43 protein-coding genes (1 of these 43 running past the window's edge) are annotated in these 57671 nt (G+C 72.5%); 26 read left to right on the top strand and 17 right to left on the bottom strand.

Going from position 1 to position 57671, the window contains the following annotated elements; all coding sequences use genetic code 11:
* On the bottom strand, positions 1-749 hold the 5' portion of the coding sequence (gene ychF, locus D581_RS0105295; protein ID WP_018956186.1) for a redox-regulated ATPase YchF. 340 nt of this gene lie to the left of the window's left edge; only the first 749 of its 1089 coding nucleotides appear in the window; it begins with the start codon at positions 747-749; the stop codon falls past the left edge of the window.
* Between the two features lie 445 nt (positions 750-1194).
* On the opposite strand from ychF, the gene D581_RS0105290 reads away from it, so the two are divergent.
* Positions 1195-1755: a DUF6542 domain-containing protein gene (locus D581_RS0105290; protein ID WP_018956185.1), complete on the top strand. Its 561-nt coding sequence runs from the start codon at positions 1195-1197 to the stop codon at positions 1753-1755.
* Between the two features lie 125 nt (positions 1756-1880).
* On the opposite strand, the gene ppgK is transcribed toward D581_RS0105290, so the two are convergent.
* Together ppgK and D581_RS0105280 are read right to left on the bottom strand one after the other, a co-directional pair.
* On the bottom strand, positions 1881-2633 hold the full coding sequence (gene ppgK / locus D581_RS0105285; protein WP_018956184.1) for a polyphosphate--glucose phosphotransferase: 753 nt from the start codon (positions 2631-2633) through the stop codon (positions 1881-1883).
* Between the two features lie 38 nt (positions 2634-2671).
* The gene (locus tag D581_RS0105280) at positions 2672-3661 is read right to left on the bottom strand and encodes a 4-hydroxy-3-methylbut-2-enyl diphosphate reductase (RefSeq protein ID WP_199787771.1); all 990 of its coding nucleotides are present in this window, start codon (positions 3659-3661) and stop codon (positions 2672-2674) included.
* Between the two features lie 93 nt (positions 3662-3754).
* On the opposite strand from D581_RS0105280, the gene D581_RS0105275 reads away from it, so the two are divergent.
* The 4 genes from D581_RS0105275 (at position 3755) to D581_RS0105260 (ending at position 7949) form a co-directional block, all read left to right on the top strand.
* Positions 3755-5239 (top strand): amino acid permease, encoded by a 1485-nt coding sequence (locus tag D581_RS0105275; protein ID WP_018956182.1) that lies wholly within the window; start codon positions 3755-3757, stop codon positions 5237-5239.
* Between the two features lie 173 nt (positions 5240-5412).
* Positions 5413-6624 (top strand): exodeoxyribonuclease VII large subunit, encoded by a 1212-nt coding sequence (xseA, locus tag D581_RS0105270; RefSeq protein ID WP_018956181.1) that lies wholly within the window; start codon positions 5413-5415, stop codon positions 6622-6624.
* Positions 6625-6846: 222 nt separating this feature from the next.
* Positions 6847-7092 (top strand): exodeoxyribonuclease VII small subunit, encoded by a 246-nt coding sequence (locus D581_RS0105265; protein WP_018956180.1) that lies wholly within the window; start codon positions 6847-6849, stop codon positions 7090-7092.
* A 266-nt stretch (positions 7093-7358) separates the two neighbouring features.
* Positions 7359-7949, top strand: coding sequence for a malonic semialdehyde reductase (locus D581_RS0105260; protein ID WP_018956179.1), 591 nt, complete (start codon positions 7359-7361; stop codon positions 7947-7949).
* 183 nt (positions 7950-8132) lie between these two features.
* Here D581_RS0105260 and D581_RS0105255 read toward each other — a convergent pair whose 3' ends face one another.
* Complete coding sequence (locus tag D581_RS0105255; protein ID WP_078625624.1) at positions 8133-8681, bottom strand: DUF4245 domain-containing protein; 549 nt, start codon at positions 8679-8681, stop codon at positions 8133-8135.
* 158 nt (positions 8682-8839) lie between these two features.
* On the opposite strand from D581_RS0105255, the gene glpX reads away from it, so the two are divergent.
* The gene (glpX, locus tag D581_RS0105250; RefSeq protein WP_018956177.1) at positions 8840-9871 is read left to right on the top strand and encodes a class II fructose-bisphosphatase; all 1032 of its coding nucleotides are present in this window, start codon (positions 8840-8842) and stop codon (positions 9869-9871) included.
* 120 nt (positions 9872-9991) lie between these two features.
* On the opposite strand, the gene D581_RS0105245 is transcribed toward glpX, so the two are convergent.
* Together D581_RS0105245 and D581_RS0105240 are read right to left on the bottom strand one after the other, a co-directional pair.
* Complete coding sequence (locus D581_RS0105245; protein WP_018956176.1) at positions 9992-10366, bottom strand: WhiB family transcriptional regulator; 375 nt, start codon at positions 10364-10366, stop codon at positions 9992-9994.
* Between the two features lie 184 nt (positions 10367-10550).
* Positions 10551-11243, bottom strand: coding sequence for a DUF1707 SHOCT-like domain-containing protein (locus tag D581_RS0105240; protein ID WP_018956175.1), 693 nt, complete (start codon positions 11241-11243; stop codon positions 10551-10553).
* 193 nt (positions 11244-11436) lie between these two features.
* On the opposite strand from D581_RS0105240, the gene D581_RS0105235 reads away from it, so the two are divergent.
* The gene (locus D581_RS0105235; protein ID WP_018956174.1) at positions 11437-13107 is read left to right on the top strand and encodes a fumarate hydratase; all 1671 of its coding nucleotides are present in this window, start codon (positions 11437-11439) and stop codon (positions 13105-13107) included.
* A gap of 118 nt (positions 13108-13225) precedes the next feature.
* On the opposite strand, the gene D581_RS0105230 is transcribed toward D581_RS0105235, so the two are convergent.
* Positions 13226-14227, bottom strand: coding sequence for a LuxR C-terminal-related transcriptional regulator (locus D581_RS0105230; RefSeq protein ID WP_026290230.1), 1002 nt, complete (start codon positions 14225-14227; stop codon positions 13226-13228).
* A gap of 82 nt (positions 14228-14309) precedes the next feature.
* Between D581_RS0105230 and D581_RS0105225 the strand changes: the two genes are divergently transcribed.
* The 7 genes from D581_RS0105225 (at position 14310) to D581_RS0105195 (ending at position 30881) form a co-directional block, all read left to right on the top strand.
* On the top strand, positions 14310-15815 hold the full coding sequence (locus D581_RS0105225) for an MFS transporter (RefSeq protein ID WP_018956172.1): 1506 nt from the start codon (positions 14310-14312) through the stop codon (positions 15813-15815).
* Positions 15760-19059: a type I polyketide synthase gene (locus D581_RS0105220; RefSeq protein WP_026290228.1), complete on the top strand. Its 3300-nt coding sequence runs from the start codon at positions 15760-15762 to the stop codon at positions 19057-19059. The genes D581_RS0105225 and D581_RS0105220 overlap by 56 nt, the downstream gene beginning before the upstream one ends.
* Positions 19056-25004, top strand: coding sequence for a MupA/Atu3671 family FMN-dependent luciferase-like monooxygenase (locus tag D581_RS0105215; protein ID WP_026290227.1), 5949 nt, complete (start codon positions 19056-19058; stop codon positions 25002-25004). The genes D581_RS0105220 and D581_RS0105215 overlap by 4 nt, the downstream gene beginning before the upstream one ends.
* A complete protein-coding gene (locus D581_RS0105210; protein ID WP_018956171.1) occupies positions 25001-26311 on the top strand; it encodes a M18 family aminopeptidase in 1311 nt (436 codons plus the stop codon). Before D581_RS0105215 ends, D581_RS0105210 begins: the two co-directional genes overlap by 4 nt.
* Before the next feature lie 99 nt (positions 26312-26410).
* On the top strand, positions 26411-27145 hold the full coding sequence (locus tag D581_RS0105205) for an alpha/beta fold hydrolase (RefSeq protein ID WP_018956170.1): 735 nt from the start codon (positions 26411-26413) through the stop codon (positions 27143-27145).
* 269 nt (positions 27146-27414) lie between these two features.
* Positions 27415-28215 (top strand): SDR family oxidoreductase, encoded by an 801-nt coding sequence (locus tag D581_RS0105200; RefSeq protein ID WP_026290226.1) that lies wholly within the window; start codon positions 27415-27417, stop codon positions 28213-28215.
* A gap of 56 nt (positions 28216-28271) precedes the next feature.
* Positions 28272-30881 carry a non-ribosomal peptide synthetase gene (locus tag D581_RS0105195; protein WP_018956168.1) on the top strand — a complete coding sequence of 870 codons (2610 nt, stop codon included), beginning with the start codon at positions 28272-28274 and terminating at the stop codon, positions 30879-30881.
* Positions 30882-31004: 123 nt separating this feature from the next.
* On the opposite strand, the gene D581_RS0105190 is transcribed toward D581_RS0105195, so the two are convergent.
* Positions 31005-32558: a ricin-type beta-trefoil lectin domain protein gene (locus tag D581_RS0105190; RefSeq protein WP_018956167.1), complete on the bottom strand. Its 1554-nt coding sequence runs from the start codon at positions 32556-32558 to the stop codon at positions 31005-31007.
* A 105-nt stretch (positions 32559-32663) separates the two neighbouring features.
* Here D581_RS0105190 and D581_RS0105185 point away from each other — a divergent pair, with 105 nt between their 5' ends.
* The 3 genes from D581_RS0105185 (at position 32664) to D581_RS0105170 (ending at position 37263) form a co-directional block, all read left to right on the top strand.
* Positions 32664-34079, top strand: a complete 1416-nt coding sequence (locus D581_RS0105185; protein WP_018956166.1) for a class II fumarate hydratase — start codon at positions 32664-32666, stop codon at positions 34077-34079.
* A gap of 205 nt (positions 34080-34284) precedes the next feature.
* Positions 34285-34971: a cytidylyl-2-hydroxypropylphosphonate hydrolase gene (gene fomD / locus D581_RS0105175; RefSeq protein ID WP_018956165.1), complete on the top strand. Its 687-nt coding sequence runs from the start codon at positions 34285-34287 to the stop codon at positions 34969-34971.
* 384 nt (positions 34972-35355) lie between these two features.
* Positions 35356-37263, top strand: a complete 1908-nt coding sequence (locus D581_RS0105170) for an ATP-binding SpoIIE family protein phosphatase (protein ID WP_018956164.1) — start codon at positions 35356-35358, stop codon at positions 37261-37263.
* 96 nt (positions 37264-37359) lie between these two features.
* Here the strand turns inward: D581_RS0105170 and D581_RS0105165 are convergent, their stop codons facing one another.
* A complete protein-coding gene (locus tag D581_RS0105165) occupies positions 37360-39600 on the bottom strand; it encodes a transglycosylase domain-containing protein (RefSeq protein WP_018956163.1) in 2241 nt (746 codons plus the stop codon).
* Between the two features lie 239 nt (positions 39601-39839).
* Here D581_RS0105165 and D581_RS0105160 point away from each other — a divergent pair, with 239 nt between their 5' ends.
* From D581_RS0105160 to D581_RS0105140, 5 genes are all read left to right on the top strand, one after another.
* Positions 39840-40811 carry an SPFH domain-containing protein gene (locus tag D581_RS0105160; RefSeq protein ID WP_018956162.1) on the top strand — a complete coding sequence of 324 codons (972 nt, stop codon included), beginning with the start codon at positions 39840-39842 and terminating at the stop codon, positions 40809-40811.
* Positions 40808-41110: a hypothetical protein gene (locus D581_RS0105155; RefSeq protein ID WP_026290225.1), complete on the top strand. Its 303-nt coding sequence runs from the start codon at positions 40808-40810 to the stop codon at positions 41108-41110. The genes D581_RS0105160 and D581_RS0105155 overlap by 4 nt, the downstream gene beginning before the upstream one ends.
* Positions 41111-41307: 197 nt before the next feature.
* A complete protein-coding gene (locus D581_RS0105150) occupies positions 41308-41832 on the top strand; it encodes a PadR family transcriptional regulator (RefSeq protein WP_018956160.1) in 525 nt (174 codons plus the stop codon).
* Complete coding sequence (locus tag D581_RS0105145; RefSeq protein ID WP_018956159.1) at positions 41829-42515, top strand: ABC transporter ATP-binding protein; 687 nt, start codon at positions 41829-41831, stop codon at positions 42513-42515. The genes D581_RS0105150 and D581_RS0105145 overlap by 4 nt, the downstream gene beginning before the upstream one ends.
* Positions 42512-44899 carry an FtsX-like permease family protein gene (locus tag D581_RS0105140; RefSeq protein ID WP_018956158.1) on the top strand — a complete coding sequence of 796 codons (2388 nt, stop codon included), beginning with the start codon at positions 42512-42514 and terminating at the stop codon, positions 44897-44899. Before D581_RS0105145 ends, D581_RS0105140 begins: the two co-directional genes overlap by 4 nt.
* 108 nt (positions 44900-45007) lie before the next feature.
* Here the strand turns inward: D581_RS0105140 and D581_RS0105135 are convergent, their stop codons facing one another.
* Entirely contained in the window at positions 45008-45994 is a 987-nt protein-coding gene (locus D581_RS0105135; protein WP_020679175.1) for a hydrogen peroxide-inducible genes activator, read from the bottom strand.
* 133 nt (positions 45995-46127) lie between these two features.
* Here D581_RS0105135 and D581_RS0105130 point away from each other — a divergent pair, with 133 nt between their 5' ends.
* On the top strand, positions 46128-46682 hold the full coding sequence (locus tag D581_RS0105130; RefSeq protein ID WP_007452441.1) for a peroxiredoxin: 555 nt from the start codon (positions 46128-46130) through the stop codon (positions 46680-46682).
* Between the two features lie 12 nt (positions 46683-46694).
* Positions 46695-47228, top strand: coding sequence for an alkyl hydroperoxide reductase (locus tag D581_RS0105125; protein ID WP_003966620.1), 534 nt, complete (start codon positions 46695-46697; stop codon positions 47226-47228).
* Positions 47229-47304: 76 nt separating this feature from the next.
* On the opposite strand, the gene D581_RS0105120 is transcribed toward D581_RS0105125, so the two are convergent.
* The 4 genes from D581_RS0105120 to D581_RS0105105 form a co-directional block, all read right to left on the bottom strand.
* Entirely contained in the window at positions 47305-48681 is a 1377-nt protein-coding gene (locus D581_RS0105120) for an AI-2E family transporter (protein WP_018956156.1), read from the bottom strand.
* Between the two features lie 168 nt (positions 48682-48849).
* Positions 48850-49575 carry an aggregation-promoting factor C-terminal-like domain-containing protein gene (locus tag D581_RS0105115; RefSeq protein ID WP_018956155.1) on the bottom strand — a complete coding sequence of 242 codons (726 nt, stop codon included), beginning with the start codon at positions 49573-49575 and terminating at the stop codon, positions 48850-48852.
* Between the two features lie 389 nt (positions 49576-49964).
* Entirely contained in the window at positions 49965-51287 is a 1323-nt protein-coding gene (gene phoH2 / locus D581_RS0105110) for an RNA 5'-3' helicase PhoH2 (RefSeq protein WP_026290223.1), read from the bottom strand.
* A gap of 417 nt (positions 51288-51704) precedes the next feature.
* Positions 51705-52466, bottom strand: coding sequence for an isoprenyl transferase (locus D581_RS0105105; protein ID WP_018956153.1), 762 nt, complete (start codon positions 52464-52466; stop codon positions 51705-51707).
* A 262-nt stretch (positions 52467-52728) separates the two neighbouring features.
* On the opposite strand from D581_RS0105105, the gene mgrA reads away from it, so the two are divergent.
* Positions 52729-53778, top strand: coding sequence for an L-glyceraldehyde 3-phosphate reductase (gene mgrA / locus D581_RS0105100; protein ID WP_018956152.1), 1050 nt, complete (start codon positions 52729-52731; stop codon positions 53776-53778).
* 413 nt (positions 53779-54191) lie between these two features.
* The gene (locus D581_RS0105095; RefSeq protein ID WP_018956151.1) at positions 54192-55400 is read left to right on the top strand and encodes a winged helix DNA-binding domain-containing protein; all 1209 of its coding nucleotides are present in this window, start codon (positions 54192-54194) and stop codon (positions 55398-55400) included.
* Between the two features lie 130 nt (positions 55401-55530).
* Here the strand turns inward: D581_RS0105095 and D581_RS0105090 are convergent, their stop codons facing one another.
* The 3 genes from D581_RS0105090 to D581_RS01000000136870 all read right to left on the bottom strand — a co-directional run.
* Entirely contained in the window at positions 55531-55977 is a 447-nt protein-coding gene (locus tag D581_RS0105090) for a hypothetical protein (protein WP_018956150.1), read from the bottom strand.
* Positions 55978-56125: 148 nt separating this feature from the next.
* A complete protein-coding gene (locus D581_RS0105085) occupies positions 56126-56971 on the bottom strand; it encodes a class I SAM-dependent methyltransferase (protein WP_018956149.1) in 846 nt (281 codons plus the stop codon).
* A gap of 80 nt (positions 56972-57051) precedes the next feature.
* On the bottom strand, positions 57052-57671 hold a 620-nt coding region (locus tag D581_RS01000000136870; protein WP_486585798.1), incomplete at its 5' end, for a prepilin peptidase.

Raw genomic sequence — 57671 nt, 5'->3', positions numbered from 1 at the left:
TCGTCGTCGTCGAGTTCGATCAGCTCGGACTCGATCTTGGCGTTGAGGAAGATCGCCTCGGCGGGGGCGACCAGGGCGCGCTGCTCGTTCTTGAAGTCCTCGTCGACCAGTTCGTCCTCGTCGACGTTGAAGACGTACAGGAACGGCTTGACGGTGAGCAGGTGCAGCTCGTGGAGGAGCCGGCCCCTCTCGGTGGCCGCCGTGATGCCCGCGGCGAACAGCGTCTGGCCGGACTCCAGGATCTTCTGGGCCTCCTCGACCGCGGCGAGGACCGCGACCTTCTCCTTCTGGAGACGGGACTCCTTCGTCAGGCGCGGGACGGCCTTCTCGACGGACTGGAGGTCGGCGAGGATCAGCTCGGTGTTGATCGTCTCGATGTCGTCCTTCGGCGAGACCTTGCCGTCGACGTGGACGACGTTCTCGTCCTTGAAGGCCCGGATGACCTGGCAGATCGCGTCGGACTCGCGGATGTTCGCGAGGAACTTGTTGCCCAGGCCCTCGCCCTCCGAAGCGCCCCGGACGATGCCGGCGATGTCGACGAAGTCGACCGTCGCCGGGAGGAGCCGCTGCGAGCTGAAGATCTCCGCGAGCTTGTTCAGGCGCGGGTCCGGGACGCCGACCACGCCGACGTTCGGCTCGATCGTGGCGAACGGGTAGTTGGCCGCCAGCACGTCGTTCTTGGTCAGGGCGTTGAACAGGGTCGACTTGCCGACATTCGGCAGACCGACGATTCCGATCGTGAGCGACACTTTGGCGACTTCCTGGAGTGAGGAGGGGGTCAGGGGCGTCCGGGTCCGGCTCGGCTGTTCGGCCGGGTCCCGGAGTGGACCGATTCCCCAGTTTACGGGCCTGCCCCCCGAGCCCGGACAGTGCGGTTTCACGGGTTCCTCCTACTGGGGCCCGCTGGTGGGGCCGTGCCGCTGGCCCTGGCTCTCCCGGGCCCTCCCCCGGTTCGAACCGTGCGATGGCCCGGGCCTCTTCCGCCGGCCCGGACAGCGCGCCTTTCGGCCGTGTGACATCGAACGCAACGCCAAGGTCGGCCAAAGCGCGTGTCCAACGCCTGATTCCCCGCCCCCCGCGACCTACGTTGTGCAGGTGGAGCAGCACAGGACACGTCCCCCGCAGCGCAGGCAGCCGCCGCAGGCCGCGCCCGCCCCGCCCGCGCCGGGCCGGGCGGGCGGCGAGAGTTCCGCCGTGTACCGGGTACGGGTGCGCGGTGTGCCGCCCGTGGTTCTCGCGTTGCGGCGGTTCCCCGACCCCCGGCTCACCGGGATCGGGGCCGGGCTGTTCGCCGCCCTCACCATGTTCGTGCTCGCCTGCGTCGACCGGCTGCTGTTCGACAGTTCGGAGCTCGTCTTCGGGCTGCTCTTCCTGCCCGTCAGCGCTCTGACCGCCCTCTGGGTCCGGCCCGCCGACCTGGTCACCGCGCCGATCAGCGTGCCCATCGCCTTCGCCGTCGGAGTGTTTCCGATTTCCGGGGGGTCCGAGGGGTTCGGCGGGCAGACCATGGGCCTCGTCACCGCCCTCGCCGTGCACGCCGGCTGGCTGTACGGCGGGACGCTGGTCGCGGGGGTCATCGCCTCCGTACGCAAGGTGCGCCAGATGCGGGCCCGGCGACGGTATGTGCTGGCCCAGGGGCGTGGCACCGCACCCGAGCGGGCGCCCCGGGCCGCCGCCGGGGCCGCGGCGGCGAAGCCCGTACGGGCCGGGGCCCCGGCGGCGGGCGCGGTGGCCCGTCGTCCTCAGCGGCCCTGAGCGGCTCTCGGCCCGTCTCCGCTGCCGGGTCCCCCGGCACGTACGTCACCCGGCCCATACGTCGTTCGGCCCGTGGTGCCGGCCGGTCCGTGGTGCCGGCCGGTCCGTGGTGCCGTCCGGCCCGTTCAGCCCTTGCTGTGTGCCTGGCCCGCCGCCGCCATCGCCGCTCCCACGATGCCCGCGTTGTTCTGAAGCTGGGCCGGGACCATCTCGGCCCGGACCTTCTCGATCAGCGGCAGGAACTTCTCCGCCTTGCGGCTCACGCCGCCGCCGATGATGAACAGCTCGGGCGAGAACAGCATCTCCACGTGCAGCAGGTACTTCTGGACCCGGTGCGCCCAGTGCTGCCAGCTGAGGTCCCCGTCCTCCTTGGCCTTCGTGGAGGCGTGCTTCTCCGCGTCGTGACCGTGCAGTTCCAGGTGGCCCAACTCGGTGTTGGGGACGAGCACGCCGTCGCTGAAGACCGCGCTGCCGATGCCCGTGCCGAAGGTCAGCATGATGACCGTGCCCGCGCGGCCCTTGCCCGCGCCGAAGGTCATCTCGGCGACTCCGGCCGCGTCCGCGTCGTTCAGGAGGGTGACGGGCTGGCCGATCCGCTCGCCCAGCAGCGTGCGCGCGTCCGTGTCGATCCATCCCTTGTCGACATTGGCCGCGGTACGCGTGATGCCGTCCGTGACGACCCCGGGGAAGGTGATGCCGACGGGGCCCGTCCAGTCGAAATGACCTACGACCTCGGCAACGCCGTCGGCCACGCCCTCGGGCGTGGCCGGGTGCGGTGTCAGCACCTTGTGGCGCTCCCGCGCCAGGTCTCCGCGGTCCAGGTCCACGGGAGCGCCCTTGATCCCGGATCCGCCGATGTCCACGCCGAAGATCTCCATGGAACCCACGGTACGGGCAGGCCGGGCCCCTTGCCCGGCTACTCGGCGGAAAGGGCGGCGGCCTCGGCGCGCAGGTCGCGGCGCAGCTCCTTGGGGAGGGAGAACGTGATCGACTCGTCGGCCGTCTTCACCGTCTCCACGTCCGCGTAACCGCGCTCTTGGAGCCATTCCAGGACGCCGTCGACGAGGACGTCGGGGACGGAGGCGCCGGACGTCAGACCGACCGTGGTCACGCCCTCCAGCCAGGCCTCGTCGATCTCGTCGGCGAAGTCGACCAGGTGGGCGGCGGGGGCTCCGGCGTCCAGGGCGACCTCGACCATGCGAATGGAGTTCGAGGAGTTCTTGGAGCCGACCACGATGACCAGTTCGGCGTCCTCGGCGAGCTTCTTCACGGCGATCTGGCGGTTCTGCGTGGCGTAGCAGATGTCGTCGCTGGGCGGCGAGAGGAGGTTGGGGAACTTCGCCTTGATGGCGTCGACCGTCTCCATCGTCTCGTCGACGGAGAGAGTGGTCTGGGAGAGCCAGACGACCTTCGACTCGTCGCGGACCTCGACGTTCGCGACGTCCTCGGGGCCGTCGACCAGCGTGATGTGGTCGGGGGCCTCGCCGGAGGTGCCGATGACCTCCTCGTGCCCCTCGTGGCCGATCAGGAGGATGTCGTAGTCCTCCTTGGCGTACCGGACGGCTTCCTTGTGGACCTTGGTGACCAGCGGGCAGGTCGCGTCGATGGTGGCGAGCTTGCGCTCGGCGGCCTCCGCGTGGACGGTGGGCGCGACTCCGTGCGCGGAGAACATCACGATGGAGCCCTCGGGCACCTCCGCGGTGACGTCCACGAAGATCGCGCCCTTCTTCTCCAGGGTCTGCACGACGTACTTGTTGTGCACGATCTCGTGGCGGACGTAGATCGGGGCCCCGTACTGCTCCAGGGCCTTCTCCACGGCGATCACGGCACGGTCCACGCCCGCGCAGTAGCCACGAGGTGCGGCGAGCAGGACACGACGGGCAGGAGTTGCAGTCATGCGTCCCATCGTAAGGCCGTGGCGAACAGGCACGAGGACGGCCGGGTCGGGAGACTGGTCACGGTGCGTTCGCGACAAATGGCTGATGGTGATGGAGGGGCGATGGCGTCGGTGCCGGAGAGCGGTTCGGGCAGCGGGACAGGGAGCGGTTCCGGGAGCGGTGCGGGCAGCGGGACAGGGAGCGGTTCGGGCGGCGGCGGTACGGGCAGCAGTACGGAACCGGGCAAGCTGCGGCGGACGCTGGGATTCCGGGATCTCGTCGTCTACGGGCTCCTCTTCATCGCCCCGATGGCCCCCGTCGGGGTGTTCGGCACCCTGGACGCCAAGTCCGGCGGCGCGGTCGCGCTCGTCTATGTGGTGGCCACGGTGGTCATGGGGTTCACCGCCTTCAGTTACGCCCAGATGGTGCGGGTCGCCCCTTTCGCCGGTTCGGTCTTCACGTATGCCCGCAAGGGGCTCGGGGAAGGGCCGGGGTTCATCGCCGGGTGGATGGCCATGCTCGACTACCTGCTGATCCCGGCCGTCGCCTACCTCTTCTCCGGGATCGCGATGAACGCGCTGGTCCCGGAGGTCTCGCGGTGGGTGTGGACCGCGATCGCCGTGCTCGTGACCACCCTGCTCAACCTGTGGGGCGTGCGGGCGGCGGCCCGGGTCGGCTTCGCGGTGCTGGCCATGGAGATCGTGGTGCTGCTGGTCTTCGTGGTCTCGGCCGTGGTCGTCCTCGTGCGGGACGGGGCGCAGCGCGGCTGGCTGACTCCGCTGACGGGGGACTCCGGGTTCTCCATGACGGCGGTGCTGGGGGCCGTGTCGATCGCCGTGCTCTCCTATCTGGGCTTCGACGCCATCGCCTCGTTCGCCGAGGAGGTGACGGGCGGCTCGCAGAAGGTGGCGCGGGCGGTGCTGTTCTGTCTGGTGCTGGCCGGCGTCCTGTTCGTGGCGCAGTCGTATCTGGCGGCGTTGCTGGAGCCGGTGAGCTCGGCGGAGCTGGCGGCGGACCCGGCGGCGCAGGGGTCGGCGTTCTACGACGCGGTGGACGCCTCGGTCGGGACGTGGCTGCATGACCTGGTGGCGGTCAGCAAGGCGATCGGCGCCGCGTTCGCCGCGCTGGCGGGGCAGGCCGCCGCCGGGCGGCTGGTCTTCGCGATGGCCCGGGAGCGGCGCCTGCCGCACTTCCTCGCGAAGGTCGACCCGTCGTCGGGCGTGCCGCGGGTGGCGATCCTGTGCGCGGCGATCGTGACGCTGGTGGCCGCCGTGTGGGCGGCCCGGCGCGACGACGGCCTGGACCATCTGGTCTCCGTCGTGGACATCGGCGCGCTGACGGCGTTCATCCTGCTGCACGCGTCGGTGGTCGGCTGGTTCGCCGTACGCCGGATGGAGGGCCCGCCGGTGTGGTGGCGGCACGTCCTGATCCCGGTGGTCGGCGCGGGGGTGCTGGTCGCGGTCATCGTGGAGGCGACGGCGTCCTCCCAGGTGGTGGGCGTCTGCTGGCTCGGGGTGGGGCTCGTGGTGCTGGCGGTGCAGGGGACGGGCCGGCGGGGCGGCATGGACGGCCCGGGTGGCGCGGAAAAGGGGGCCCCGGTCCCGTAGGGCTGCCAGGCCTTGGTGTTCCGTGCGGCTGCGCGTCCCGTACAGCTGCGCGTCCCGTACGGCTTCGCGTCCTGTACGGCTTCGCGTCCCGTACGACTTCGGCGGTGTGCCGGCGACGCGGGCCTCCGCGCGGGGCGGGGGGCCTGTCGGTGGCTGCCGATACGCTCGCCCGTATGGCTCTCAACACGTCCGCGGAAGCGCCGCTGCCCGTCGGTGAGGTGTCCCGGCTCATCGGCGGCTGGATCGACCGGCTCGGCGCCATCTGGGTGGAGGGGCAGATCACCCAGCTGTCGCGGCGCCCGGGCGCCGGGGTCGTCTTCCTGACGCTGCGCGATCCGTCCCACGACATCTCGGTGAGCGTGACCTGTTTCCGGCAGGTCTTCGACCGGATCGCCGATGTCGTGACGGAGGGCGCGCGCGTCGTCGTGCTGGCCAAGCCCGAGTGGTACGCCCCCCGGGGGCAGCTGTCGCTGCGGGCGACGGACATACGGCCGGTCGGCATCGGTGAGCTGCTCGTGCGGCTGGAGCAGCTGAAGAAGTCGCTCGCCGCCGAGGGGCTCTTCGCCCTGGACCGCAAGAAGCCGCTGCCGTTCCTGCCGCAGCTCGTCGGGCTGGTCTGCGGGCGTGCTTCCGCCGCCGAGCGCGACGTCCTGGAGAACGCCCGCCGCCGCTGGCCCGCCGTGCGCTTCGAGGTCCGCAACACCGCCGTGCAGGGGGTGAACGCGGTCGCCCAGGTGGTGCAGGCGGTCGAGGAGCTGGACGCGCTGGCGGAGGTCGACGTGATCGTGGTGGCGCGGGGCGGCGGCAGCGTCGAGGATCTGCTGCCGTTCTCCGACGAGCAGCTGATCCGGACCGTGGCCGCCTGCCGTACGCCGGTGGTCTCCGCGATCGGCCACGAGCCCGACTCGCCGCTGCTGGACCTGGTCGCCGATCTGCGTGCCTCCACGCCCACGGACGCGGCCAAGAAGGTCGTCCCCGACGTGGGCGAGGAGATGGAGCGGGTGCAGCAGTTGCGGGACCGGGCGCTGCGCACCGTACGGGGGCTGCTGGACCGTGAGGAGCGGGGGCTCGCGCATGCGCTGGGCCGCCCCGCGATGGAGCGGCCCCACCGCCTGGTGGACGAGCGCGAGGCCGAGGTGGACGCGCTCCTGGGGCGCAGTCGCCGGGTGCTGGGCCATCTGCTGGACCGGGCCGATTCGGAGCTGTCGCACACGCTCGCCCGGGTCGTCTCGCTGTCGCCGGCCGCGACCCTGGAGCGGGGCTACGCGGTGCTCCAGCGGCCCGACGGGCACGTGGTCCGCTCCCCCGAGGAGGCCGGGGCGCCCGGCGAGCCGCTGCGGGCGCGGGTCTCGGAGGGCGAGTTCACGGTGCGGGTGGACGGGTGAGGCCGGGGGGAAGTGGACGGGTGAGGCCGGAGGGAGCCGGAAGGCCGGACGGCCGCAACCGCTGGGGAGCGGGGAGCGGGACGGCCCGGGAGCCGCACCCGCCGGGACCGGAAAACCGGGCGGCCGGGGAGCCGGTACAGGAACGCAGCGCGGCCGGGCGACCGTATCGCGGGGGCCGCTGCGCCCACATGGTCGTAACAACTCACGCTTAGGGTGGATCACATGACGGACGACGACGGGACGACGGCGGCTGCCGCCACGGGCACGCTCGGCTACGAGCAGGCGCGGGACGAGCTGATCGAGGTCGTACGCCGGCTGGAGGCGGGCGGCACGACGCTGGAGGAGTCGCTGGCCCTGTGGGAGCGGGGCGAGGAGCTGGCGAAGGCCTGCCGGCACTGGCTGGAGGGCGCCCGCGCCCGGCTGGACGCGGCCCTGGCCCGCCCGCAGGAGGACGACGACCAGGGCTGAGCGAGCGAACGCCCGCGAGCCCAGCGGTCGCGCGCCCAGCGGTCACAGGCCCAGCGGTTGCGCGGTGACGGTCCGCGCGGTGGCAGCGGCCGGGGTGGCGCGGGGCGGGGCGGGGCGGGCGTCCGCGCTCGGGCCGGAGGCCGTCGCGCAAGACAGATGCACTGTGCAATGGATCACTCCCGCCAAGCTTTAGTTGAAAGTTAACCTATCCCTGGCGTACGTTCGGGTCTTCTCCCCACCGCGTACGTTCGGAAGGTTTGCACCAGATGTCCCTCGTTCTCGACCCCGCCGCCCAGGACCTCCTCTTCCGTGAGGCCCGTACCGCCAACACCTTCACCGACGAGCCGGTGACCGACGAGCAGGTCCAGGCGATCTACGACCTGGTCAAGTTCGGACCGACCGCCTTCAACCAGTCGCCGCTGCGCGTCGTCCTGGTCCGCTCCGCCGAGGGCCGCGAGCGCCTGGTGCGGCACATGGCCGAGGGCAACCAGCCGAAGACCTCCACGGCCCCGCTGGTCGCGATCCTGGCCGCCGACAACGAGTTCCACGAGGAGCTCCCGGCGCTGCTCCCGCACTTCCCGCAGGCCAAGGACATGTTCTTCTCGGAGCGCCCGGTCCGCGAGTCGGCCGCCGGCCTCAACGCCGCGCTCCAGGCCGCCTACTTCATCATCGGCGTCCGCGCCGCCGGCCTGGCCGCCGGCCCGATGACCGGCTACGACGCCGCGGGCATCCAGAAGGAGTTCCTGGACGACGACCACACCCCGCTGATGGTCGTCAACATCGGCAAGCCGGGCGAGGACGCCTGGTTCCCGCGCAGCCCGCGCCTCTCCTTCGACGAGGTCGTCAAGACCGTCTGAGCCCAGGGCTCCGCCCCACTCCCGGCTCCGCCCCACTCCCCGGCTCCGCCCGAGTCGAAGGATCCGTCCGGTGGCTTGGCCGAGCCCGACCGCCCGCCCGTATGCGAAGGGGCCCCGGAACACCAGGTGCACTGCTGGTGTTCCGGGGCCTCTTCGCGTACGCGGTTCGGCGCGGGCCGTGCGTCAGGAAGCCGGCGCGGCGGGCGGCGTCGTCTTCAGTGCGGCGGCCATCTCGACCAGGCTCTCCTTCGGAGCCGAGCCGGTCACCACCGTGGTGTGCCCCTTGCCGGGCAGGACGAGGGCGTTGTACTTCGCGCCCTCCCAGTACTGCCACTCCCGGCCGGCCACCGTCTCGGTGCGCCCGGTGTCCTTGGCCTTCCGGCTGACCTCGGGGACGTACGTACCCGCGGCGACGGTGGACTGCTCGACCGCGACGTACCTGCGGTCCGCGTCGAGGAAGCCCAGGTGCCAGGCGTCGCCCGCGACGTCGTCGTACCGGACGGAGGTCGCCTTCCACTCCTTGGGCAGACCCTCGGGCGCGGCCACCGGGTAAGGGGCGGCGGTCCGCACCGTCGCCAGTTCCACGGTGAAGTCGACGGCCTTGAGGGGGTCGGCGTGCTCGTCCTTCGGGATGAACAGGTAGATGACGCCCGCGCAGGCGGCGATCACCAAGGTCGACAGGAGCATGTCCCGGACTGTCTGCTTGCCTCGCTTGCTTGCCACGGGATCCATGGTGGCACGCGGCCGGACACGCCCGGCCGCAGGGTGCCGCTCACGGTCGCACCCCCGGAAGCGCTCATGCGTGACCCGGCCTGCTCATTTTATCGACCTACCGATAGAGTCACAGCACCCTCATATCCGGTCGTCGCCGTACAGAAAGGTGCGCTCCGATGTCCGAGCATCATCTGCCGTCCCAACTGGAGGTCTCCCCGGAGGCCCCCGACCGCAACCTGGCCCTGGAGTTGGTCCGGGTCACCGAGGCCGCCGCCATGGCTGCCGGGCGCTGGGTGGGCCGCGGCGACAAGATCGGCGCCGACGGCGCCGCCGTGAAGGCCATGCGGACCCTCGTCTCGACCGTCTCGATGAACGGCGTCGTCGTCATCGGCGAGGGCGAGAAGGACGAAGCCCCCATGCTGTTCAACGGCGAACGGGTCGGCGACGGCACCGGCGCCGAGGTCGACATCGCGGTCGACCCGATCGACGGCACCACGCTCAACGCCAAGGGCATGCCGAACGCCATCGCCGTGCTGGCGGCGGCCGACCGGGGCGCGATGTTCGACCCGTCCGCGGTCTTCTACATGGACAAGTTGGTGACGGGGCCCGAGGCGGCGGACTTCGTCGACATCAACGCGCCCGTGTCGGTCAACATCCGGCGTGTGGCACGGGCGAAGAACTCCACGCCCGAGGACGTCACGGTCGTCATCCTCGACCGGCCCCGGCACGAGGGCATCGTCAAGGAGATCCGGGAGACGGGCGCGCGGATCAAGTTCATCTCCGACGGCGACGTCGCGGGCTCGATCATGGCGGCCCGCGAGGGCACCGGCGTCGACCTGCTGATGGGCATCGGCGGGACGCCCGAGGGCATCATCTCGGCGTGCGCCATAAAGTGCCTCGGCGGCGTCATCCAGGGCAAGCTCTGGCCCAAGGACGAGGCGGAGCGGCAGCGGGCGCTGGACGCGGGCCACGATCTGGACCGGGTGCTGTCGACCGACGACCTGGTCAGCGGCGACAACGTGTTCTTCGTGGCGACGGGGATCACCGACGGTGAGCTGATGCGCGGTGTGCGGTACCGCGCGGAGACGGCGACCACCGAGTCGATCGTGATGCGCTCCAAGTCCGGCACGATCCGGTCGATCTCCTCGACCCACCGGCTGTCGAAGCTGCGCGCCTACAGCGCCATCGACTTCGACCGCGCGAAGTAGCCGGCAACCAGCACGGCAACCAGCACAGCTGCCGGAACGGGGAGGGGTGCGGGGAGCGGGCCATCGCTCCCCGCACCCCTCCCCGTCGCACGTGCGCGCATTCCGCGGGCGGGGACTCGTTCAGCCCGCCGCCGCTATGTGCTCCGACGCCGTCGCGGCGGCCGTGAACTCGATGTCCCGCCGTCGCCGCCGGGCCAGCGCCACCCGGCGCTCCGCGGCGGTGAGCCCGCCCCACACCCCGTACGGCTCGGGCTGCATCAGCGCGTGCTCCTGGCACTCCACCATGACCGGGCACCGGGAGCAGACCCGCTTGGCGGCGTCCTCGCGGGCCAGTCGGGCAGCGGTCGGTTCCTTCGACGGCGCGAAGAACAGGCCGGCCTCGTCGCGGCGGCAGGCCGCATCGGAATGCCAGGGGCCCGCGTCGTCCTCCCGGGCGGGGGTCCGCTGGGCCGGAACGGCGGCGACCTGCAGAGGCTGATGCGGCGGTTGCAGCACGGTCTACTCCTGACGACGGCTACGGCTTCGCGAGCGAGAGTCGATGCAGCACTCCCTACCCGCTGTGCGTACGCCTATGCACTGAGTGGCACCAGCGCGCGGCGCACCGTAATGCGCCCCTGCGGCTTTATGGCCGATTACCGGAGGTCGCGCGCCCCGCTGTATGTCGTGCGCCCCGCCGTATTCAGTAGCCGAGATGTTTGCGCAGCCGCTGCTGGAGGTCCGCGACGAACTTGCCCCGCTTCGGCCTGGCTTCCACGCTTCCGAACACGGAATAGCCGTTGACCACGACGACCGGTGCTTCCGGATCCGGCGATTCGAGCGTCCGCACTTCGAAGCTGCCGAAGACGCCCGTACCGCTGCCGCGCAGGGAAATGTTCTCCGGCACCCGGACGTCGACGCTGCCGAAGATGGACGTCGCATTGATGACGGTGAGGCGTTGGCCGAAAAGCGCTTCGGTCAGATCGATCTCCACGCTGCCGAAGAGCGCGAAGGCGTTCGTCCGGCCGCCGACCCGCCAACGGCCCTTGCGGTTGGCGCTGCTGAAGACCGCGACGAGATTCTCCGCGGGGCCGTCGGGGGCCTCGGGGCCGTAGGCGTACGGCTGGGACTCCGGGCGGGCCGTGGAACCGGAGGCGGCGGGCAGGTCCCGGACCATCGGCTGGAGTTCGCCGACGGTCTTGGCCCGGTAGACCAGGTCGATCCGCTCCGCGTGCTCGTCCGCCGTCAGACGACCCTCGGCCATCGCCTCCCGCAGGATGTCCGCGATCCGGTCGCGGTCGGCGTCGGAGGCGCGGATGCCATCGCCGTCCAGGGCTTCGGCGGGCGGCCGGGCGGCCGGCGCGTGGGGCTGCTGGGGCTGCTTCTCTAGGTCCACCGCCCCAGCGTACCCAAACGCGATAGATCGCGACTACCCCTCCAACCGGCGCGCCCCGGCCCCGCACCCGCCGTCCGGGGCGGCATCCAGGTGAGCCTTACCTCACAGGATCCTCCCGGGGGCGGCGCTCTACCCTGGTGGATGCGCTGCCCGAGGGAGGTCAGCCGCCGTCGCCGAGTGAGGAATGGCCGTCATGGCAGAGTTTGCGTACTCCGATCTGCTCCCCCTGGGGGAGGACACCACGCCGTACCGTCTGGTGACCGCCGAGGGCGTCTCCACCTTCGAGGCCGACGGCCGGACGTTCCTCAAGGTCGCGCCGGAGGCGCTGCGCACCCTGGCCGCCGAGGCGATGCACGACATCTCGCACTACCTGCGTCCGGCCCACCTGGCGCAGCTGCGCCGGATCGTCGACGACCCGGAGGCGTCCTCCAACGACAAGTTCGTGGCGCTGGACCTCCTGAAGAACGCGAACATCGCCGCCGCAGGTGTCCTGCCGATGTGCCAGGACACCGGTACGGCGATCGTCATGGGCAAGCGCGGGCAGAACGTGCTGACCGAGGGCGGTGACGAGGAGGCCCTGTCGCACGGGATCTACGACGCGTACACCAAGCTCAACCTGCGCTACTCGCAGATGGCCCCGCTGACCATGTGGGACGAGAAGAACACCGGCTCCAACCTGCCGGCCCAGATCGAGCTGTACGCCACCGACGGCGGCGCGTACAAGTTCCTCTTCATGGCGAAGGGCGGCGGCTCGGCCAACAAGTCGTTCCTCTACCAGGAGACGAAGGCCGTCCTGAACGAGGCCTCCATGATGAAGTTCCTGGAGGAGAAGATCCGTTCGCTGGGGACCGCGGCCTGCCCGCCGTACCACCTGGCGATCGTGGTCGGCGGCACGTCGGCGGAGTTCGCGCTGAAGACCGCCAAGTACGCCTCGGCGCACTACCTGGACGGGCTGCCGGCCGAGGGCTCGCCCACCGGGCACGGCTTCCGGGACAAGGAGCTGGAGGAGAAGGTCTTCGAGCTGACGCAGCGGATCGGTATCGGCGCGCAGTTCGGCGGCAAGTACTTCTGCCACGACGTGCGCGTGGTGCGGCTGCCCCGGCACGGGGCCTCCCTGCCCGTCGCCATCGCCGTATCCTGCTCCGCCGACCGCCAGGCCACCGCGAAGATCACCGCCGAGGGCGTCTTCCTGGAGCAGCTGGAGAAGGACCCGGCGCGCTTCCTTCCCGACACCACCGACGAGCACCTCGACGGGGCGGGCGGGGACGTCGTGGAGATCGACCTCAACCGGCCGATGGACGAGGTGCTGGCCGAGCTGACCAAGTACCCGGTCAAGACCCGGCTCTCGCTGACCGGGCCGCTGGTCGTGGCCCGCGACATCGCGCACGCCAAGATCAAGGAGCGCCTCGACGCGGGCGAGGAGATGCCGCAGTACCTGAAGGACCACCCGGTGTACTACGCGGGCCCGGCGAAGACGCCCGAGGGGTACGCCTCCGGTTCCTTCGGCCCGACGACGGCCGGCCGGATGGACTCGTACGTGGAGCAGTTCCAGGCGGCGGGCGGCTCGAAGGTGATGCTCGCCAAGGGCAACCGCAGCAAGCAGGTCACCGACGCCTGCGGCGCGCACGGCGGCTTCTACCTCGGCTCGATCGGCGGCCCCGCCGCCCGCCTCGCCCAGGACTGCATCAAGAAGGTCGAGGTCGTCGAGTACGAGGAGCTCGGCATGGAGGCGGTCTGGCGCATCGAGGTCGAGGACTTCCCCGCGTTCGTCGTCGTCGACGACAAGGGCAACGACTTCTTCACCGAGCCCGCTCCGGCTCCGACGTTCACCAGCATTCCGGTGCGGGGGCCGGGGCTCGGCTGACCCCGCCCCTGAGGGCTGTGCCGCTGTTCCCGGCGGGACAGGCCGTAGTCGTCACCGGGAGGGCCCGTCCGCGCGGACGGGCCCTCCCGCGCGTTATCGGCCGCCCACCCGTGCGTTCTCAGCCGTCCAGCAGGCCCGATGTCGCGACCAGATACCCCAGCTGCGCGCGGCTGTTGCTGCCCAGCTGTTCGGAGACCTTGCGCATGTGCTCGGCGACGCTGCGGCGGCTCATGCCGATCCGGCGGGCGATGGCGGCGTCCGTCTCGCCGTTGACGACGGCCTGGAGGATGGTGCGCTGGAGGTCGGAGGTGACGACGGGGGTGCGCAGCGGCGCGCGTTCGGGGCGGACCGGGACCGCCCGGGACCACGCCTCGTCGAAGTGGCGGGCCAGGAAGCGGACCAGCGACGGGTGCTGGACGCGCAGGGCGGTGTGCGGTTCGTCGGAGAACGGGATGAGGGCGAGGTCCTGGTCGAAGACGATGAACCGGTCGGCGACCTCCGCCAGGGTCCTGACCTCGGCGCCCTCGGCGGTCACCTGCTCGATGTAGGCGAGCGTGGTGCGGTCCGAGCGGACGGTGTGCTGGTAGAGGGTGCGCTGCCGGATGCCGCGGCGCAGGTTGCCCAGGTCGCGCGGGAGCGACTGCTCCAGGACGTGGGCGGGGCGCCCGCCGCCGGGGTGGGCGGTGCGGACCTCGGCGCGGCAGCCGCTGACCCCGGCGTCCAGGGCCTTGCCGATGACGGCCGTGCCGGAGAGGCGGGTGAGGGCGGGGCGTTCCTGCCGGTGCATCTCGGCGTAGAGCCCCTCGAAGGCGGCGAGGGTGGCGCGGGCGGAGCGCAGGGTGCGGCGCTGTTCGACGATCGCTTCCTCGATCGGGGCGAGCGCGGCGAACGAGGCGGTCTCCGGCGGTACGGGGATGAGGTGGCCGGGTGATTCCTGGTCGGCCACCATCAGGTGCAGGGACCGCAGGCAGGAGGGCGCGGCGCCGGCCGGGAGGCGGCCCTCCGTCAGCGCACGACGATAGGCCGCGAGCGCCGCCTCGCAGGGTTGTTCCGGTATCGACCGGTCCGAGGGTGATTCACGGCAATCACATACCGGTGAGGGGGAATGATCGTCCTTCACAAGGATGCAGATTACCTTTGTGCAATAGTGAGGCCCCCGTCCGGCGTCCGTGCTCGACGAGTATGTCCGGGTGACATCTGGAATGGGCAGTGCGGACGGGCCGAAGGCGGACGAGGCGGACGGCGGTGCCCGGAAGTCCCGGGAGGCCCAGGAGGATCGGGATACCGCGGTCTCCGAGCGCCGTTTTCGATTCCTCGTCGCCGGATACGCGGTGTCTTCCTACGGCACTTTCCTGAATATGGTGGCGCTGAATCTCTTCGTCTACGAGACGACGGGCCGGGCGCTGGCCATGGGGCTGTTCATGGCGGTGCGGCTCGCCTCCGGATTCGTCGCCGGTCTGGTCGTGGGCGGTCTGCTCGCCCGTTTCAGCGCGAAAAGCATCATGCTGTGGGCGAATGTCGGACAGGGCGCCGTGATGCTGGTGCTCATCCTGGCGCCCGACGGTCTGCTGACCGGGGCGCTGATGGCCGTCTCGGTGGTGATCGGGGCGTGCGGGACGCTGTTCATGGTGGCGTTGCGCAGTTCGATCCCGGAGATGGTCGGGGAGGACCGCAGGGCCTGGGCGAACTCCCTCTCGATCACCGGCCGTTCGCTGGCCATGGTGGCGGGGTTCGCCTCGGCGGGTGTGGTGGTGTCCCTCGTGGGGTACACGGCGGCCTTCGTTGTCGACATGGCGACGTTCATGGCCTGCGCGGTGACGGTGGCCCTGCTGCCGATCGCCGGAGGCAAGGGAGCAGACGGCAAGGGAACGAACGCCGCCAAGGGAGCAGGCAGCAAGGAAGTGGACGCCAAGGGGGCAGGCGGCAAGGGAGCAGTCGGCACCGCCGCCGGGGGCTCCGGGGCCGGGCTGGACGCCTCGGGTGCCTCGGACTCCGCGCCCGCGAAGGGCGGCAGGCGCTGGCGGCCCGTCGCCTTCCTCGCGCTGGCCGCCGCACCCGGGATGGGCCTGATGGTGGCCCTGCGCGGGGTCGACGCGTTCGGCTCCTCGTCCCACAACGCGGCGCTGCCGATCTACTCCACCTCGCTCGACACGTCGAATCCCGCGGTGTTCGTCAGCGCGTTCTGGTGCGTGTGGGCGCTCGGCAACATCGGGGCCCAGCAGGTGATCCAGCGGTACGCGCAGCGCACCGGACGCTCTGTGGGGGCGCTCGGATTCGGTTACGGCACGGTGGTGATGTCGGCGGCGTTCATCGCGGCGTTCGCCGGGTTCCCCCTGGCCGTGACCGCGGTGATCGCGCTGATCGCGGGGGCCGCGGACGGCCTCACCGAGGTCGCGTACACCTCGCATCTCCAGACACTTCCGGCCACCTTGCGCGGCCACGCCTTCGGCCTTTCGGCCACTTTCGAGAACCTCGGCTTCGGCGTCGGCATGATCCTTGTGGCGGCGGCCCTCGACCGGTTCTCCCCGCTGGCCGTGGTGGGCTGGTCCCATGGCGCCGCCATCGTCGTCGCCGTGGTGTTCCTGCTGAGGGTGGCGGCAGTGCGGCGGGCGGGACGGGTGGGGCGTGCGGGGCTGCGAAAGGAAGAAGCCGTTGAGGGACGACCGGATCGCGGTGATCGGGACGGCGCTGAGGTTTCCGGGGGCTGACACCCCCGAGGCGTACTGGCGCGACATCCGGGCGGGGGTCGGCCACGTACGCCGTTTCACCCGGGCCGAGTTCGCCGCTGCGGGGGTCCCGGCGGCGGAGTACGAGCGAGGGGGGTTCGGCGGGGCGAGCGCGCTCCTGGCGGACGTGGACGGCTTCGACGCCGGGTTCTTCGGGATGAGCGGGCGGGAGGCGGAGCTGACCGATCCACAGCAGCGGCTCTTCCTGGAGTGCTGCTTCCACGCCCTGGAGGACGGGGGTTACGCGGGCGGCGAGGGCCGTGGCGCGGGCGGCGACGGCGGCCCCGCACGGATCGGGGTGTACGGCAGCTCCGGCTACCGCCTGTACTCACTGCACAGCTATCTGGCGGAGAACCTGGCGGCGGAGGCCGGCTCGGGCGACTGGATGACCGCCAAGCAGGTCCAGGTCGGCAACTACCCCGACTTCACCGCCACCCGGGCCGCCTTCCGGCTCGGTCTGACCGGTCCCGCGCTGACCGTCTCTACGGCCTGCTCCAGCGCTCTCGTCTCGGTCCATCTGGCCTGCCAGGCGCTGCGCGCCGGGGACGCGGAGCTGATGCTGGTGGGCTCCGCCGCCCTGCATCTGCCGGGGGTCACCGGCCAGGTCCCGGTGAAGGGCTCCACCCTCTCCCCCACCGGCACGGTCCGGGCCTTCGACGCGGACGCGGACGGCACGGTCGGGGGGAACGGGGCCGCCGCCGTCCTCCTCAAGCCGCTGGCCCGGGCGCTGGCCGACGGCGACACCGTGCACGCGGTGATCCTGGGCTCGGCGGTCACCAACGACGGCTCGGACAAGGCGACCAACGACCGTAGGGGGAGAGGGGGGTTCGCCGCCCCCGGGGTCGCCGGGCAGCGGGACGCGGTGCTCGGGGCGCTGCGCGCGGCGGACGTGGACGCGGCGTCGATCGGCTATGTGGAGGCGCACGGCACGGGCACGCTGAAGGGCGACCCGATCGAGTTCGCGGCCCTGACCGAGGCGTTCCGCGCGCACACCGACCGGACCGGCTTCTGCGCGCTCGGCTCGACGAAACCGGCCATCGGCCACCTGGACAGCGCGGCGGGGCTGGCGGGGCTGATCAAGGCCGTCGAGGTGCTGCGGCACGGGGTGGTCCCGCCGCTGGTGAACTTCTCCCGGCCCAACCCGGCGCTGGCGGTGGACGACAGCCCGTTCCTGCTGCCGGTACGGGAAAGTGCCTGGCCGCTGGCGGGGGTGCGGCGAGCCGGTGTGCACTCCATCGGCATGGGCGGTACGAACGCTCATGTGATCCTGGAACAGGCGAGGGAGACCCCGAGCGACGCGTCGGCGTCCGGCGATGTGCCCGTGCCCGCGCTGCTGCCGCTCTCGGCCGCGGACGGGGACGCGCTCCGGGCGTACGCCGCCGCCCTGCGGGACCGCCTGGCGGGCGGGCCGCCGCCCTCCCCCGCCGATCTGCTGACCACCACCGCCCTCGGGCGGCGGCTCCTGCCACACCGGCTGGTCGTCACGGGGGCGGACCCGGTGGCCGGTCTCGACGCGTTCCTGTCCGGGGCCGCGGAGGGCGAGGCGTACACGACCGGGGTCGCCGACGGCGTACGGGAGCGGCGGCCGGTGTTCCTCTTCAGCGGCCAGGGAGGGGGGCATCCGGGCATGGGCACGGAACTCGCCGCCCGTTTCCCGGTGGTGGCCGAGGTGCTCGATGCCTGCGCCCGGGTGTACGAGGAGGAGACCGGGCGGGACGGCTTCCTGGACCGGATCGTCGGCGGGCAGGGCCCCGAGCGGTGGGACACCGCCTTCGCGCAGCCGGCCCTGTTCGCCCTCCAGATCGCTCAGGCCCGGCTGTGGGAACGGCTCGGGGTCACCCCGGCCCGGGTCGCCGGGCACAGCGTCGGCGCGTACGCGGCGCTGTGCGTGGCCGGGGCGCTGGAGACCGAGGACGCGATGCGGCTGGTGTGCGGGCGCGGTCGGCTGATGCTGGAGCGGGCGGCCCCGGGCGCGATGGTCTCCGCGTTCGTCCCCCGGGCCCGGGTGCGGGAGCTGCTGGCCACCGTCCCCGGGCTGGAGCTCGCCGTGGTCAACGGCGTCGCGCACCACGTTCTGGGCGGCCCGCCGGAGGCGGTGGACGCGGCACGGGCGCTGCTGGCGGCGCGAGGCGAGGCGTATGAGGTGCTGGCGGTGGACCGGGCGTTCCACACGGCGCTGCTCGACCCGGCACTGGAGGATCTCCGGGTGCTGGCCGACAAGGCGGAACTGCGGCCGCTGCGGACCGAGTTCGTCGACGGCATCGACGGCACGGTCCGCCCCGTCGGGTGGCTGCCGGACGCCGCGTACCTGGTCGCGCAGGCCCGCCGCACGGCCGACTTCGCCGCCGTCCTGGACCGGCTGGCCAGGGCGCCTGAGGACGGTTCGCCGCAGGCCGGCTCCCCGCTGCTGCTGGAGCTCGGCCCGTCGGCCGTGCTGACGGGCCTGGTCCGACGGTCGCTGCCGGACGCGGTCTGCGTACCGACGCGGCGGTGGGAGCGGGCGGTGGCCGCGCTGCACTGTGGCGGGGCCGGGGTGGACTGGGCGGCGCTGCTCGACCGGTGCGGCGGCCGGCGCGTGCGGCTGCCCACGTATCCCTTCCAGCGCCGGTCACACTGGCGGGGCCCGGCCCCGTACACACCCCCGGTACCGCTCAGCCCGCCGACCCCGCTCACCTCTCCGACCCCGCTCACCTCGTTCACCTCGCCCACCTCGCTCAGGGAGCTGCCCGCGCCGGCCGGCGGGGCCGCTCACCCATCCCCACGCTCCACGGAGGACCGCATGACCGAACAGGCCGTACTGGACAGGGTGCTGGAGCTGACCGCGCGCCATCTCGGCCACCGGCCCGACGAGGTCGCCGCCGACCGCACGTTCGTCGGCCTCGGCGCGGACTCGCTCCAGCTCATCGGGATGGTGCGGCAGTTGGAGGCCGAGTTCTCCACGGAGATCAGCATGCGGGAGGTCCTGGAGGAGGCGGGCACGCCCCGGCTGACGGCGGCGCTGATAGCCGCGCGGAGAGCTCCGGCGATACCCGTGTCCGTGGGGCCGTCCCCTGCCCCCACGCCCGCGCCGGTCACCGACGCGCCCGTCTACGCCACCCGGGCCGAGGTCGCCGCCCTGTCCGACCAGATACGCCAACTGGCCGAGACCCAGACCGCGATGCTCACCCAGCTCTCCGACGCCGTCGCTCTGCTGACCGCCCGCACCACCGGGACGGACACCCGATGAGCGCGGAGATGCCCGCAGCCGCCGCCGGTCCGGACGCCGCCACCGCCACGGCCGCCGAGGCCGTGGCCCGGGCGGCGGAGCTGTCCCGCGCGCTCACCGCCCGGCTCGCGGCGGCCCGCCGCCAGGTCGCGGCGCAGGACACGGAACCCACCGCCGGGGAGGCCGCTCACGGCCCCCGCCTCGTCGTGGACGCGGCGGGCGGGATGGCCGCGGCAGGGGCCGACGAGGCCCAGCTGGCGCACACCGCCTCCCTGGTCCGGCGGTTCACCGAGCGCACCCGCACCTCCAAGGAGCTGGCCCAGCGGCACCGTTCGGTGCTCGCCGACAGCCGCGCCGTCGTGGGGTTCCGGGACGCCACGAAGGAGATGCTCTACCCGGTCGCGGCCCGCTCGGCGCACGGCTCCCGGCTCACCGACGTGGACGGCAACACCTACACCGACATCACCATGGGGTTCGGCGCTCTCCTCCTCGGCCACGAGGCGGAGCCCGTCACCGAGGCCGTGCGCCGCCACCTCTCGGACGGGCTGCGCTTCGGCCCCCGGTCCCCCGACACCGGGGAGGCCGCGGCGCTGCTCGCCTCGCTGACCGGCCTGGACCGGGTCGCCTTCGCCTCGTCCGGTACGGAGGCGAACTCGGCCGCGATCCGGCTGGCCCGCGCCGCCACCGGGCGCGACAAGGTCGTCATGTTCCGGGGCTCGTACCACGGACACATCGACTCCGTCCTCGGCCGGCCGGGCGGGCCCGGGCAGCACGCCGTGCCCGTCTCCCGGGGCATCCCGGCCAGCGCGGTCGCGGAGCTGATCGTGCTGGAGTACGGGGCCCAGGAGTCCCTGGAGACGATCGACGCCCTCGGGGACGACATCGCGGCCGTCCTCGTCGAGCCCGTGCAGTGCCGCAACCCGGGCCTGCGGCCGGTGGAGTTCGTCCGCGCGCTGCGCGAACTCACCACCCGCCGGGGCATCGTGCTGCTCTTCGACGAGATGCTGACGGGGCTCCGCCCCCACCCGCGCGGCGCACAGGAGCACTTCGGGGTGGTGCCGGACCTCGCCACGTACGGCAAGGCGCTAGGGGCCGGCTTCCCGATCGGCGCGGTGGCGGGGCGGGCGGATCTGCTCGACGGGGTGGACGGCGGGTTCTGGCGGTACGGGGAGCCCGGCGGCCCCTCGCGCGAGACCACGTTCATCGGCGGAACGTACATGCAGCACCCGCTGTCGATGGCGGCGGCCCGCGCGGTGCTCACCCATCTCACCGAGCGGGGGCCCGGGCTCCAGAGCGGGCTGAACGCCCGCACCCAAGCGCTCGCGGACCGGCTCAACGCCTTCTTCCGCGACGAGGAATTCCCGCTGGAGCTGGCCCACTTCGGGTCGATGTTCCGCTTCAGGCACCGCGCCGACCTGGAGCTGCTCTACCACCACCTCCAACTGCGCGGCGTCTACGTGTGGGAGTGGCGCAGCTTCTACCTCTCCACCGCCCACACGGAGGAGGACGTGAACCGGGTCGCGGAGGCGGTGGAGGGATCGCTGCGCGAACTGCGCGACGGCGGATTCTTCCCCCGGTCCACCCGGCCCACCCGGCCCAGCGCCGTGCCGCGCGCCGAAGTACGGCGTCCCGCACCCGACTTCGGCGTCTACTTCTTCGGCGACTATCCGGAGACCGGTGAGTCCGACGGGAGCGGCGAGGCTGGCGGGAGCGGCGAGGCTGGCGGGAGCGGCGTCCCTGAGGCGTACGACACCGTGCTGGAGACCGCGCGCTTCGCCGACGAGCACGGCTTCTCCTCCGTCTGGCTGCCCGAGCGGCACTTCGACTCCTTCGGCGGGATCTTCCCGAACCCCGCCGTGCTCGCCGCCGCCGTGGCCCGGGAGACCGGGAGCGTCCGGATCAACGCGGGCTCGGTCGTGCTGCCGCTGCACGATCCGGTGCGGGTCGCCGAGGAGTGGTCGGTGGTGGACAACCTCTCCGGCGGCCGGGTCGGCATCGGCTGCGCGACCGGCTGGCACGCCCGCGACTTCGCCCTGCACCCGGACCGGTTCACGGACCGGCGGCGGATCGCCTTCGACCACCTCGACGAGGTGCGCCGGCTGTGGCGCGGGGAGGCGGTGCGGCGGCGCACGGGCGAGGGCGCGGAGGCGGAGATCCGGATCCGGCCGCGCCCGGTGCAGCAGGAGCCGCCGTTCTTCCTGGCCACCTCCGGCCAGCGGGCGTCGTACGAGGAGGCGGCCCGGCGCGGCCTCGGGGTCGTCACCAACCTGATGAGCCAGACCGTGGACGAACTGGCCGCGAACATCGCGCACTACCGGCGTACGCGCGCGGAGTGCGGGCTCGACCCGGCGGCCGGGCGGGTGACGGTGCTGGTGCACACGTATCTCGGCGACGGCCACGCCACCGCCCGGGCCGAGGCGCTGGAGCCGATGGTGCGGTATCTGCGGTCCTCGCTGCTGATGCGCTCGGCGGCGACCGCCGCGGGGTCCCGGCGCGAGGACGTGGCGGCGGCGGGCGAGGAGGACCTGGACTATCTGTTCCGCCGCGCGTACGACCGCTACTGCGACCGGCGGGCCCTGATCGGCACGCCGACGAGCGTCGCCCCGTTCGTCGACGCGCTGCACGGGGCCGGGGTGGACGAGATCGCCGCGCTGGTCGACTTCGGAATGGACCGGGGCCGGCTGCGGTCGGGGCTGGAGCGCCTGGACGTGCTGCGCCGCCGGACGAAGGAGCGGGCGCAGGAGCGGGAGCGGGAGCGGGACGCGCTGCCCGAGGACACCGTCGCGCCCGCCACCTCGGCGCAGCGGCGGCTGTGGCTGGCCGCGCAGCTGATGGAGAACCCGGCGGCGTACAACGAGACGGGGGCCGTACGGCTGCGCGGTCCGCTGGACGTGGCGGCGCTGCGGGCGGCGGTGGACGGCCTGGTCGAGCGGCACGCGGGGCTCCGCACGGTGTTCCGGGCCGAGGAGGAGACGGGCGTCGTCCAGGTCGTGCGGAACCGGCTCCGTATCCCCCTGGCGGTGACCGACGCCCGGGGGCAGGACGCCGAGCGGGCGATCGGGGCACTGCTCGCCGAGGAGAGCGGCCGGGCCTACGACCTGGCCGGGGGGCCGCTGTTCACGCCCCGGCTGTTGCGGCTGGCCGAGGACGACCACGTCCTGGTGCTCGGTACGCACCACATCATCACGGACGCGCACTCGGCGGCGCTGATCGCCGGGGACCTCCAGGAGCTGTACACGGCGGCCCGCGCCGGACGGACGCCGGTCTTCGACCGTCCCGCCGGGACGACCGTCGGAGCTCCCGAGCCTCCGGCCGACGCGGCCGACCTGGCCTGGTGGCGCGAGCTGTTGGGCGACCGGCCGCCGGTGCTGGTCCTGCCCACGGACCGGCCGCGCGGTCGCCGGGTGGCGGGGCGCGGCGGGGCGGTGGCCCGGACCGTGGGGCGGGAGCGGGCCGACCGGCTGCGGGAGTGGAGCGGGCAGCAGGGCGTGACCCTCTTCGCCACGCTGTGCACCGCGTGGCAGCTGGTGCTGCGGCGGCGGTCGGGGCAGGACGCGTTCCTGCTCGGCACGACGTTCGGGCGGCGGCCGCCCGCGACGGCGGACACGGTCGGGTTCCATGTGGCGCTGCTGCCGTTGCCGCTGTCCGCCACCGCCGCGACCTCGCCGCCGGAGGCCGTACGGGCCACCGGGCAGGCGCTGTTCGCGGCGGACGAGCACAGTGGGGTGGACCTGGACGCGCTCCTGGCGGCCGTTCATCCCGACCCGGGGAACCCGCGCCCGCTGGTGACCGTTTCGGTCGATCTCGACCGGGCGGCGCTGGCCGGAATCGACCTGCCCGGGCTGCGGGCCGAGGGCGTGGCGGCCGGGACGGAGTCGGCACCGCTGGAGCTGGCTCTGATGGCCACCCACGTCCAGGGCGGGGGCTTGCGGCTGCGGCTGCGCTACGACGCGGATCTGTTCGACGCGGCGACCGCGGAGGGGTATCTCGCCGAGCTGGACGAGCGGTTGGACACGATGACGGAGCCGGACGCGGTGGAGCCGGACGCGGTGAAGCAGGACAGGACGGAGCCAGACAAGACGGAGCCGGACAAGACGGAGCCGGACAAGACGGAGCCGGGCACTCGGACGGCCTCCGGCACCGCCGTGCTCCTCCGCGAGGTCTGGGAGTCCGTCCTCGGCCGGCCGGGCTTCGCCGCCGACGGCAACTTCTTCGACCTGGGCGGCAATTCGATCGCCGCGATCCGCCTGGTGAACCGGGTCCGGGACACGCTCGGCGTCGAGTACCCGCTGGCGGACTTCTTCGCCGACGCCACCCTGCGAGCCATGACCGAGCAGTTGGCGGGCGGCCAGGAGCCGGGCCCGCCGGACACGGACGGGACCGAGCCGGACGGGCCGAGCACGGGCGGGCCCGGGACAGACGGGCCGAACACGCACGCGCCCGGGACGGACGGGCCGGACACGCACGCGCCCGGGACGGACGTCGTGGCCGTCGTCGACCGCGCCCACGTCAGCGACCAGCAGGCCCGGATGATCGCCGGGCACCACGCCATGCCCGACCCCGCCGTGTGGAACGTGCCGACGCGCATCACGTTCACCGGGGCGCTGGACCCGGCGGCCCTGCGGTCCGCCGTGACCGAGCTGGTCGCCCGGCACGACGGGCTGCGGACCAGGTTCGCGCAGGAGGGGGCGCCGGACGGGCTGTGGTGGCAGGAGGTGCTGGCGGCGGAGCCGGTGGCACTGCCGGTGGAGGATCTGACCGGGCTGCCCGCCGCCGAGCGGCGGCCCCGGGCGGACGCCCTGTGCCGGGCCGACGCGGTGGCCCCCTTCGACCTGGGGCGGTCGCTCCAGCCCCGGACGCGGCTGCTGCGGGTCGAGGAGGACCGCTGGGAGCTGATGTTCGTCCTGCACCACATCTGCGCCGACGGCTGGTCGCTGTCCGTGCTGCTCGCGGAGATCGCCGCGCTCTACACGGCGGCCGCCGCGGGCATCCCGCACGGCCTGCCCGAACCGGCGATGCAGGCGCCCGGGTACGCCCGGTGGCAGCGGGAGCGGCACGACCCCGGCGCCGAGGCGGAGCGGGCCGCGTTCTGCGCCCGCTACCTGGACGGGGTGCCGTCCGCCGTCCCCGTACCGACGGACCGGCCGCGCCCGCAGAAGCTGAGCGGTCACGGGGACACAGTGCGCGGGGTCGCGACGGGTCAGGTGCGGGCGGCGGTGGAGAAGCTGGCGGCCGAGCGGCGCACCACCCCGTTCGCGGTCGCGGCGGCGGCCCTCGGGGTGTTCCTGGCCCGGCTGTCGGGAGAGGAGGACACCTTGCTGAGCGTGCCGTACGCCAACCGCGAGGACACCGCTTCGGAGTCGCTCGTGGCGATGACGTCCACCGCGGTGATGGTCCGCGTACGACTGGATTCAGCCAATCTTGACGAGACCTGCGCGGAGCTCGCGGTCCGTACGGGCGCGGGCGCGCTCGGTGCCATGGCGCATGTGCTGCCCACCGCGCGCATCATGCAGGCGATGCGGGACGCTGGCGCTGTCAGCGTCCCCGACCGGGTGCCGCACGTCCTGGCGTTCCAGAACTCCGTCGACACGGACATCGAGATCCCCGGGCTCCGGGTCGAGGTGGCCGATCTGGCACCACCGCTTTCCCGCACCGAACTGTGCTTCGGACTTGCGCCGCGCCGGGACCCCGCGAAGGGTTATCGAACGTTCCTGGAATTCTCCACCGACCTGTGGGACCACACGACCGCCCACGACCTTCTCGCGTCGTACACCGACCTGCTCGCGGAGTTCAGCGCCCGGCCCGACCGGCCGGTGCGGGAACTCCTCGGGGCGCGCCCCCGGCAGGGGCCCCCGGGCCGAGGCTCCGGAGGCTCAGCCGGGGACGCCAGCGCCGGGCCCGACCGGCCCGGCGGACCGTCACCCTCCCAGTCACTGCCGAACACCGGAAAGGCGGACGCCGTATGACTCCGGCCCCCCACCGCAGCCACACCGACGACCTGCTCTCCTTCATCGCCGCCAGCCCTTCCCCGTACCACGTGGTGGCCAGCGCGGCCCAGCGTCTGGAGAAGGCCGGATTCCGCGAACTGCGCGGCACGGACGACTGGACGGGGGCGACCGGCGGCTGCTTCGTCAGCCGCGCCGGTGCGCTGATCGCCTGGTACGTCCCCGAGGACGCGCCCGCCCACACGCCGTTCCGGATCGTCGGCACCCACACCGACTCCCCGAACCTGCGGATCAAACCGTCACCGGACACCGGGTCCTCGGGGTGGCGGCAGATCGGGGTCGAGATCTACGGCGGGGTCCCGCTGAACACCTGGCTCGACCGGGACCTGGGCGTCTCCGGCCGCCTCGCCCTGCGCGGCCCCGACGGCGCCCCGCGCAGCCGGCTCGTACAGATCGACGAACCCCTGCTGCGAGTGCCCCAGTTGGCCATTCACCTGGACCGTTCGGTGAACGAGGGCGTGGCCCTGGACCGGCAGCGGCACATCGCGCCGATCTGGGCGCTGGGCGACCCGCGGGAGGGCGAGCTGCTGCGCCGGGTCGCCTCGGCCGCCGGGGAGGACCCGGCGGACGTGCTGGGCTGGGACCTGATGCTGCACGACGTCCAGCCGCCCGGATACCTCGGCGCGGACCAGGAGTTCCTGGTGGCGTCCCGGCTGGACAACCAGGTCTCGGTGCACGCCGGGGTGACCGCCCTGGTGGACGCGGCGACGGGGGCCACGCAGCCCTCCTTCGTGCCGGTGCTGGCCGCCTTCGACCACGAGGAGGTCGGCAGCGGTTCCGAGACGGGTGCGCAGAGCCCGCTGCTGGAGCGGATCCTGTCGCGGTCCGTGTCGGCGCGCGGCGGCAGCGACGAGGACTGGTCGCGGGCGCTGGCGGGCGCGTTCTGCGTCTCCGCCGACATGGCGCACGCGGTCCACCCCAACTACGCGGAGCGGCACGATCCCGACCACCGCCCGGCCCCCAACGGCGGCCCGACGGTCAAGGTGAACGTCAACCAGCGGTACGCCACCGACTCCACCGGTTTCGCGGTGTTCACGGCGGCGGCCGAGCGGGCCGGGGCCCCCTGGCAGCCGTTCGTCTCCAACAACGCGATGCCCTGCGGTACGTCGATCGGCCCGCTCACGGCGGCCCGCCTCGGCGTCACCACGGTGGACGTCGGAGTGCCCGGCCTGTCGATGCACTCGGCGCGCGAGCTGTGCGGGGTGCGCGACCCGGGCTATCTCGCCGCGATCCTCACCACGATCATGGTCGGGGACTTCGGGGACTGACGGACCCGCCCGGCCCCGCCGACGGGCGCGGCATCCGGAAGAACGCGGCATCCGGAAGAACAGCAGAGAAGAACAGAAGAGAAGAGAACAGGAACGACCGTGGCCGACGACGAGACCGTCCTCATCTGCCTGCCCTTCGCCGGGGCGGGTCCCTCCTTCTTCACGCCCTGGCAGAAGCTGGCCCCGGAGGGTCTGCGGATCCTCCCGGTGTCGCTGCCGGGGCGCGAGAAGCGGTTCCCCGAGCCCGCCCACACCTCGGCGGCCCCGGCCGTCGACGACGCGTACGCGCAGGTGACGGCGGTCCTCGGTGAAGGGGACGGGCGCCGTGGCCCGGTCGTCCTGTTCGGGCACAGCATGGGTGCCGTCCTCGCGTACGAACTGGCGCACCGGATCGAGCGGTCGGGCGGGCCGATCCGCCTGGCCGCGCTCGTGGTCAGCGGTGCGCCCGGCCCCTGGACGCCGCGCACGGACCGGGCGGACGGGCTGCCGGACGAGGAGTTCGCCGCCCGGGTCCGGGCGTTCGCCGGGTACGACCACCCGGCGCTGGCCGACCCGGAGATGCGGGAGCTGTTGCTGCCGACGCTGCGGGCGGACGTCCGGCTCCACGAGACGTATGTGCCGTCCACGGAACGGCCGTTGGGTGTCCCGGTCATCTCCGTCCGGGGGCGGGAGGACACCCTGGTCGGGGCGGGGGAGGCGGCCGAGTGGGGCCGGGTGACGACGGGGAAGCTGACGGTGGCCGAGCCGGCCGGCGGGCACATGTATCTCACCGAGCGGCCGGGCGAGCTGCTGGAGCTGGTGGCCGCCGAGGTGCGGGCGGCGAGGGGCCGGTGACGGGCGGCGACGACGCCGGTGGCGGCCGCCCGGGGCCGGTTGCCGACGGCGGTGCTGGTGCGGGGCCTGCGGCGGGCAGCTTTGGTGCGGCGCGTGCGGCCGACGGCGGTGGTGCGGGGCCTGCGGCCCACGGCGGTGGTACGGCGCGTGCGGCCGACGGCGGTGGTGCGGGGCCTGCGGCGGGCAGCTTTGGTGCGGCGCGTGCGGCCGACGGCGGTGGTGCGGGGCCTGCGGCCGGGGGCGGGGTCCGGCTCGCCGGGCGGACGGCGCTGATCACGGGAGCGGCGCGCGGTCTCGGCCGGGCCTGTGCGCTGGCCTTCGCCCGCGAGGGTGCGGACCTGGTGCTGCTGGACGTGGCGGGCGAGCTGCCCGGGGTGCCGTATCCGCTCGGTTCCGCCTCGCAGCTCGCGCACACCGGGCGGCTCTGCCGCGAGGCGGGGTCCGCCGTGCTGACCCGGCAGGCCGACGTCCGGGACCTGGCGGCGCTGGAGTCGGCGGCGGAGGCGGCCGAGGAGCGCTTCGGGCGGATCGACGTCCTGGTCAACAACGCGGGCATCGCCGCCCCTTCGGGCCGCCCGGCGCACGAGATCACCGAGGCCGAGTGGCAGCTGATGATCGATGTGGATCTGGGCGGTGCGTGGCGGGCGATCCGCGCGGTCGGCGGCCGGATGGTCGCTCAGGGGTCCGGTTCGATCGTCAACATCGCCTCGACGGCGGGCCTGGTGGGCTACCGGCACTTCGCGGGGTACGTCGCGGCCAAGCACGGCCTCGTCGGCCTGACGAAGGCGGTGGCCCTGGACTACGCGCCCCGGAAGGTCCGGGTCAACGCGGTGTGTCCGGGCTCGGTGCGGGACGACGAGGCGATGGAGGGCCGGATGCTGGCCGAGATCGCCCGCTCGCTGGAGGTCCCGGTCGCGGAGCACGGGGCCGCGTTCGTCCGGGACCAGCCGATGAACGCGCTGGTGGAGCCGGACGATGTGGCGAACGCGGTGCTCTGGCTGGCCTCGGACGAGTCCCGGCAGGTGACCGGCAGCGTGGTGACCGTGGACGGCGGTTTCACCGCCCGCTGACGCCCGCTGACCGCCCACATCACCGTATCCCCCTCCCTGGACAAGGAGTTGTGCACGTGCCGCCTGCCCATCACACCCTGACGGTCCGCCTGCCGCCGCCCCTCACCGACACCGCGCTCGCCGCCGCCCTCGCTACGGCGGCGGAGCTGTGGTGGCCCGGGGAGCGCCGCCCCCGGCTGTGGACGGAGACCATGCCCGCCCCGGCCGGCTCCGACGCCGCCGCCCGGCGGCGCGCGGCCGAGGCCCGCCGTCCGGTCGCGCCCGGACACCGGCTGCGCGCGGTGCTGCTGCGGTACGCGGGCGAGCACCCCGCCGACCTCGTCCTGACCGCCGACGGAGCCGCGCTGGACGCCCACTCGTTGCGGATCATCGCCCGGGTGCTGCTGGGCGAGGTGGCCCCGGACCCGGTGGCGCCGCACGACGGACCGCCGCTCCCCCCGGACCTGCGCATGGACGGGGAGACCCGGAGCCTCGCCGCCGCGCTCGCGCTCACCGCCGGCCGGTACACGGGCGCGGCCTCGGTGCGCGTCGCCGTCCCCGTACCGGCCCGGGGCCGGCCCCCCTACGCGCTGGGGGCGCTCGACGGGTACGCGGTGTTCACGGCGGACCTGTCCCCGGGGCGCACGGTCGCGGACCTGCTCGCCACGGAGCCGGCCTCCCCGGCCGAGGGCGACGGTCCCCCCGCGCTGATGCTGGTGGCGGGCGACGGGGACGGGCCCGCCACGCTGCCGACCGGCCCGGACGCGCTCCCCGTACCGGCGAGCCAAGTGAAACGCGTACGACGGGAGTTGGCGAGCAGCTCGCCCAACACCCCACTCTGGCTCCTGGATCCGCTGAGCAGGGCGGAGTCGGCGGCACAACTGACCGCCGGCTCACCGCGAAGGACCCCCGCCGCCTTCGGCCTCGACGAGGCCTTCGCCGCCTTCGGCCTCGACGAGGCCTTCGCCGCCCTCCGCGTCGACGAGGCCTTCGCCGCCCAGGCGGCAGCCCGCCCGGACGCCCTCGCGCTCACCGCCGGGGCCGCCACCCTCTCGTACGCCGAACTGGACTCCTGGGCCGAGGAGTTCGCCGACGGGCTGTACGCCCACGGTGTCCGCCCGGGCGATCTCGTGGGGCTCTGCCTCCCCCGCGGAGCCGACCTGGTGGCGGTGATGCTCGGCGTCCTGAAGGCGGACGCGGTCTACGTACCGCTGGATCCGGAGCATCCGGCGGGCCGGCGGGAGCGCACCGCGAAAGACGCCGGGGTCCGGCTGACCGTCGAGGACCCGGCCGCCCTGACCGGCCACCCGCCCCGCCCCGCCGCGGAACGGCGGGAGGCCGGCGCCCCCGCGTACGTCATCCACACCTCGGGCTCGACCGGCCGCCCCAAGGGGGTTCTCGTCCCGCACGCCAACGTCACGGCCCTGGTCGACGCCGTCCGCGACGACTTCGGCCTCTCCCCCGACGACACCTGGACGTGCTTCCACTCGGCGGCGTTCGACTTCTCGGTGTGGGAGATCTGGGGGGCGCTGCTGACGGGCGGGCGGCTGGTCCTCGTGGACCACTGGACCTCGCGCTCGCCGGAGGACTTCCACGCGCTGCTGGTACGGGAGCGGGTGAGCGTGCTGAGCCAGACCCCGTCGGCGTTCAGCCAGCTCGCCGCCGCCGACCGAACGGGCGGTGACCTGTCCGCCCTGCGGCTGGTGGTGCTGGGCGGCGAGCCGCTGGACACCCGCCCGCTGCTGGGCTGGTTCGACCGGCACCCGGAGGACCGCTGCCGGCTGGTCAACATGTACGGGATCACCGAGACCACCGTCCATGTCACGGCGGCCACGGTGACCCGCCGCGAGGCGCTCGCCGGCTCCCGGTCGGTGGGGCGGCCCCTGCCGGGCTGGACGGTCCGGGTCCTGGACGCGTACGGGCGGCCGGTGCCGCCGGGTGCGCCCGGCGAGATCCATGTGGGCGGGGCGGGCGTGGCCCTGGGCTATCTGGGCCGGCCCGCCCTGACCGCCGAACGCTTCGTGCCGGACCCCGTGGACCCGGCCGGGCGGCTCTACCGCAGCGGCGACCTGGGGCGGCTACTGCCCGACGGCACGCTGGAGCACCTGGGCCGGATCGACGACCAGGTGAAGGTGCGGGGCTTCCGGATCGAGCCGGTCGAGATCCGGCACGTCCTGCTGGAGGACCCGGCGGTGTCGGCGGCCGCGGTCACCGTGACGGGCGGCGGGGGCGGGGACGCGGCGGCCGTGCGGATCGACGCGTACGTGGTCCCGGCCCCGGGAGCGGACGAGGACGCCGGGCCCGTACGGGAACGGGCGGCCCGGCTCCTACCCCCGCACATGGTGCCCGCGACGGTGACCGTGCTGCCGGCCCTCCCCCTCACCGCGAACGGCAAGCTGGACCCGGCCCGGCTGCCCCCGCCCGGAGCGCGCCGGACCCCTGCCGCACCGCCCCGCGAGACCGCGCCCACCCCGGCCGGCGTCCTCGCCGGTATCTGGCGGGACGTCCTCGGCGTCGAGGAGATCGGCCCGGACGACGACTTCTGGGACCTGGGCGGCAATTCGCTGTACGCGATCCGGATCGGCACGCTCGCCCGGGAACGCGGGCTGCCCGGCATCCCGCTGCGGCAGCTGTATCTGACGCCGACGCTGGGAGCGCTGTCCGAAGCGCTGGCCCGGGAGGCGTGAGAGGGGAAATCACGAAGGGCATGACGGGGGCATGACGAGGAAGGCAAGGCGGGCAAGGCATGGCGAGGCAGCCATGACGAGGGGGCGACCGCACCGCGCCGGTAGCCCCCTCGCGCACAGTGGCTACACGAAACGCTGGTTCGCGCCGCCGTCGCACGTCTGGAGCCTGAGCGGGTCCTTGGCCCCCGCCAGCGTCAGACACAGACCGGTCGCGGCGGCCGGGCGGACGGTGCCCGCCTGCCGGACGAACTTCTGGTTGGCCGCGCCCGAGCAGTCCCACACGACGAGCGTGGCGCCGGTGTCGTACTTCGCGCCCGGCACGTCCAGGCAGCGGTCGTGGCTGAGCGCGGTGCGAGCCGTCTGCGTACCGGCGTCGTACCACCAGCTCTGGTTGCGCCCGCCGTGGCAGTCCCAGCCGCCGATCGCCGTGCCGTTACGGGTGACCGAGGCGGGCACGTCCACACAGGCCCCGGTCGCCTCGTTCCTCAGCGGGGCGAACAGGTCGTCGAAGGCCGCTCCCGTCAGGACCGGGTTCCCCGTGCTCGCCGGGTCGGCGCAGCTCGCCTCGCGCAGCCCGGAGTCGTACAGCTGGGTGAGGCAGGAGGCGAAGGCCCGGTGTCCTGCCGCGTTGGGGTGGAAGGACTGCCGGACGGAGTTCTCGTCGGGCAGGCCCGGCTTGCTCACGTCGATGAAGAGGCCGCGCGCCCAGGTGTTCTCGGTGCAGACCTCGTGGCCGTGGAAGAGCCGCGAGTTGTCGAGGTAGGTGGCTCCGGTGGCGGCGGCGGCCTTGCGCATGCCGACCTGGAAGGCGGGCACGGCGGTGTCGCGGCCCCAGACGGTGTCGGAGTCGTAGCCGAGTCCGCCGCAGACGAGCTTGCCGGGGAACTTCGGGTTGTCGCGGAAGTCCGGGCCGATCGGGCTCGGGTAGCCCATCAGGACGAGCTTGTAGTCGTCGTCTCCGTACCCGGCGTCCGTCATGACGGTGCGCAGGTCGCGCACGGTCTGCTCGACCTTGGGGACCAGGGCGTCGACGCGGGCCTGCCAGCCGCCCGCGTACTTCGGCTCGCAGGGGCCCTGGAGGCTGATGTAGCGGACCACGCAGTCGGTCATGACCGGGCCGAACTGGAGGTCGTCGTTGGCCCCGGCGACCAGGACGATCATCTTGATCCGGGTGTTGCGGGCCTTGATCGCGAGGCTGTCGCTCTGCACGAGCTCGTCGGCGTACTGCTTGTTTCCGCCGATTCTGATGTTTCCGGTATAGGCGCCGGAACACGAGACGTTGTACGTGACGTCCGCCGCGATGCCCGTGCGGTGGATGGCGGCGTCCGGTGAGCGGTGGCACCAGTTGTCCGGCCCGTTGGTGCCGGGGTCGTAGGTGCCGACGCCCTCGCCGGAGATCTCGCTGTCGCCGAGCGAGATCAGCCCGGTCCTGCGGTCGCCGAGCGGCCGTTCGGCGGGGCTGCCGTACAGCTGGGTGGCCTCGGCGGCCCGGACGGCTTCCAGCGCGGGCGGGAGAGGAGTGGATGCGATAGAGCTGGTACCCGACTCCGTCGCGCCCGCGGGTCCGGCGGCGGCCATACCGCCGACGGCGGCCGCGAGAGCGACGGCGGCCGCGACCGTACAGCGGAGCCGGCGAAGGCTTCCGAGCCCTCGAAGTCTGGTGCTGGTACGCCTCATTGCGCCTCCCGGTAGTGGTTACCCCCGGTATTTACTGGTCGGTAGGCGACTTGGGAATACATGGAACAAGAGAAGTGCTCATCTTTTTCAGGAGGTTTGAACACCATGGTCGACACGTCAGGTGACATGCCCGGTGGCAGCGGGTTCCGGATCGAGCACGACTCGATGGGTGAGGTGAAGGTCCCCGCGGACGCCAAGTGGCGCGCCCAGACCCAGCGGGCGGTGGAGAACTTCCCCATCTCCGGGCAGCGTCTGGAGCGGGCGCACATCGAGGCGCTGGCCCGGATCAAGGGCGCGGCGGCCAAGGTCAACGCCGAGCTGAAGGTACTGGATCCGGCCATCTCCGCCGCGATCCAGGAGGCCGCCGCCGAGGTCGCTTCGGGCCGCTGGGACGAGCACTTCCCGGTCGACGTGTTCCAGACGGGTTCGGGCACCTCGTCGAACATGAACACCAACGAGGTGATCGCCACCCTCGCCACCGAGCGCCTCGGCCGCGAGGTCCACCCCAACGACCATGTGAACGCCTCCCAGTCGTCCAATGACGTCTTCCCGTCCTCCATCCACATCGCCGCCACCGCCGCCGTCACCGCCGACCTGATCCCCGCCCTGGACCACCTGGCGGAATCCCTGGGGCGGAAATCAGCCGAATTCGCGGAGGTCGTGAAGTCCGGCCGTACGCATCTGATGGACGCCACCCCGGTCACCCTCGGCCAGGAGTTCGGCGGCTACGCGGCCCAGATCCGCTACGGCGTGGAGCGGCTGCGCGCCTCCCTCCCCCGGCTCGCCGAACTGCCGCTCGGCGGGACGGCGGTGGGCACCGGCATCAACACCCCGCCCGGCTTCTCCGCCGCCGTGATCGCGGAGGTCGCGGACGCCACGGGGCTGCCGCTCACCGAGGCCCGCGACCACTTCGAGGCGCAGGGCGCGCGGGACGGGCTCGTGGAGACCTCCGGCCAGCTGCGGACCATCGCCGTCTCCCTGACCAAGATCTGCAACGATCTGCGGTGGATGGCGTCGGGGCCGCGCACCGGCCTCGCCGAGATCGCGCTGCCCGACCTCCAGCCCGGCTCGTCGATCATGCCGGGCAAGGTCAACCCGGTGATCCCCGAGGCGGTCCTGATGGTCGCCGCACAGGTCACGGGCAACGACGCGACGGTCGCCACGGCCGGCGCGGCGGGCAACTTCGAGCTGAACGTGATGCTCCCGGTCATCGCGAAGAACCTGCTGGAGTCCGTACGGCTGCTGGCAGGCGCCTCCCGACTGCTCGCGGACCGTACGGTCGACGGCATCACCGCCGACGTGGAGCGGGCCCGCGCCTACGCCGAGTCCTCGCCGTCCGTGGTGACCCCGCTCAACAAGTACATCGGCTACGAGGAGGCGGCGAAGGTCGCCAAGAAGTCCCTCAAGGACGGGACGACGATCCGCGAGACGGTCCTGGCCTCGGGCTACGTCGAGCGCGGCGACCTGACGATGGAGCAGCTCGACGAGGCGCTGGACGTGCTGCGGATGACACGTCCGTGAGCGGGGGCGGGACGCCCGGTGACACCCGGGACGCCCGGGGCTCCCGGTGGCACCCGGGGCCCCGGGGGTCCCGAGGGTCCCGGTGGCACCCGGGGGTCCCGGTGCCGCCCGGGAGCGCCCCGTGAGGCCCGAGGGCGTCCGGCGGATCGGGGCCGGGTGATCCGAGTCGCAGCGGGCCAGTGGGAGCGCTCCGTAAGATCTATCCATGACAGGTACGGGAGAGTGCGCACGCTGGGCGCCGGGGGACCAGATCCTCTGGCGCTACCGCGACAACGGCCGGGCCCACCGGACGGCCGGCGTCCCGCCCGTGCACATCTGCCGCCCGGTGACCGTCGTCCAGGACACCGACGAGCTGCTCGCCGTCTGGATGGCGCCCGGCACCGAATGCGTGCGGCCGGTGCTGGCCGACGGCACCCAGGTGCACGCCGAACCGCTGGCCACCCGCTACACCGCGCCGCGCACCACGGCCCGCTCGACCTGGTTCGGCTCCGGGGTGCTGAAGCTGGCCAGGCCCGGAGACCCGTGGTCGGTGTGGCTGTTCTGGGACCGGGGCTGGATGTTCCGCAACTGGTACGTGAACCTGGAGGAGCCCCGGACCCGGTGGTCCGGAGGGGTGGATTCCGAGGATCATTTTCTCGACATCTCCGTGAACCCCGACCGGAGCTGGAAATGGCTCGACGAGGACGAGTTCGCCCAGGCTCAGCGCGTCGGTCTGATGGCCCCGGAGACCGCGGCCCGGGTCCGGGAGGCGGGCCGCGCGGCGGTCGAGGTGATCACCGGGTGGGGGGCTCCGTTCCGGGACGGCTGGGAGCACTGGCGGCCCGATCCGCGGTGGCAGGTGCCGCCGCTGCCGGATGACTGGGACCGCACCCCTGCCCGTATGCCGTCGTGAGACCCTGGAGAGACCCTTCGGGCGGTCCGGTCGGCAGGTCCGGGCGCACGGAGGGATGATCGCCGCAACCAGCGGGCGCCACACCGGAACTGACCACAAGTCACCACACCGGTCGTGCGGAGGGACGGGCCACGGACCCGGACGTTCCGCTCGGTCGCGGGAGCCACTACGAGGGGGTGGAGACGTGCACGCTGTCCGCTGCCCTCTCGCCGCGTCCGCCGCCGGAGGGGTCGCCCGTCGGCCATCTCCGGGGCGCTCGGTTTCGGCCCCTTCATCGGGGGCATCCGGTGACAGCCGTTGTTCTTCCCGCGCTTGCCGGGGCACAGTAGCGCCCCACGAGGTGACTGCCTCATACAACCGGCCCGGACGGACGGAATCCCACGCGTGACGGAGCACCCCACCTCCCACGAAGGCCGGCAGCCTCTGGCGGCCCGGCAGCAGGAGCGCACCCGGCCCCGGCAGCAGGACGCCGCGGCCGCGGCCGCCGCTGCGGGCGTCCCGGCTCCGGCCGCCGCGCCGAACCCGGGTCCAGGAGCGGCCGCCGTCTCCGAGGCGCAGGCGGCCACCCGCCGCGAGGGCGACCGGCTGCGCTTCGTCGGCGCGGCGACCCGGCGGATCGCCCGGGGCATAGACCTGGACGAGATCGTCCTCGGGCTGTGCCGGGCCAGCGTGCCGACGTTCTCCGACGCGATCCTGGTCTATCTGCGCGACCCGCTGCCGGTGGGCGACGAGCGCCCGGTGAGCCCGTTCGTCCTGCGACTGCGCCGCAGCGACCGGCTGCGCGTCAGCGGTGAGGAGGGCGGCGAGACGGCCGGCTCCGAGACCGAGCGGCTGCGCCCGCTGATCCTCGACCCGCAGGCCGACCTGATGCCCGCCGCCGAGCTGTGCGAGGTGCGGGCAGGCGGCGCGCTGGCCGAGGTGCTGCGCGGGGTGCGGCCGGTCTTCGGCGACTCCGCGGCGGCCCGGGCCGCCCTGCCGGAGCTGCTGGGCCCCGGCCGGTCCGTCCCCACCGGGCACCGGGCGATCCTCGCCCCGCTGCGCGGCCGGCGCCGGGTCATCGGGGCCGCGGTGTTCGTGCGCGGCACCGAGCGCACCCCGTTCGAGGCCAGTGATCTGCTGGTCGCGGCGCAGTTGGCGACGCACACCGCGCTCGGCATCGACAAGGCCGTGCTGTACGGGCGCGAGGCCTACATCGCCGACGAGCTGCAGCGCACGATGCTGCCCGACTCGCTCCCCCAGCCCACCGGCGTCCGGCTCGCCTCGCGCTACCTCCCGGCAGCCGAGACGGCCCGGGTCGGCGGCGACTGGTACGACGCGATCCCGCTGCCCGGCAGCCGGGTCGCGCTGGTCGTCGGCGATGTGATGGGCCACTCCATGACGTCGGCGGCGATCATGGGCCAGCTCCGGACGACGGCGCAGACCCTGGCGCAGCTCGACCTGCCGCCGCAGGAGGTCCTGCACCACCTGGACGAGCAGGCACAGCGCCTGGGCAGCGACCGGATGGCGACCTGCCTGTACGCGGTCTACGATCCGGTCGCGCACCGGATCACCATCGCCAACGCCGGACACCCGCCGCCCGTGCTGCTGCACCTGGGCGGGCGGGCCGAGGTGCTGGTGGTGCCGCCGGGCGCCCCGATCGGGGTGGGCGGCGTCGACTTCGAGGCCGTCGAGCTGGACGCCCCGGCCGGCGCCACGCTGCTCCTCTACACCGACGGTCTGGTGGAGTCGCGGCTGCGGGACGTGTGGACGGGCATCGAGCAGCTGCGGGAGCGCCTCGCGGCGACCGCGCAGCTCACCGGCCCGGACCACTCGCCGCCGCTGGAGGCCCTCTGCGACGACGTGCTGGACATGCTCGGACCGGGTGACCGGGACGACGACATCGCGCTGCTCGCCGCCCGCTTCGACGGGATCGCGCCGAGCGACGTGGCGTACTGGTACCTGGAGCCGGAGGACGCGGCTCCGGGCCGGGCCCGCAGGCTGGCCCGGCGGGCGCTGAGCCGCTGGGGTCTTGACGACCTGGCCGACGAGGTGGAGCTGCTGGTCAGCGAGGTCGTCACCAACGCGGTGCGCTATGCGGAGCGTCCGGTGACGCTGCGGCTGCTGCGGACCGACGTCCTGCGCTGCGAGGTCGGCGACGACTCGCCGCAGCTGCCCCGGCAGCGCCGGGCGCGGGAGACGGACGAGGGCGGACGCGGGCTGTTCCTGGTCAACCGGCTGGCCCGGCGGTGGGGGGCGACGCGTCTCTCGACGGGCAAGGTCGTCTGGTTCGAGATGGCGACCCGGGGGCATTAACCCCCTCCGTCGCGAGTCGACCGACGTCATGCGTGTGGGGCGGGCCTCCGGGCCCGCCCCACACGCATATCGTCATGCCGTCCTGCCGTCAGTGGCTCACTCGCCGAGCAGTCCGTTGCCGCCCGGCCGTTCGCCCGGCTGCCCGTCGTCCTCCCCGGGCTGGGGCGGCACCTCCGGGCTCGTGGAGGGCGCGGTGGGGGGCGTGCTGCTGGGCGGAGGCGGCGGCGTCGACGACGACGACGGGGTGTCGCTCGGCGTCTCGCTGGGCGTCTCCTCGGAGGGCCTGTCCGACGGGGTCGGGTCCTCGGACGGGGTGGGGTCCTCGGAGGGAGTGTCGGACGGCGTCGGCGGGGCGGGCACCTCGCCGCGCTCCACGTCCTGGAGGTCGAACGTCTTGTCGGACCCGCCGCCGAGGGCGCCGAGGGTGTAGTCGGCCCAGATCCTGGCCGGGAAGCCGCTGCCGCTGGCGCGGCCGGAGTTGGCCGTACCGGTCAGGGAGACCTGCTTGCGGCCGCCGTCGCCCTCGCCGAAGAGGGCCACGACCGTGGTCAGTTCCGGGGTGTACCCGGCGAACCAGGCCGACTTGTTGTCCTCGGAGGTGCCGGTCTTGGCCGCCGCGTCGTAGGCGGGGCTGTTGGCGGCGCCCCCGGAACCGGCGTCGACGACCCCGGTGAGCCCCTTGGTCACGGTGTCGGCCGAGGCGCGGCTGATGGCCTGCTCCCGCTTGGGCTTCTCGGCGTTCACCGTGCGGTCGCGGTGCTCGGCGGACTGGAGGATGTGCGGGGTGACCTTCCGGCCGTGGTTGTCGAGCGTGGCGTACACGCCGGCCATGTCCCAGGTCGAGGCGTTCATGGTGCCGAGGGTGACGGCGGGGCGCTCGGGGAAGTTCTTGTCGGGTACGCCGAGGGCGAGCGCGGTCTCCTTCACGGCGGCGGGCGTCACGTCGACGATCATCTGCGCGAAGACGGAGTTGACCGAGCTGTTCAGGGCCTTCTGGACGGAGACCTGACCGTAACTGCGGTCGTCCTGGTTCTGCGGGGCGAACGGGGTGTCGCTGCCGACGACGGGCCGCTTGCTGGTGCCGTCGTACATCGTGTTGAGCCCGATCAGGCTGCCGTCCTGCGTCTTCGACTCGTTCTCCAGGGCGGAGGCGAGCACCAGCGGCTTGAAGGTGGAGGCGGGCTGGTAGTCCTGGCGGGTGGCGTTGCTGATGTAGTGCTTGATGTAGTCCTCGCCGCCGTACAGGGCGACGACCTTGCCGGTCTTCGGGTCGACGGAGGTGGCGCCGGCCTGGACGGTGGCGTCGACCTTGTTGCCCTCGCGGTCGAGCTTGGACTCCAGCTGGTCGTCCACCGCCTTCTCCAGCGCCTTCTGGCGCTTCTTGTCGACGGTGAGGGTGAAGGTCCAGCCCCCCGCGTCGCGGTCCGCGGCGGAGACGCCCTGCTTGTCCAGCTCCTTGTTGGCGGCCTCGACGAGGTAGCCGGCCTGTCCTTCCATGCCCTGGGCGGGCTTGGGCTTCTGGGGGACGGGGAACTCCAGGCCGGCCCTCTCGGACTCGGTCAGCCACTTCATCTCGACCATGTTGCGCAGGGTGTAGGCCCAGCGCTCCTTGACCAGCTTCTTGCCGGTGTCGGTGGCGGAGTTCCAGTCGTACTGGCTGGGGGCCTGGAGGACGGAGGCGAGGTAGGCGCCCTGGGAGGCGTCCAGGTCCTTGGCGTCGATGCCGTAGTACGCCTGGGCTGCGGCCTGGATGCCGCTGGCGCCGCGTCCGTAGTAGGCGGTGTTGATGTACCCGGCGAGGATCTCGTCCTTGGACTTCTCCTGGTCGATCTTGAGCGAGATCACCAGTTCCTTGAGCTTGCGGCTCACGGTGGGGTCCTGCGTCAGGTAGAAGTTCTTGACGTACTGCTGGGTGATGGTCGAGCCACCCTGCTTGCCCTTGCCGCTGACGGTGTTGAGGAGGGCGCGGGTGGTGCCCTTCAGGTCGACGCCCTGGTCCTTGTAGAAGGACTTGTTCTCGGCGGCGACGAAGGCGTGCTGGACCTTCTTGGGCACCTCGTCCAGGTCGACGATCTGGCGGTTGACGCCCTTGCCGGTCCGGGCGAGGACCGTGCCGTCGCTGTACTTGTAGACGTTGCTCTGCCGCTCCGCCATGGCGTTGGCCGCGGGGATGTCGACGTACACGTAGAGCGCCCCGAAGGCTCCCATGCCCAGCAGGACGATCCCGAAGAACGCGCCCAGCAGCTTCTTCCACGTGAAGAGTCTGCGTATGCCGCCGCTCTTCGGGGCCCGGCGCGACTCCCGCGCCTGGGCTCGTCGCGCATCCGCTCGACCCATTGGTGTGTTGCTCCCGCTTCTCTGCTCGACCGGCTCGCTCGGTTTCCTCAGTTCGCTCAGACCTGCCAGCTAACACCGCCGACGGGGACAAAAGACAAGCGATCCGGTCTTTTACGGACGTGAGAATCAGCACCCGTTCCCTAGGAACCGACTCCCCAGAGGTGGACAAGGTTGCGAGAACCATTAATGTGTAATCACATTGATAGCGCGGCACGAGGCCGCGCCGAACGGGGGACCCCATGACCGCACAGCACGACGAGCAGCGCCCGGGCGCACCGGCCGACGATCTCTCGATCGACGCCCCCGACATGCCCGCACCCCAGGTCAGGGAGGTCACCGCGCACTCCATCGGGGGTGGGATCGGTTTGCTGCTGACGATCCTCGGGGTGATCGCGGGCATCGGCCTCGTCATCGTCGGCGGCGTGCTGAACGGGAGCGGCGCCCGCCCTCTCGGCGTCACGCTCCTCATCCTCGGCCCCCTCCTCGCGCTCGTATCGTTCTTCTGCATGAGCGGTGTGAAGATGGTCGCTCCGGGCGAGGCGCGGGTGATCCAGCTCTTCGGCCGGTACGTCGGCACCATCCGCGCCGACGGGCTCCGCTGGATCAACCCGCTGACCTCCAGCCGCAAGATCTCCACCCGCGTCCGCAACCACGAGACCGCCGTCCTCAAGGTCAACGACGCGTACGGCAACCCGATCGAGCTGGCCTCGATCGTCGTGTGGAAGGTCGAGGACACCGCCCAGGCGCTCTTCGAGGTCGACGACTTCCGGGAGTTCGTCGCCACCCAGACCGAGGCGGCGGTGCGGCACATCGCCATCGAGTACCCGTACGACGCCCATGAGGAGGACGGCCTCTCGCTGCGGGGCAACGCGGAGGAGATCACCGAGAAGCTGGCCGTCGAGCTGACCGCCCGGGTGAAGGCCGCGGGCGTCCTGATCATCGAGTCGCGCTTCAGCCACCTCGCGTACGCCCCCGAGATCGCCTCCGCCATGCTCCAGCGCCAGCAGGCCGGCGCGGTCGTCGCGGCCCGCCAGCAGATCGTCGAGGGCGCGGTGGGCATGGTCGAGATGGCCCTGGCCCGGATCGCCGAGCAGGACATCGTGGAGCTGGACTCCGAGCGGAAGGCGGCCATGGTCAGCAACCTGATGGTGGTGCTGTGCGGTGACCGCGCGGCCCAGCCGGTCCTCAACACGGGCTCCCTCTACCAGTGACCGACCAGACGCCTCCCCGGCGGACACCGGCGTCCCGGTCGCGGCAGCGCAAGCAGATGCTGCTGCGGCTGGACCCCGCGGTGCACGACGCACTCGCCCGCTGGGCCTCCGACGAACTGCGCAGCGCCAACGCGCAGATCGAGTTCCTGCTGCGGCGGGCACTCGCGGAGGCGGGCCGGCTGCCGGGGGCGGCGCGTCCGATCGCGCGCCGGGGGCGGCCGCCCAAACAGCCGCCGGAGGGGCCGGAGGGGCCGGAGGGGCCAGAAACCCCGCCGGAGCCCGGGGTGAGCACACCGTAGCGCGGGGCGAGCGCGCCGTAGCCGGGGCCGGCACGCCGCTGCCGGGGGCGAGCACGCCACAGCCCCCGCCCGGAGCGACCACCCAGGGCACCCCGTAGGACCTCGGCAGCACCGCGACCCCGGCCCACCCCAAGGGCCGGGGTCGCTTTCCAGACGCGTATACACCGCAGGTATACACACCGTGTAGAGTTCCGCTCATGTCTATCGGTCACACCCTCCTCGGGCTCCTGGAGTCCGGCCCCCGACACGGCTACGACCTGAAGCGGACCTTCGACGAGAAGTTCGGCCAGGACCGCCCGCTCCACTACGGCCAGGTCTATTCGACGATGTCCCGGCTCCTGAAGAACGGACTCGTCGAGGTCGACGGCGTCGAGAGCGAAGGAGGCCCCGAGCGCAAGCGGTACGCCATCACCGACGCCGGGATCACCGATGTCTCGCACTGGCTGGCCCAGCCGGAGAAGCCGGAGCCCTACCTCCAGTCGACGCTCTACACCAAGGTCGTCCTGGCGCTCCTGACCGGCCGCAGCGCGGCCGATCTGCTGGACACCCAGCGCTCGGCGCACCTGCGGATGATGCGCGTCCTCACCGACCGCAAACGCAAGGGCGACCTCGCCGACCAGTTGATCTGCGACCACGCCCTGTTCCACCTGGAAGCCGATCTGCGCTGGCTGGAACTGACCTCTGCCCGTCTCGACCAGCTCGCCAAGGTGGTGGCTCCGTGATTCCCGAAGGCTCCCTGCTCGCCGCGCACGATCTGCGCAAGACCTACGGTTCGACGCCCGCCCTGGACGGGGCGTCGTTCTCCGTGCACCCCGGCGAGGTCGTCGCCGTGATGGGCCCCTCCGGCTCCGGCAAGTCGACCCTGCTGCACTGCCTGGCCGGGATCATCACGCCCGACTCCGGCACCATCACCTACGCGGGCCGCGAGCTGTCCGCGATGTCGGACGCCGAGCGCAGCGCCCTGCGGCGCAGCGACTTCGGCTTCGTCTTCCAGTTCGGCCAGCTCGTTCCGGAGCTGACGTGTGTGGAGAACGTCGCCCTGCCGCTGCGGCTGAACGGCGTCAGGCGCAAGGCCGCCGAGCGCACCGCCCTGGAGTGGATGGAGCGCCTGGAGGTCGACGACCTCGGCGCCAAACGTCCCGGCGAGGTCTCCGGCGGACAGGGCCAGCGGGTCGCCGTGGCCCGTGCGCTGGCCGCGTCACCGAAGGTGATCTTCGCCGACGAGCCGACCGGTGCGCTGGACTCCCTCAACGGCGAGCGGGTGATGGAGCTGCTCACCGAGGCCGCCCGCTCCGCCAACGTCGCCGTGGTCCTGGTGACCCACGAGGCCCGCGTCGCCGCCTACTCGGACCGTGACATCACCGTGCGCGACGGCCGGGCCCGCGACATGGAGCACGCCGTATGACCCTGCTCGAAGAGAAGCGGCCCGTCGCGCCATCGCGTCCGGCAGCGCCCTCCCGGGGCTCGATGACCCTCCGCGACCTCGGCCTCGGCATCCGGTTCGCCGCCGCCGGGGGCCGCGAGGGCTGGATCCGTACGCTGCTGACCGCCGTCGGCGTCGGCCTCGGCGTCGCCCTCCTGCTGCTCGCCTCCTCCGTGCCGCATCTGCTCGACGAGCGGAACGCGCGCGAGCAGGCCCGCAGCGAGGCCCGGATCTCCGACTCGCCCGACGCGAACGCCAAGAAGTCGGACAGCTCGGTGCTGCGGGTCAACACGACCACCGAGTACCACGACCGGACCGTCGAGGGCTATCTGATGCGCCCCGACGGCTCGAAGCCCGTCCTGCCGCCGGGCATCGACCGCTTCCCCGCGCCGGACACGATGGTCGTCTCCCCCGCCCTGCGGGAGCTGCTCGACGATCCCGGCAACGAGCTGCTGCGGGAGCGGCTCCCGTACGAGATCACCGGCACGATCGGCGATGCCGGGCTGCGCTCCCCCGGTGAACTCCTCTACTACGCGGGCAGCGACACCCTGACGCCGGCCAACGGCGGCCACCGGATCGCCGCGTACGGCGACGAGCGCCAGGGCGACGCCCTCCCGCCCCTGCTGATCGTGCTCGTCATCATGGTCTGCGTCGTGCTGCTGGCCCCGGTCGCGATCTTCATCGCCACCGCCGTGCGCTTCGGCGGCGACCGGCGCGACCGGCGGCTGGCCGCCCTGCGCCTGGTCGGCGCGGACATCCGGACGACCCGGCGGATCGCCGCCGGGGAGGCGCTGTTCGGCGCGCTGCTCGGGCTGCTGTTCGGCCTGGCGTTCTTCCTGGTGGGCCGGCAGTTCGTCGGCGCGGTGGAGATCTGGGACGTCAGCGCGTTCCCGGCCGACCTGGCGCCGGACCTCCGGCTGGCGTCGCTGATCTCGTTGGCCGTGCCGCTGACGGCCGTCGTCGTCACCCTGGCGGCGATGCGGTCCGTGGTGATCGAGCCGCTCGGCGTCGTGCGCCGGGGGCGCGACCGGGGACGCCGTCTGTGGTGGCGGCTGCCGGTGCCGCTGGCGGGTCTCGTGGTGCTCGCGCTCTGGGGCCGGGTCGAGGAGTACGCCCCGGTGAACCCGTTCCCGATCACCACGGGCGCCGTGCTGGTGCTGTTCGGGCTGGCCCTGCTGCTGCCCTGGCTGGTCGAGGCGTGCGTGCACCGGCTGCGCGGCGGCCCGGTGCCCTGGCAGCTCGCCACCCGCAGGCTCCAGTTGAGCAGCGGGGCCGCGTCCCGCGCGGTCAGCGGGGTCACCGTGGCGGTGGCGGGGGCGATCGCCCTCCAGATGCTGTTCGCCTCGATGAACGCCGACTTCAACCGGATGACGGGTGCGGACCCCACCCGGGCCCAGTTCGCGGGGTACTCCGAGAACGTCACGGGCGAGGGCGCCACCGCGGCCATCGAGCAGTTCCGCGCCACCAAGGGTGTGGAGGTGGTCATCGGCTCGGTGGAAGCGTTCGCGAGCAAGCCCGGCGACTACGCCGAGGACGACATCCAGCCCACCACCTCGCTGACCGTCGGCACCTGCGAGACCCTGCGCGAGCTGGCCCGGATCGGCGCCTGCGAGGACGGCGACACGTTCGTCGCCCACCCGAAGGACGACAAGGACATGACCGCCTGGGTCGACGAGACCGCCCGCAAGGGCGAGGAGGTCGAGATCGGCTACGGGAAGAAGCCGATGCGGTGGACGCTGCCCGCCGACTCCCGGACCGTGACGGGCCGCACCGACCCGATGGGCGACCCCCACTGGGGAATCATGGCCACCATCGGCGCGGTCGACGCGGGCAAGCTGCCCGACGCGACGATCACCGTCCAGATCCGCGTCGACCGGAGCGTGCCGGACGTCGCCGAGTACGTACGCAACACGGCGGCGAAGGTCGACCCCGGGATGCGCTTCGTCACGATCGACTCGGTGGAACGAGACCGCCAGTACGCCAGCATCCAGACCGGGCTCCAGGTGGGCGCGAGCGCGGTGCTGCTGCTGATCGCCCTGTCCATGCTGGTCTCCCAGCTGGAGCAGTTGCGGGAGCGCAGGCGGCTGCTGTCGGTGCTGGTGGCCTTCGGCACCCGGCGCTCCACGCTCGGCTGGTCGGTGCTGTGGCAGACCGCCGTGCCGGTGGTGCTCGGTCTGGCGGTCGCGGTCGCGGGCGGTCTGGGCCTTGGGGCGATGCTCGTCCACCTGATCGAGAAGGAGGTCTCCGACTGGTGGCTGTTCCTGCCGATGGCGGGGGTCGGGGGCGCGCTGATCCTGCTGGTCACCCTGTTGTCGCTGCCGCCGCTGTGGCGCATGATGCGCCCGGACGGACTGCGCACCGAGTGACACCCGCCTGATCCACCTAAGGCCGGGGCTCCTGGAGACAGGACCCCGGCCGTACGCGCGCTCGCAAGACGCCCGCTCTCAAGACGTCCCCTCTCAAGACGTCCGCTCTCAAGCGTCTTCCGCCACCAGCCGCACCGGCAGGGGCTCCATCGCCTCGCGCAGGGCCGCGGCGAACTCCTCGAACTCGCCGCCCCGCGCCGACCCGGTCCGCATCGCCAGCGCCACCCGCCGGGTGGGCGCCGGATCCGCGAAGTACCCGGTGGCCAGCGCCTCGTTGCGGCCGGTCTCCACCGTCACCGCGGTCCGGGGCAGCAGCGTCACCCCGAGCCCGCCGGCCACCAGCTGGACCAGGGTGGAGAGCCCGGCGGCGGTCGTGGTCACCGGCGCGCCCTCGGTGCGGCCCGCCTCCCGGCAGATGTCCAGGGCCTGGTCGCGCAGGCAGTGCCCCTCGTCCAGGAGCAGCAGCGGCAGTGCGCGCAGCGCGTCGCGCGGGATGTCCGCCCGGCCGCCGAGCCAGTGGTCCTGCTCCATGACCAGCACGAAGTCCTCGTCGAACAGCGGGATCTCGGTGACTCCCGGCACGCCGAGCGGCACGGCGAGCAGCAGCAGGTCCAGCCGCCCGGCGGCCAGGCCCTCCAGCAGTGAGGAGGTCTGTTCCTCGTGGACCTGGAGGTCGAGGTCCACGTAACGCTCGTGGACGAGGCGGAGCACGGTGGGCAGCAGATACGGGGCGACGGTCGGGATCACGCCGAGCCGGAGCACTCCGGTGAACGGGGCCCGGACCGCCTCCGCCTCCTCCATCAGCGCGGCGACGGCCTCCAGCACCGCCCCGGCCCGCGCCGCGAGCCGCTCTCCCGCGGGCGAGAGCAGCACCTTGCGCGTCGTACGCTCGATGAGCTGGACACCCAGTGCCTCCTCCAGGGTGGACACCGCTCCGGAGAGTGCGGGCTGACTCATCCCGATTGCTGCCGCCGCGTCCCGGAAGTGCAGATGCTCCGCCACCGCCGTGAAGGCACGCAGCTGCGACAGGCTGGGCTGCTTACCGGCCGGCTTACCGGACTGCTTGGGACGTATGCCCTGATTACCCTGGCCCACTGATAGGCACCTCCGATCATCTCGACCGAGTGTAGCTATTTCCGTGATCAATGCACTCTGTGCCAAGGTGGAGTTCGTCCAACCCTCAGGAACGCCCCCAAAAGGGGAATTCCAGACGTTGCAAGGAGAGCGCGTGCTCACTGTCGGTGACAAGTTCCCCGAGTTCGACCTGACTGCTTGTGTTTCGCTGGAGAGCGGCAAGGAGTTCGAGCAGATCAACCACAAGACCTACGAGGGCAAGTGGAAGATCGTCTTCGCGTGGCCGAAGGACTTCACCTTCGTGTGCCCCACCGAGATCGCCGCCTTCGGCAAGCTGAACGAGGAGTTCGCGGACCGCGACGCCCAGGTCCTCGGCTTCTCCGGTGACTCCGAGTTCGTGCACCACGCCTGGCGCAAGGACCACCCGGACCTGACCGACCTGCCCTTCCCGATGCTGGCCGACTCGAAGCACGAGCTCATGCGTGACCTCGGCATCGAGGGCGAGGACGGCTTCGCGCAGCGCGCCGTCTTCATCGTCGACCAGAACAACGAGATCCAGTTCACGATGGTGACCGCCGGTTCCGTGGGCCGTAACCCCAAGGAGGTCCTGCGGGTCCTCGACGCCCTGCAGACCGACGAGCTGTGCCCGTGCAACTGGACCAAGGGCGAGAACACCCTCGACCCGGTCGCGCTCCTCTCGGGCGAGTGAGCTGATACCGACATGGCTCTCGACGAACTGAAGTCCGCCATACCGGACTTCGCCAAGGACCTGAAGCTGAACCTCGGCTCGGTCATCGGCAACAGCGACCTCCCGCAGCAGCAGCTGTGGGGCACCGTGCTGGCCTGCGCGATCGCCTCGCGTTCGCCGAAGGTGCTGCGCGAGCTGGAGCCCGAGGCGAAGGCCAACCTCTCCGCCGAGGCGTACACCGCGGCGAAGTCGGCGGCCGCGATCATGGCGATGAACAACGTCTTCTACCGGACCCGGCACCTGCTGTCGGACCCGGAGTACGGCACGCTCCGCGCGGGCCTGCGGATGAACGTCATCGGCAACCCGGGCGTGGAGAAGGTCGACTTCGAGCTGTGGTCGCTCGCCGTCTCCGCGATCAACGGCTGCGGCCAGTGCCTGGACTCCCACGAGCAGGTGCTGCGCAAGGCCGGCGTGGACCGTGAGACCATTCAGGAAGCCGTCAAGGTCGCTTCGGTGATCCAGGCGGTCGGTGTGACCCTCGACGCCGAGGCCGTACTCGCCGAGTAGTGACACCGCACCACCCCTGATACGAGAAGGGCCCCGAGGACGACCGACCGTCCCCGGGGCTCTTCTTTTCGTGTCCCTACTCCTGCGGAGGCTTGTTCTCCCTCGCGGGTTCGCCCGGCGGTTCCTGCGGACCCGGGGGCGCGGGCGCGGCGTGCGCCGGGCTCATCGAGAGGGCGGTGGCCCCGTGGTGGCCGCCCCGCTCGCCCGGTTCCCCGTACGAACGCAGATAGCCGACCACCGTGTTGACCACGGCGACCAGCGGTACGGCGACCACCGCGCCGCCGATGCCCGCGACCAGCCCGCCGGTCGCCACGGCGAGGACGACCGCGAGCGGATGCACCCGGACGGCGCGGCCGAGGATGAACGGCTGCAGGATGTGGCCCTCGATCTGCTGCACCGCCAGGACCACCACCAGCGCCCACAGCGCGGTCCACACTCCCTCGGTGACCAGGGCGACGACCACCGCGAGTGCCCCGGAGACCACGGCGCCGACGAGCGGGATGAAGGCGAACAGGAAGATGAAGACGGCCAGGGGCACGGCGAGCGGTACGTTGAGGACGTAGAGGCCGAAGCCGATGAAGATGGCGTCGATCAGGGCGACCAGCACCGTGCCGCGCACATACGCGGTCAGGGTGCGCCAGGCGCGCGGCCCGGCGCCGGCGACCCCGGGGCGGGCCGCGGCGGGCACCAGTCTGAGCGACCACTCCCAGATGCGCCGGCCGTCGTAGAGCAGGAACAGCGTGGAGAACATCGCCAGCAGCAGCCCGGTGAGGAACTCCACCATCACGGTGACGCCCTGGAGCCCGGCGGAGGTGATCTCCTCGGTGTTGGTGCCGATGGTGTCGTTGAGGTTCTTGGCGAGGTCGTTGATCTGCGACTCGGTGACGTGGAAGGGGCTGTCGAGCGCCCAGCGCTTCAACTCGTCGATGCCGTCGCGGACCCGGTCGGAGAGCGTGTCGAGGTTCTCCATCACCTGCCACACCACGAACCAGCCGACCAGTCCGATGATGACGAACCCGAGCACGGCGGTCACGGCGGTGGCGAGCCCGTGGGGCAGCCCGAACCGCTTGAGCCGGACCACGGTCGGCTGGAGCATCGCGGTGACGAGCAGCGCGGCGGCGAAGGCCAGCACCACGAGCTGGACCGCGCTGATCACCCGCATCAGCACCCAGAGGGTCCCCGCGAGGACGAGGAGGCGCCAGCCGGCCTCGGCGGCGACCCGCATCCCCCACGGGATCGCCGCCACCGGATCGGGCTTGGCGGCGACCGAGGGGGCGTACGAGGGCGGGGCGGGCACCTGCCCGGCGTCGTCGTCCTCCGGGACGGCGGGGGCCCGCGCCACGAGGGGGTCCTCGTCCTCGGCGGCGGCGCGCGCCCGCCGCTCGTCCAGTCGCGCGCCCAGCTCCGTCAGTTCGGACCCGAAGCGGCCCAGCCAGCCCGGTAGTTTCGACATGCTTGCTTTCCTTCCCCCATCTTCGCCACCCAGCGCTCCGCAGCGTTTTCCCCAACGCTCCCCGGGACCGCCAGGATGCGACCGTACACGCGCGAGGCCCCCCACCGTCTGGACGGTGGGGGGCCTCGCGAGGTTGAGAGGGCGGTCCGTGGACTTCGCCCGCTCCGTCTAATACCAGTTGTTGGCCTGCCAGAAGGACCAGGCGCCGCACGGGCTGCCGTAACGGCCGTCCATGTAGCTGAGGCCCCACTTGATCTGGGTGGCCGGGTTGGTCTGCCAGTCGGCGCCGGCGGACGACATCTTGTGACCCGGGAGCGCCTGCATGAGCCCGTACGCCCCGGAGGACTGGTTGACCGCGCGGTAGTTCCAGGTCGACTCGTGGTTCACGATGTTGCTGAAGCACTGGAACTGGTCCGCGGGGACCATCTGACGGGCCATCGCCTTGACGTCGGCCACGCTGTAGGAGCCCTGCGAGGAGAACGAGGCGGCGTCGCGGACGGAAGAACGGCTGGCGCGCTCGGCGTCTTCCTTCTCCTTCGCCTTCTTCTTCTCCGCCGCACGCTCGGCCTCTAGCCGGTCCTCGGCCGCCTGCTTCTTGGACTTGGCGTCCTTGGCGGCCTGGATGCGGGCCGATTCCTCGGCCGACTTCTTCGCGGCGGCGTCGGCGGCGGAGGCCTGGGCATCGGCCTGCTGCGTCAGCGAAGCGGTCTGGACCTGGGCCTGCTGGCCCGCGGGGATGTCTGCGAGCAGCGTGGTGTCGGCTGCGGCCGCCTCGAAGTTGTTGTTGTCGTCGGCGGCAGGTGTGCCGCCCGCAGCAACGCCTACGACGGCGCCAACGGTGGTGACCGCGGTGGCGGATGCCACGGCGAACCCCCGGACCGAGATCCGGCTCACATGGTGTCCTTCCAGCATCGCCCGCTTAGGTGACCTCGCGGGCGCGTTCGTGCCCCTGACACTGGCCTCCCTACTGCGTGGGTCACGGGAGGCGCGGGCCCGATGGGCAACCCCGGTGAGGGGGCTGCCGCGTGGTGCTCGCGGGCGGCATACGGACGTCTCGTGTTGAGTTGTGTGGTGCGTGGCGCCTCTGGAGGTGCCCAAGTGCCGTATGCGGGGCCTGACGGAAGCAAGACTCTGCCGGACGGGAGCGCCGGGAGGCAATTCTGTCTCGCGTGGGAAAGGTCACACCCCGTTTGGCCCCTCGGTTTTTCGGAAATGACGGCGCAGCACAATGCCGCCCGGCTAAGCTCCTTGGCTCGCCGGGCGGCATCAAAGAGACATGCGTGTCAGATGTGGCCTTCCTCCAGCATTTCGGTCACCAGCGCGGCGATCCGCGAACGCTCCGACCGCGTGAGCGTGACGTGGGCGAACAGCGGATGGCCCTTCAGCTTCTCGACGACGGCGACGACTCCGTCGTACCGGCCGACCCGGAGGTTGTCCCGCTGGGCCACGTCGTGGGTGAGCACGACACGCGAATTCGCCCCGATGCGGGACAACACGGTCAGCAGGACGTTCCGCTCCAGCGACTGCGCCTCGTCGACGATCACGAACGCGTCGTGCAGGGACCGGCCGCGGATGTGGGTGAGCGGCAGGACCTCCAGCATCCCGCGCCCGAGCACCTCCTCGATGACCTCGCGCCCGGCGACCGCCGAGAGCGTGTCGAAGACCGCCTGCGCCCAGGGGCTCATCTTCTCGGCCTCGCTGCCGGGGAGATAGCCGAGCTCCTGCCCGCCCACCGCGTACAACGGGCGGAAGACCATCACCTTCTTGTGCTGTTGGCGCTCCAGCACCGCCTCCAGGCCCGCGCAGAGGGCCAGCGCCGACTTGCCGGTGCCGGCCCGGCCGCCCAGCGACACGATGCCGACGTCGGCGTCGAGGAGGAGGTCGAGGGCGATCCGCTGCTCGGCGCTGCGCCCGTGGATGCCGAACGCCTCCCGGTCGCCCCGCACGAGCCGTACGTTGCCCTCGGCCGTCACCCGGCCGAGCGCCTTGCCGCGCTCGGACTGGAGGACCAGACCGGTGTGCACGGGCAGTTCGGCGGCCTCGGGGACGTACAGCGTCTCCTCGCTGAACAGCAGGTCGATCTGTTCCCCGGCGAGGGACAGTTCGCTCATGCCGGTCCAGCCGGAGTCCGTGATGGCGAGCTCCGCGCGGTACTCCTCGGCGAGGAGGCCCACGGAGGAGGCCTTGATACGGAGCGGCAGGTCCTTGGAGACGACCGTGACGTCGTACCCCTCGGCCTGGAGGTTGCGTGCGACCGCGAGGATCCGTGAGTCGTTGTCCCCCAACCGGTAGCCGGCGGGCAGGACACCGGGATCGGAGTGGTTGAGCTCGACGCGGAGCGTCCCGCCCAGATCCCCGAGCGGGATCGGGGCGTCCAGCCGGCCGTACCGGACCCGGAAGTCGTCCAGCAGGCGCAGGGCCTGCCGGGCGAAGTATCCGAGCTCGGGGTGGTGCCGTTTGGCCTCCAGTTCCGTGACCACCACGATCGGGAGCACGACTTCGTGCTCGTCGAAGCGGGCCATGGCACCGGGATCGGCCAGCAGGACGCTGGTGTCGAGAACGTATGTGCGCCGGTCGGGCATGCGGCGCTTGCTACTGGTCACCACGGAAGGACGTACCCCCTCGGACGAGGTCGGGGAGTGCGACGGACGGTCGCGGAGCTTCCCGAAGGGAGAGGACGGACCGGGATCGGGCCCCTGTGCGCGGGCCGGACCACGGCCACCGCGTCGGCCGCAGACTGTCTACGGTCCTTCGTGTGCAAAGGGCCTCCCGGGCGAGCGGCCTTGGCACCGCTCACTTGGATGCGACATCCGCCTGGTTGATGACCGGACGTCGACCTGACAGGGGTATTCCCTTTTCGCGGCGAAGCCATGCCGCCGCATATGACACGGTGTGGAGAAGTCCCGGTGGACGCGCGGTGACCCCCGTACATACGCGATGGCTCCCCTATATAGGGCCTGTACAGGCCCTATATAGGGGAGCCATCGACGGAGGCGCGGGCGCGAGGGGTGTTTCAGGACCTCTCAGGCGCCGTAGCGGCGGTGGCGGGCGGCGTAGTCGCGCAGCGCCCGGAGGAAGTCGACCTTGCGGAAGGCCGGCCAGAACACCTCGCAGAAGTAGTACTCCGAGTGGGCGCTCTGCCAGAGCATGAAGCCCGAGAGGCGCTGCTCGCCGCTCGTCCGGATCACCAGGTCGGGGTCGGGCTGGCCCCGGGTGTAGAGGTGCTCGGAGATCAGGTCGGTGGAGACGACCTCGGCCAGCTCCTCGAAGGTCGTGCCCTTCTCCGAGTGTTCCAGGAGCAGGGAGCGCACGGCGTCCGCGATCTCCTGGCGGCCGCCGTAGCCGACCGCGACATTGACGATTATTCCGTCGATGTCGGACGTCGCCTCCTGCGCTTCCTTGAGCACCAACTGCGTCTCCGGCGGAAGCAGGTCGAGTGTGCCGACGTGGTGGACACGCCAGCGCCCGTCCGCGGCGAGGTTGCGCACGGTGTTCTCGATGATGCCGAGCAGCGGCTTCAGCTCGTGCTCGGGGCGGTCGAAGTTGTCCGTGGACAGCATCCAGAGGGTGACGACCTCGACATCGGTCTCGCTGCACCAGCCGAGCAGCTCGGAGATCTTGTCCGCACCGGCCTGGTGGCCCTGTACGGCCGATCCGCCGGACGCCTTGGCCCAGCGCCGGTTGCCGTCGAGGATGACCCCGATGTGCTTCGGCACCTGGTCGTGGTCCAGGCGGCCTCCCACCCGGCGCGCGTAGAGCCTGTACACCAGGTCGCGGAAGTTCACTGCGTTCACCCTCTCGGTTCCGTACGGGCCCGGGGCCCGCCCTCCCCGTCGCCGGGGGTCCGGGGGCCGTCCCCCGCAGGGGATCGCCGTGCGGTCTGCGCCGCCCGCACGATCCCTCGGCGGTCCGCGCCCCTACCACTGGCACGGCCGCGCGGGCCTTCGCCGCGCCGCACATCGGCATTCCCCGAAGCCGCCACATTACTGCGATCGGGTCACGAGGGCCCAACCCGGTCTGTCACAACTCCGTGATAAGGAATGAAACGTGACTGATTACCTTTCCCCCGACCTCTCCTACCGCGCCGCCGGTTCGCGCTACGACTCCATGGAGTACCGCCGGACCGGGCGCAGTGGCCTCAAGCTGCCCGCCCTCTCACTCGGCCTGTGGCACAACTTCGGCGACGACCGGGCCCTGGACTCCCAGCGGGCGATCCTGCGCCGCGCCTTCGATCTCGGGGTCACCCATTTCGACCTGGCCAACAACTACGGCCCGCCGCCCGGTTCGGCCGAGCTGAACTTCGGCAAGCTCTTCGCCCAGGACTTCACCCCGTACCGTGACGAACTGGTCATTTCCACCAAGGCCGGCTATCTGATGCACCCCGGCCCGTACGGCGAGTGGGGCTCCCGGAAGTATCTGCTGTCCTCGCTCGACGCCTCCCTGAAGCGGATGGGCCTCGACTACGTCGACGTCTTCTACTCGCACCGCTTCGACCCGCACACCCCGCTGGAGGAGACGATGGGCGCCCTGGCGTCCGCCGTGCGGCAGGGCAAGGCGCTGTACGTGGGCGTCTCCTCGTACAACGCGGAGCAGACCGCCGAGGCGGCCGGGCTGCTCAGGGAGATGGGCGTGCCGGCGCTGATCCACCAGCCCTCCTACTCCATGATCAACCGCTGGATCGAGGACGACGGGCTGCTCGACACCCTGGAGGCGGCCGGGATGGGCTGCATCTCCTTCGTGCCGCTCGCCCAGGGCCTGCTCACGAACAAGTACCTGAAGGGCATTCCGGAGGGCTCGCGCGCCACCCAGGGCAAGTCCCTCGACCCGAGCCTGCTCTCCGACGAGGTGGTCCGCCGGCTCAACGGGCTCAACGACATCGCGCGCGGCCGCGGCCAGTCGCTCGCCCAGCTCGCCATCGCGTGGGTGCTGCGCGACAGCCGGATGACCTCGGCGCTGATCGGCGCGTCGAGCGTGCAGCAGCTGGAGGAGAACGTGGCGGCCCTCGCGGGCCCGGCGCTGACCGCCGACGAGCTGAAGGAGATCGACGCCTTCGCCGTGGACACGGCGGGCACGAACATCTGGGCCGGTCGCAGCTGACGTCGGCTCAACGGGGCCTGCGCGCCGGGAGGAAGGGGAGCGCCCCGGGGCCGCGCGGCGGCGCCGCAGTCGGCCCGTAAAAAACGGGCCGGTCCGTGGGGGGGATACGGACCGGCCCGAGGGGGGGTTTCCACCATAACCCTTCGTAAGTACTGTCGCGTGCCGCGCCACTCCACCATTACTCTCCGGATTCACCGGATTGCGCTCCGGGCGGGGCGGCGGACGCCCGTCGGGCCCTGGAGCGCGGTCCGGTACGGCCCCAGTGTCGGCCCCGGTGTCGGCCCCGGTGTCGGCCTCGGTGTCGGCCCCCGTGTCGGCCCCGGTGTCGAGGGGGCGCGGTACGGGCGTCGGCTTGACGCCGCCAGGGCCGTAGAGGACGGAACCTGACCTATAAGGGCTCTAGGTTCGACGGCATGATGACACGATCCCGCGCGACATCGACGGCGGCGACGGCGGCGACGGCGACCGTGAGCTGGACCGGGGCGAACGCCCGGAGGCTGGCCCGCCAGCACCTCCACCCGGATGCCGCCGCCACCACGTCGCCCGGTGCCACCACCCCCGTCGCGGCGGTGGCCTCGATGCTCGGCGCGCACGCCCAGGTGCTGTCGGCGGCCGAGCTGTCCGTGGGGCTGCGCGGGGACGGGCTGACCCGCACGGACGTCCGTACGGCCCTGTGGACCGACCGGACCCTGGTCAAGACGTTCGGACCGCGCGGCACGGTCCACTTGCTGCCCGCGGCGGACCTGCCGCTGTGGACCGGGGCCCTGTCCGCCGTGCCAGCGGGCAAGAACCCCTTCTCCAAGGACGCCCGGATGACCCCGGACCAGGTGGAGGCGGTCGTCGCGGCCGTCGCGGAGGCGCTGACCGGGGCGGAGCTCACGATCGACGAGCTCTCCGAGGAGGTCGTCGCGCGGACCGGGCCGTGGGCCGGGGACCTGGTGATGCCCGGATTCCAGACGATGTGGCCGCGCTGGCGGCAGGTCCTGCACCTGGCCGGCCACCGCGGCGCCCTCGTCTACGCCCCGAACCGGGGGCGGAAGGCGACGTACACCAACCCCGGGTGCACCCCGCTGCCCGGCCCCGGGGCGCCGGCCGCCCTGATCGAACGGTATCTGCGCGCGTACGGGCCGGCCACCTCCGCCCACTTCGCCCGCTGGCTCGCCGCGCCGAAGCCCTGGGCGGCCGACCAGTTTGCCGCGCTGGCGGCGGCAGGGGCGATCGAGGAGGTGACGTTCGCGGACGCGGGTCCGGCGTGGGTGGTCGCGGGCGACACGGACTTCCCGACGTCACCGGTGCGCGGCGTACACCTGCTCCCGTACTTCGACGCGTTCACCATCGCCTCCCAGCCCCGTGAGCGGCTGTTCCCGGGGACGGCGTACGAGCGGGCTCTCGCGGGCGGGCAGGCGGGAAACTTCCCGGTGCTGCTGGTGGACGGCACGGTGGCCGGCGTCTGGCACCTGCGCCGCTCGGGCCGCCGGATCGCGGTGACGGTGGAACCGCTGGAGCCCCTGCCGCCGGCCGGGCTGCGCGCGCTGGAGGAGCAGGTGGAGCGGGTCGCCGCGATCATGGAGGGAACGGCGGAACTGACGGTCGGCCCGGTGACGGTGGGGCCGCACGCGTAGGCGCCGGGGGCGGGGTCCACTCGGGGTGTGCGGGGGTGCGTGGCGCGTGCGGGCCAAGGGCGCGGCTCGCGGGTCAGGGGGGACTCGCGGGTCAGGGCAGGGCTCACGAGTCAAGAGCGCGGCTCGCGGATCAGGGGTGGGGCTCGAAACGGATGGCCATCGTGTCCCCGGCGACCACCACGAAGTCCCCTTCCGCGCACCGGATGACGGCCTGGAGCACCTCCCCGCCGGCGTCCCTCAGCTCCTGGGTGCCCACGACCGTCCACGCTCCCCCGGGCGGCACCGGCGGGAGGACGGCGGGCGGGGTGTGCTGCCACCGGTTCGCCGGTACGCACCAGTCGGGCAGCCTCGGCCAGGCACCCGGGGTGACGTGCAGCGTCCGGTCGGAGGCGCAGGTCAGCAGGACGGACTGGTCGTCCGAGAGGACGAACTCGACGGCCTCCGGCTCACCCGCCCTACCCTCGGGCCGGTAGTAGACCCCGAGGACCGCGGTGATCCTCGCCCCCGTGAGCCAGTCGGCGTTGCCGTGCCGCGCGCGCCCGGCAGGCGCCGCGCAGTCTTCCCTCTCCAGGGTCATGACCGCTCCCCCTCCTTCGCTGTGCCCTTCGCTGTGCGTGCGTCCCGTCGAGTAGGACGGCCGCCCGCACGATCCCGTTGCCTCCGGGGCAAGGCTGAACTGGCGTACGGGGTAGGCGGGTTGACCGGCAGACGGGTCCCTGCCGCCGTCACCGGGGCTTGCGGGCCTCGATCAGGAAGCGGGCGGTGCGGGCGCGGAACGGTCCTTCCGCCTCGATCTGCCGGTGGAGTGCGGCCAGTTGGGGCCGGTACCGCTCGACGGTGAACCCGGGGACCATCCAGATCACCTTGCGCAGGAAGTAGACCACCGCGCCGATGTCGTGGAACTCGGTGCGCAGGGTCTCGGAACGCAGGTCGACCACGTCGAGTCCGGCCGCCGTCGCGGCGGCCCGCGCGTCCTCCGGGTGCCGGCCGCGGCGGACCTCGGGCGGCTGGGGGCCGAGGAAGTACTCGACGAGTTCGAAGACGCTGGCCGGGCCGACCTGCTGCGAGAAGTACGTGCCGCCGGGTGCGAGGACCCGCGCGATCTCCTCCCACCACGTGGTGACCGGATGGCGGCTGACCACGAGATCGAAGGCGGCGTCCCCGAAGGGGAGCGGCGGCTCGTCCGCGTCGGCGACGACGACCGCCCCGAGCGGGTGCAGGAGGGCGGTGGCGCGGGCGATGTTGGGCGGCCAGGCCTCCGTGGCCACGGTGACCGGAGGGAGCTTCGGCGCGGCGGCCAGGACCTCGCCGCCCCCGGTCTGGAGGTCGAGCGCGGCGTGGGCCCGGCCGAGGCGGTCGGCCATCGCGCGGGAGTACCCCCAGGAGGGGCGCTCCTCGGTGGCCCGGCCCTCCAGCCAGGAGAAGTCCCAGCCGTCCACGGACACGGCGTCGGCCTCGGCGACGAGGGCCTCGAACCGGTCACGGGAGGCCGCGGAGTCGAAGGGGAGGGAGGCCGGGACGGAAGCGGGAGCGGGGGCAGGGCCGGGGACGGCTTCGGATGGTTCGGACATACGGGAATCGTGTCAGGCGGACCCGGAGCACGCGAACGGATTCCGCGCCCGTGCGGGCGCCCGCGCGAGGGGCCCCGTTCTCACCCGGCCAGGGCCCCCAGCAGCAGGCCGGTCAGCGCCCCGCCGATCATGAACGGGCCGAACGGGATGCCGGTCCTGCGCCCCGCCCGGCGCAGGAGCACCAGGGCGAGTCCGTACGCCGCCCCGAACAGGAACCCGGCGAACCCGCCCACGAACAGCACGGTCCAGCCGTACCAGCCGAGTGCCATGCCCAGGGCGAGGGCGAGCTTCACGTCGCCGAAGCCCATGCCGTTCGGGTTGATCAGGAAGAGCAGGAAGTAGAAGCCGCCGAGCGCCAGGCCGCCCAGCAGGCCGGAGGTCCAGGACCCCGCGTGCCCGGGAAGCAGCGCGGCGCCGCCGAGCAGCAGGACGGCCGCGGCAGCCAGGGGCAGCGTCAGCGGGTCGGGCAGCCGGTGGACTCGCCGGTCGACGACGGCGAGGAGCACGGCGACGGGGGTCAGCGCCAGCCATCCGACGAGCTCGGGCCTGGCCCCGGTGGCGGCGGCGAGCGCGACACAGGCGGCCACGGTGACCAGGGGGGCGAGGACACCGGGGCCGTAAGCGGCGGATGGGGCGGGAGCGGGGGACGGAGCGGGAGCGGGGGACGGAGCGGGAGCGGGGGACGGAGCGGGAGCGGGGG

It is taken from the genome of Streptomyces sp. CNB091 (genome assembly GCF_000377965.1).
Note: the sequence above shows the minus strand (reverse complement) of the source record. Positions and strands in the feature narration are given on the sequence as shown.

Coding starts and splice junctions, on each gene's coding strand:
- D581_RS0105150 (WP_018956160.1), top strand. CDS start 41,308: ATGTCTATCGGTCACACCCTCCTCGGGCTCCTGGAGTCCGGCCCCCGA.
- D581_RS0105275 (WP_018956182.1), top strand. CDS start 3,755: ATGGCGTCGGTGCCGGAGAGCGGTTCGGGCAGCGGGACAGGGAGCGGT.
- xseA (WP_018956181.1), top strand. CDS start 5,413: ATGGCTCTCAACACGTCCGCGGAAGCGCCGCTGCCCGTCGGTGAGGTG.
- fomD (WP_018956165.1), top strand. CDS start 34,285: ATGACAGGTACGGGAGAGTGCGCACGCTGGGCGCCGGGGGACCAGATC.
- D581_RS0105095 (WP_018956151.1), top strand. CDS start 54,192: ATGATGACACGATCCCGCGCGACATCGACGGCGGCGACGGCGGCGACG.
- D581_RS0105235 (WP_018956174.1), top strand. CDS start 11,437: ATGGCAGAGTTTGCGTACTCCGATCTGCTCCCCCTGGGGGAGGACACC.
- D581_RS0105215 (WP_026290227.1), top strand. CDS start 19,056: ATGAGCGCGGAGATGCCCGCAGCCGCCGCCGGTCCGGACGCCGCCACC.
- D581_RS0105090 (WP_018956150.1), bottom strand. CDS start 55,977: ATGACCCTGGAGAGGGAAGACTGCGCGGCGCCTGCCGGGCGCGCGCGG.
- D581_RS0105185 (WP_018956166.1), top strand. CDS start 32,664: ATGGTCGACACGTCAGGTGACATGCCCGGTGGCAGCGGGTTCCGGATC.
- D581_RS0105165 (WP_018956163.1), bottom strand. CDS start 39,600: ATGGGTCGAGCGGATGCGCGACGAGCCCAGGCGCGGGAGTCGCGCCGG.
- glpX (WP_018956177.1), top strand. CDS start 8,840: ATGTCCGAGCATCATCTGCCGTCCCAACTGGAGGTCTCCCCGGAGGCC.
- D581_RS0105255 (WP_078625624.1), bottom strand. CDS start 8,681: ATGGATCCCGTGGCAAGCAAGCGAGGCAAGCAGACAGTCCGGGACATG.
- D581_RS0105265 (WP_018956180.1), top strand. CDS start 6,847: ATGACGGACGACGACGGGACGACGGCGGCTGCCGCCACGGGCACGCTC.
- D581_RS0105085 (WP_018956149.1), bottom strand. CDS start 56,971: ATGTCCGAACCATCCGAAGCCGTCCCCGGCCCTGCCCCCGCTCCCGCT.
- D581_RS0105120 (WP_018956156.1), bottom strand. CDS start 48,681: ATGTCGAAACTACCGGGCTGGCTGGGCCGCTTCGGGTCCGAACTGACG.
- D581_RS0105260 (WP_018956179.1), top strand. CDS start 7,359: ATGTCCCTCGTTCTCGACCCCGCCGCCCAGGACCTCCTCTTCCGTGAG.
- D581_RS0105190 (WP_018956167.1), bottom strand. CDS start 32,558: ATGAGGCGTACCAGCACCAGACTTCGAGGGCTCGGAAGCCTTCGCCGG.
- D581_RS0105280 (WP_199787771.1), bottom strand. CDS start 3,661: ATGGGACGCATGACTGCAACTCCTGCCCGTCGTGTCCTGCTCGCCGCA.
- D581_RS0105210 (WP_018956171.1), top strand. CDS start 25,001: ATGACTCCGGCCCCCCACCGCAGCCACACCGACGACCTGCTCTCCTTC.
- D581_RS0105125 (WP_003966620.1), top strand. CDS start 46,695: ATGGCTCTCGACGAACTGAAGTCCGCCATACCGGACTTCGCCAAGGAC.
- D581_RS0105140 (WP_018956158.1), top strand. CDS start 42,512: ATGACCCTGCTCGAAGAGAAGCGGCCCGTCGCGCCATCGCGTCCGGCA.
- ppgK (WP_018956184.1), bottom strand. CDS start 2,633: ATGGAGATCTTCGGCGTGGACATCGGCGGATCCGGGATCAAGGGCGCT.
- D581_RS0105160 (WP_018956162.1), top strand. CDS start 39,840: ATGACCGCACAGCACGACGAGCAGCGCCCGGGCGCACCGGCCGACGAT.
- D581_RS0105225 (WP_018956172.1), top strand. CDS start 14,310: ATGGGCAGTGCGGACGGGCCGAAGGCGGACGAGGCGGACGGCGGTGCC.